Genomic DNA, 54,482 nt, shown 5'->3' with positions numbered 1-54,482 from the left:
ACACAAGCCCGCAAGGAAAGAAACTTCCAGCTTGCCGATGATATCCGTGACCAATTGAAGGAAATGAACATCATCATCGAGGACACACCTCAGGGCATCAGATGGAAAAGAGGCTAAATGATGCTGCATTACGAACAAAAAATAGATGAAAAACAATTGAATAGCCTAGCGCTTGCTTACATGGGTGATGCCGTTTATGAACTGTATGTCCGGCATCACCTGCTGCAAAGCGGAAAGGTCCGGCCAAACAAGCTGCATAAAGAAGCAACCGCTTATGTGTCGGCGAAATCGCAGGCGAAATACCTTCATAAGCTGATGGAGATGGACATGCTATCCGAAGCAGAGATAACGATTGTAAAAAGGGGCCGGAATGCGAAGTCAGGATCTGTCCCGAAAAACACCGATGTCCAAACATACCGGTACAGTACAGCCTTTGAGGCACTGATCGGTTATTTGTATCTGGCAGGTAATGAGAAACGGATAGAGGAACTGATTACCACAGTATTTGCACTTGCTGAAGAATAGATGGGAGGAAAGATTCCAGATGAGCCAGAAACAGCAACATAAACAGAGCCGGAACAATAGGCCGAAATCAGTTGATGACAATAAGCGGAAACCAGCACGGAACCAGGCGCAAAGACAGGACGAAAAGCCAAAGAACAAGCAGGCCAGAGGCAAGGACCAGAAACATGAAGTAAGACAGGACCGAAAACATGAAGCAAGAAGCGACCGTAAACACGAACCAAGGCGTGACCAGAGACAAGGGCAAAAAGCTGATCAACTTAGGGAACAAAATGAAAACCAGGATTACATCATTGGCAAAAATCCGGTGATTGAAGCGCTTAAGTCTGAACGTGACATCAACAAAATCCTGATTGCCGAAGGCTCCCAAAGCGGACAGATGCAGCAGGTAATCGGAATGGCGAAGGAAGCCAATGTCATCGTTCAATTCGTCCCGAAAAAGAAGATCGACCAGCTAGCCGAGGGCAATCACCAGGGTGTCATCGCCCAGGTTGCAGCCTACGAATATGCGGAGATTGATGATTTATTCGCTGCAGCGGAAAAGAAGAACGAGGCGCCATTCTTCTTGCTCCTCGATGAAATTGAGGATCCTCACAATCTTGGATCCATCATGAGGACAGCTGATGCATCGGGAGCACACGGGATCATCATTCCTAAAAGGCGAGCGGTAGGGCTGACCGCAACAGTAGCTAAATTATCTACAGGCGCAATCGAATATATCCCGGTTGCAAGAGTCACCAATATGGCCCAGACCATCGATGAATTAAAAGAACGCGGTGTCTGGATAGCGGGCACGGATGCTTCGGCAAAACAGGATTTTCGTCAAATGGATGGAACATTGCCTCTTGGCCTGGTAATCGGCAGCGAGGGAAAAGGTATGGGAAGGCTGATCAGGGACAAGTGTGACTTTCTTTTAAGTCTTCCGATGGTTGGGCATGTAACTTCGTTGAATGCATCAGTGGCCGCGGCACTCCTGATGTATGAAGTCCACCGTAAACGACAACCGCTAGGGGAATAGGAATGGATATCCTGCTTGTTGACGGCTACAACATCATCGGCGCATGGCCGGAGCTGGTCAGCTTGAAGAAGAGAGAACTTTCTGCTGCCAGGGACCGGCTGGTGGAAATCATGGCAGAGTACCAAGCGTATACCGGCTATCGCGTTATCATTGTTTTTGACGCCCATTTTGTATCAGGAACACAAAAGAAATATAAGAATTACAAAGTGGAAGTAATTTTTACAAAAGAAAATGAAACGGCGGATGAACGGATTGAAAGACTGGCGATCGACCTCAGTAACCGCAAAACGCAGATCCATGTAGCCACCTCTGACTATACCGAGCAATGGGCCATTTTTGGACAGGGAGCATTAAGGAAATCAGCGAGGGAGCTGCTTAATGAAACAAATTTAATTAGTAAAAAAATAGAAAAAAGCGTGAAAGTGATCCAGGAAAAGAAGCCGAGTGCCAAGATTCCGCTTACAAAAGAAGTGGCAGAAATTTTCGAAAAATGGCGCAGAGGGGAGCAATGACCTGTTGACGCCTTAAAAACGCCTGCTGTATAATATTTCTAACTGTATGTGCGGGCGGGGGGATCGAAATGAGTGCTGACATCGGGAATCGTTCAAATGACTCTTATTTATTGCTGGAAGATGAAGAAATTATAGAAGCGGTACACAGAGGAGAAAGTGATGCACTTGATTTTCTGATTCACAAATACAGGAATTTTGTTCGGGCGAAAGCACGTTCATATTTCCTGATTGGAGCAGATAAAGAGGACATCGTGCAGGAAGGAATGATCGGCTTATATAAAGCGATCCGTGATTTCCGTGAGGACAAGCTGACATCATTCAAAGCATTTGCAGAACTATGCATTACCCGTCAGATCATTACGGCCATCAAGACGGCCACAAGGCAAAAACATATCCCTCTTAACTCCTATGTTTCCCTGGACAAGCCGATATATGATGAAGAATCGGACAGGACACTGATGGATGTTTTATCCGGAGCCAAAGTGATGGACCCCGAAGAATTATTTATTAATCAGGAAGAGTTTGACCAGATTGAAGTGAAAATGTCTGAGCTGCTGAGTGACCTTGAACGAAAAGTGCTCGCATTATATTTGGACGGACAATCCTATCAGGAAATTTCTGAAGAGCTGAATCGCCATGTCAAGTCAATCGACAATGCGCTTCAGCGCGTGAAGCGGAAGCTGGAGAGGTATCTTGAGCTGAGAGAGCTGTCAGTGTAGGTTGAATTGCCGAAAAATAGCCGCAAAACTGACTTTTAATCTCTTAAACCCTTATTGACACAGGCTATCAGCCGTGGTATCTTTTTAAAGATATTATAGATGGCGGTTTCATGGTATCAGATTGGAATCAGCCTGTTGAAGCGGGTGTAAGTGTCAATGAACAACAAAGTGACTCTTGTTTGTCAGGAATGCGGTTCCCGCAATTATTCCACACCGAGCAACAAGCAAACGCAAACAGAACGGCTGGAGCTGAAAAAGTACTGCAGCAACTGCGGTGCCCATACAGTTCATAAGGAAACGAAATAAGGTTTTCAGATAGATCATCATATGGAATTCCGATAAGTTGGAGGTTACAAAATGCAGCGCATCACTAATTTTTTCAGTGAAGTTGGACGTGAAATGAGGAAGGTCAGCTGGCCTAGACGCAAAGAACTAACTCGCTACACGATTACGGTTCTGTCTACAGTTGCTTTTGCTGCTCTATTCTTCGCAGTGTTAGACCTTGGTATTTCTGAATTGATTCGCTTAATTCTTGAATAACCAATACGTACTCATGGTATAATGGAAAATATAAACGCAGGACAAGTTTAAAAGCCCGGATAACGGGTTTTTTATTTGCTTGAAAAAATTCGCATTCAATGCCGGGGCTGCCGTTTACACATGACGGTAACGCCCGGGCGTCTGGAAATGGGGAGGGACGGACGAATTAGTCCTCGATGATGGAAAAGAATTGGTATGTAGTGCATACTTACTCAGGCTACGAGAACAAGGTCAAGACGAATCTTGAAAAGCGTGTTGAAACAATGGGCATGCAAGATAAGATTTTCCGGGTGATCGTACCTGAAGAAGAAGAAACAGATTTCAAAAATGGTAAAAAGAAAGTTGTTAAGAGAAAGACTTTCCCTGGTTATGTCCTGGTAGAATTGGTTATGACAGATGATTCCTGGTATGTTGTCCGCAATACGCCGGGTGTGACTGGATTTGTTGGCTCAGCTGGTGCAGGATCAAAACCAACCGCGTTATTGCCTGAAGAAGCAACATTCATCCTCAAGCGCATGGGTATGGTGGAGAAGAAGGTTGATATCAACTTCGAACTTGGTGAAACTGTCCAGGTAAGCGAAGGGCCGTTCGCCAACTTCACAGGGACAATCGAAGAAATCGATAAGGACAAGGCTAAGCTTAAAGTTCTTGTCAATATGTTCGGCCGCGATACTCCGGTAGAGCTCGAATTTTCGCAGATTGAAAAAATATAATTTGAAATGGCTTGAAATCAACTTTAAAAAGTGTTAATATTTCATAGGTCAGTATGTCTTGGACGATTGACAGATTATATGTCAAGTTCTTTATTTTATATAAAGACTTTTAAAATGAGTGGGAGGGGAAAATCCCCTATTACCACATCACGGACTTTAAGGAGGTGTGTCTCGTGGCTAAAAAAGTAATTAAGATGGTTAAGTTGCAAATCCCTGCTGGCAAAGCCAATCCGGCACCACCAGTTGGACCTGCACTAGGTCAAGCCGGTGTTAACATCATGGGATTCTGTAAGGAGTTTAACGCTCGTACAGCTGATCAAGCTGGATTAATCATTCCTGTTGAAATTACGGTTTTTGAAGACCGTTCATTTACATTTATTACGAAAACTCCTCCTGCTGCAGTTCTTTTGAAGGTAGCAGCTGGAATCCAGTCTGGTTCTGGTGAACCAAACCGTAATAAAGTAGCAACAGTCAAGCGTGAGAAAGTACGTGAGATTGCTGAACAGAAAATGCCTGACCTTAACGCAGCTAGCGTTGAAGCAGCAATGCGCATGGTTGAAGGTACTGCACGCAGCATGGGAATCACTATCGAAGACTAATTTCTGCTGCAGAGGATTGATAGGTTGCGTAGCTGAATTTGATTTCACTCGCAACCTTTTATCTGTCTGATACGGCGCCTTTATGGCGCCTTCGCTTTTCGTTGCCAAGCTTAGACGTCATACGGCGCCTTCGCTTTTCAACTTGTCTGGCTTTGGCACCTGACAAAGGTGCCTCCGCTTTTCAAAGTGGGAGGTTATTCCGTTAAAACCACAATATAGGAGGAAATTAAAATGGCAAAAAAAGGTAAAAAGTATCTAGAAGCTGTAAAGCTTGTAGATCGCTCTCAAGCATATACAGCTGCTGAAGCAGTTGAGCTTGCTAAGAAGACAAGCACTGTGAAATTCGACGCTACAGTTGAAGCTGCTTTCCGTTTGGGCGTAGACCCTAAGAAAGCTGACCAGCAAATCCGTGGAGCGGTTGTGCTTCCAAACGGTACTGGTAAAACTCAACGTGTTCTAGTATTCGCTAAAGGCGAAAAGTTAAAAGAAGCAGAAGCTGCTGGCGCAGACTATGTTGGCGATGCAGAATACATCACTAAGATCCAGCAAGGCTGGTTCGACTTTGATGTAATCGTAGCTACACCTGACATGATGGGTGAAGTTGGTAAGCTTGGCCGCGTATTGGGACCTAAAGGCTTAATGCCAAACCCTAAGACTGGCACAGTTACTTTCGATGTAACGAAGGCAGTTAACGAAATCAAAGCAGGTAAAGTAGAATACCGCGTTGATAAGTCTGGTAACATCCATGTACCTATCGGAAAAGTTTCTTTCGAAGACGGCAAGCTTGTTGAAAACTTCAACACAATCTTCGAAACTATGATGAAGGTTAAGCCAGCTGCAGCAAAAGGAACTTACATGAAGAACGTTACGATCTCCACTACAATGGGACCTGGCGTTAAAGTAGATCCTTCAACTGTAAAATAATAGTATTTGACAATTAAAGAAGCATTAGATATAATTCTTCTTGTTGTGAAAATAAAATAACATTTGTACCGCAGACAGCAGGGGCTTATAGCTTAATAACCTGCCGAGGTCATACGATAGAGCTACACTTTTACTATTGTATACTTCCTCCGTGTCTGTCCAGATGCGGAGGTTTTTATTTGATCGGTATAAATGCAGAAATCTACAGGAGGTGTAAGGATGAGCAAAGTTATTGAAGTAAAAAAGCAAATCGTTGACGAGATTGCTGGCAAACTAAAAGAAAGCAAATCAACAATCGTTGTTGATTACCGCGGACTTACAGTTTCTGAAGTAACTGAACTTCGTAAAGAGCTTCGTGAAGCTGGCGTAGAATTCAAAGTTTACAAAAACTCTATGACACGCCGTGCTGCTGAAGCTGCTGAACTTGCTGACTTAAACACATCTTTAACAGGTCCTAACGCAATCGCGTTCAGTACTGAAGATGTAGTTGCACCAGCGAAGATTCTTAACGAATTCGCTAAAAAGCATGAAGCGCTTGAAATCAAGGCGGGCGTAGTTGAAGGCAACATCGTTACAGTAGAAGAAATCAAGGCACTTGCAGACCTACCGTCTCGCGAAGGGCTACTTTCTATGCTACTCAGCGTACTTCAAGCTCCAATCCGCAATCTTGCTCTTGCTACAAAGGCAGTTGCGGAACAGAAGGAAGAACAAGGCGCGTAAGTTAATTTTTACGGTTTAACAATAAAAAAACTAACCAATTTCAAGGAGGAAAATAATCATGACTCAAGAACAAATCATTGAAGCAGTTAAAAATATGACTGTTTTAGAACTTAACGATCTAGTAAAAGCAATCGAAGAAGAATTCGGCGTAACTGCTGCTGCACCAGTTGCTATGATGGGTGGAGCTGCTGGAGCTGCTGTTGAAGAACAAACTGAATTTGACGTAGTTCTTGCATCTGCTGGCGACCAGAAGATCAAGGTTATCAAAGTTGTTCGTGAAATCACTGGTCTTGGACTTAAGGAAGCGAAAGAAGTTGTTGACAACGCTCCTAAAGCTCTTAAAGAAGGCGTTTCTAAAGAAGAAGCTGAAGAAATCAAAGCTAAGCTTGAAGAAGTTGGAGCTAACGTCGAAGTTAAGTAATCAACCTTACAATAAAAAGCTCGCTGCTAAAGCGGGCTTTTTTTTCGCTTCTATCCTGCTAGCTGGTTAACGTTAAAATCGGCGGGGTTATGATTCATTCAAGTTGATAAAGGCTCTGTTTTAACAAGATTTGGTTCTTACCTCCTGTTGATTGTGGTGGAAGGCGTGAAGACTCCTCCGAAAATGTTAACGCATTTTCATCGTGCGTGGGCAATTTCGGGGAAGTTCATTCAATGTCCTGCGGGAATAGCGAGTCACGGGAGACCCCGCAGGCGCCAAAAGTGCCGAGGAGGCTCCCGGACTGCAAGGAAGAATTTGATCTTTGAAAAAGCCGGCAGTAGGGCTTTTTCGTAATTCTTCCCCGCGGAAAGCGAAGCGCCTGGAACAAAAATCAACAGCCGGATTAAACAGAGCCCAAAACTAAACTTTGTTCAATTTTTGCTTTTTAATTTTAAAAAGTTTATAATACCGCAGTAGCAATGCAATCCGCGATCGCATTCTTCAAATGAGTCCCCGTGGAGGTGAGAGATTTTGACTGAACATTACTACTCCCGCAAACCCAGTACTGACAGCAATCCAGTAAAATGGCAAAGTGAATTGAAGGGGAATAGCTTCCGCTTCAAGACAGACAGTGGTGTTTTTTCGAAAAAGGAAGTCGATTTTGGATCAAGGTTGTTGATCGACACGTTCGAACTGAATAAAGCTGATGGATTGATCCTTGATGTTGGGTGTGGCTATGGGCCGATCGGTCTTTCGCTAGCAAAGGCTTATCCTGATGCAATGGTCCACATGGTGGATGTCAATGAAAGAGCGATTATGCTTGCTGAGGAAAATGCGTCCGAAAACAAAGTGAACAATGTGAAAATCTATGAAAGTGACCGGCTGACTGGAGTGGAGGAAAAAGGATTCAATGCAATCCTTACGAACCCGCCGATCCGTGCCGGGAAAAAGATTGTGCATGATATTTTCGAACAAAGCTTCCTTCATTTAGCTGAAGGCGGAGAGCTTTGGGTGGTCATCCAGAAGAAGCAGGGTGCACCGTCCGCGATGGAAAAAATGAAAGAGCTTTTTGGCGAAGTTGACATTGCGGCGAAAAGTAAAGGATACTTTATTCTCAAATCTGTTAAATGTTGACGTGAGAAAACCGCTATGTTAATATTATAAAATGCCAATATATTAGTTTCCTTTTCAATTGCTATTTTCATCGAAAGTTGTATAATTTTGGGCATTAAGGGAAAACTAACAAAATAATTGTTCGTTGCAGGAAATGTGGTTTTTAGGTGAAAACCCTTTTTCTTTTTGTCTTTTGAAATGGAGGAAACTTCATGGACAAGACAGGGATAGATGAATAATAACGCTTGATTTGAGGGGTGAATCAGTTGACAGGTCAACTAGTTCAGTATGGACGACACCGCCAACGTAGAAGTTATGCTCGCATCAGTGAAGTTTTGGAATTGCCGAATTTGATTGAAATTCAAACCTCTTCCTATCAGTGGTTTCTTGATGAGGGCCTCCGTGAAATGTTCCAGGACATTTCACCGATTGAAGACTTTACTGGTAACTTATCGTTAGAGTTTATCGATTACAGTCTTGGCGAACCGAAATATCCAGTGGAAGAATCAAAAGAAAGAGACGTCACTTACTCTGCGCCATTGCGAGTAAAGGTCCGCCTTGTGAATAAGGAAACAGGTGAAGTAAAGGACCAGGATGTCTTCATGGGCGATTTCCCGCTTATGACAGAAACTGGCACGTTTGTAATTAACGGTGCTGAAAGGGTTATCGTTTCCCAGTTAGTGCGTTCACCAAGTGTATACTACAGTGGAAAACTTGATAAGAACGGGAAGAAAGGGTTCACTGCGACCGTTATTCCGAACCGAGGCGCCTGGTTAGAGTATGAAACAGATGCCAAGGATGTTGTATATGTAAGGATCGATCGTACGAGGAAGCTCCCTGTTACGGTTCTTTTGCGTGCATTAGGGTTCGGTTCTGATCAAGAAATCATTGATCTGATCGGTGATAACGAATATATCCGTAATACTCTTGAAAAAGACAATACGGAAAGCACGGAAAAAGCGCTTCTGGAAATTTACGAGCGTCTCCGTCCTGGCGAACCGCCTACAGTTGACAATGCAAAAAGCTTGCTGGTTTCAAGATTCTTTGATCCAAAGCGCTATGACCTTGCAAATGTAGGGCGTTATAAAATCAACAAAAAGCTTCATATTAAAAACCGTTTATTCGGGCAAAAGCTTGCAGAAACATTAGTAGATCCTGAAACAGGAGAAATTATTGCAGAAAAAGGAGTCACTTTAGACCGCCGAACTCTGGATAAGATCATTCCTGCGCTGGAGAAGGATGTTGGCTTCAAGAATTTCAGCCCTTACGGCGGCGTGGTTGAAGAGGATGTAACTTTACAAAGCATTAAGATCTATGCTCCGAACGATGAGGGCGAAAAAGAAATCAATGTTTTAGGTAATGCCTATGTCCCTGAACCGATCAAAAACATCACGCCTGCTGATATCATTGCATCCATCAGCTACTTCTTTAACTTGCTGCATGGTGTTGGTGACACAGATGACATCGACCATTTAGGAAACAGACGCCTTCGTTCTGTAGGTGAGCTGTTGCAGAACCAATTCCGTATTGGTTTGTCCAGAATGGAGCGTGTAGTCCGTGAAAGAATGTCCATTCAGGACACAAATACGATTACACCACAGCAATTAATCAATATCCGCCCGGTCATTGCGTCCATTAAAGAGTTCTTTGGAAGCTCCCAGCTTTCACAGTTCATGGACCAGACGAATCCGCTGGCTGAATTGACACATAAAAGGCGTCTATCTGCATTGGGACCTGGTGGTCTTACACGTGAACGCGCTGGCTTCGAAGTGCGTGACGTTCACTACTCCCACTACGGACGTATGTGCCCGATTGAAACGCCTGAAGGTCCAAACATCGGTTTGATCAACTCCCTTTCAAGTTTCGCGAAGGTTAACCGTTTCGGATTCATCGAGACACCATACCGCCGTGTAGACCCTGAAACAGGAAAAGTGACAAGCCATTTCGATTACTTAACAGCTGATGAAGAAGATAACTATGTAGTTGCACAGGCGAATGCCCGCCTAGCAGAAGATGGTTCTTTCATTGATGATGAAGTAATTGCCCGTTTCCGCGGTGAAAACACTGTTGTTAAGCGTGACCGCGTCGATTATATGGACGTATCACCTAAACAGGTTGTATCCGCAGCGACTGCGTGTATCCCATTCTTGGAAAACGATGACTCCAACCGTGCACTAATGGGTGCGAACATGCAAAGACAGGCTGTTCCGTTAATGCAGCCGGAAGCACCAATCGTTGGTACGGGAATGGAGCACGTGAACGCAAAGGATTCTGGTGCAGCAGTAATCTGTAAGCATGAAGGAATTGTAGAACACGTTGAAGCGCGTCAAGTATGGGTTCGCCGTGTTACGGAAGTAGACGGCCAGGAAGTTAAGGGTGACCTTGATAAATACCGCATGCTAAAGTTCATTCGTTCCAATCAGGGTACTTGTTATAACCAGCGCCCAATCGTAAGCCTTGGTGACCGTGTAGTTAAAGGGGAAATCCTTGCTGATGGCCCTTCTATGGAAGCAGGAGAACTTGCACTTGGCCGTAACGTACTTGTTGGCTTCATGACATGGAATGGTTATAACTACGAGGATGCAATCATCATGAGTGAGCGCCTCGTTAAGGATGATGTTTATACATCCATCCATATAGAAGAATACGAGTCAGAGTCCCGCGATACGAAGCTTGGACCTGAAGAAATCACACGCGATATCCCTAACGTCGGGGAAGATGCATTGAGAAACCTTGACGAGCGCGGAATCATCCGTGTCGGTGCCGAAGTGAAAGATGGAGATCTTCTGGTAGGTAAGGTAACACCTAAAGGGGTTACTGAATTGACTGCGGAAGAACGTCTCCTTCACGCGATTTTCGGTGAAAAAGCTAGGGAAGTACGCGATACTTCATTGCGTGTTCCACACGGCGGCGGCGGGATTGTCCTTGACGTCAAAGTGTTCAACCGTGAAGATGGCGACGAACTTCCTCCTGGCGTAAACCAGCTTGTCCGTGCTTACATCGTTCAGAAGCGTAAGATTTCTGAAGGTGATAAGATGGCGGGACGCCACGGTAACAAAGGGGTTATCTCGAAGATCCTTCCGGAAGAGGATATGCCTTTCCTGCCGGACGGAACACCAGTCGATATCATGCTTAACCCACTAGGCGTACCATCACGTATGAACATCGGTCAGGTTCTTGAGCTTCACCTTGGTATGGCAGCGCGCTACCTTGGAATCCATGTTGCTTCACCTGTATTCGATGGTGCTCGCGAGGAAGATGTATGGTCAACAATCCAGGAAGCTGGTATGGCCAGAGATGCGAAAACTGTCCTATATGATGGACGTACAGGTGAACCATTCGATAACCGTGTATCTGTCGGTGTCATGTACATGATCAAGCTTGCTCACATGGTAGACGATAAGCTTCATGCTCGTTCTACTGGACCATACTCACTTGTTACGCAGCAGCCACTTGGCGGTAAAGCTCAGTTCGGCGGACAGCGATTCGGGGAGATGGAGGTTTGGGCGCTTGAAGCATATGGCGCTGCTTACACATTGCAGGAAATCTTAACCGTCAAGTCCGATGATGTTGTTGGACGTGTTAAAACGTATGAAGCAATTGTAAAAGGTGAAAACGTACCAGAACCAGGCGTTCCTGAATCATTCAAAGTATTGATGAAAGAACTTCAGAGTCTTGGTATGGATGTCAAGATCCTGTCAGGCGATGAAAAAGAAATAGAAATGCGCGATTTTGATGATGAAGAAGAATTGCAGCATGCAGAAACTTTGACAATTGCTCCTGAAGCAGAAGAAATGGATTCAGAAAAAGTAGGAATGAAAGAATAGGTCCATCTAATTGGCACACGTGTACAAACAGTTGAATAACAGTATTGTCCACGTGTGTTCCTTTTTGGGTGGCCATAAGGGTAAAACCCTAGATTAAAAGGGAGGTAGGCCCCTTGCTAGATGTTAATAATTTTGAGTACATGAAAATTGGCCTCGCTTCACCAGACAAGATCCGTTCATGGTCTTTCGGTGAGGTTAAAAAGCCTGAAACAATCAACTATCGTACTTTGAAACCAGAAAAAGACGGCTTATTCTGTGAGCGTATCTTCGGACCGACGAAGGACTGGGAATGTCACTGCGGAAAGTACAAAAGAGTTCGCTACAAAGGCGTAGTCTGTGACCGATGCGGTGTTGAAGTAACACGCGCAAAAGTCCGTCGTGAAAGAATGGGACACATCGAGCTTGCAGCTCCTGTTTCTCACATCTGGTATTTCAAAGGTATTCCTAGCCGTATGGGACTTATCCTGGATATGTCTCCGCGCGCACTTGAAGAGGTTATTTACTTTGCTTCTTACGTAGTTACGGAAACTGGCGACACTGCCCTTGAGAAGAAGCAGTTGTTGTCAGAAAAAGAATACCGCGCTTATCGTGAAAAATACGGCAACAAATTCCAGGCGGCAATGGGAGCAGAAGCAATCAAAAAGCTGCTTTCAGATATCGACCTTGATAAAGAAGCCGACATGCTGAAGGAAGAATTAAGAACAGCACAAGGCCAGCGTCGTACTCGTGCGATCAAGCGTCTAGAGGTAGTAGAAGCATTCCGTGGGTCAGGCAATGAGCCATCTTGGATGATCCTTGATGTCCTCCCTGTCATCCCGCCGGAACTTCGCCCGATGGTACAGCTTGATGGAGGTCGATTCGCAACTTCCGACCTGAACGATTTATACCGCCGAGTAATCAACCGTAACAACCGTCTTAAACGTCTTCTTGACCTTGGTGCTCCTAGCATCATTGTTCAGAACGAAAAGCGTATGCTTCAGGAAGCTGTTGACGCGTTGATCGATAACGGCCGCCGCGGCCGTCCGGTAACAGGACCAGGTAACCGTCCGTTGAAGTCCCTGTCCCATATGCTTAAGGGTAAGCAAGGTCGTTTCCGTCAAAACCTTCTTGGTAAGCGTGTTGACTACTCTGGCCGTTCTGTTATCGTCGTAGGTCCTAACTTGCACATGTACCAGTGTGGTCTACCTAAAGAAATGGCACTTGAGCTGTTCAAGCCATTTGTAATGAAAGAATTAGTGCAAAAAGGTTTAGCGCACAACATTAAGTCTGCTAAACGTAAAATTGAGCGCGTTAGCCCTGAGGTTTGGGATGTCCTAGAAGATGTAATCAGAGAGCACCCAGTATTGCTTAACCGTGCCCCAACTCTTCATAGATTGGGAATCCAGGCGTTTGAGCCAACGTTAGTAGAAGGACGCGCAATCCGTCTTCACCCGCTAGTATGTACAGCTTATAACGCTGACTTCGACGGTGACCAGATGGCAGTCCACGTGCCACTTTCTGCTGAAGCACAGGCAGAAGCACGCCTGTTGATGCTTGCTGCCCAGAACATCCTGAACCCTAAGGATGGAAAGCCGGTTGTTACTCCTTCACAGGATATGGTATTAGGTAACTATTACCTTACTTTGGAAAGAGAAGATGCTGTAGGCGAAGGTATGGTATTCAAGGATACGAATGAAGCATTGATCGCATATCAGAATGGCTATGTACACCTTCACACTCGTATTGCTGTTGCCGCTTCATCTCTTGGCAACCAGACATTCACGGAAGAGCAAAATGGCCAGTTATTGATCACGACTGTTGGAAAGTTGATTTTCAACGAAATCCTTCCAGCGTCATTCCCTTATATCAATGAGCCTTCCAAGCAAAACCTTGAGGAGAAAACTCCAGAAATATATTTTGTTGAAAAAGGCGCGGATATCAAGGAAGTTATCAAGAGCATGAAATTGGTTGATCCGTTCAAGAAGAAAATTCTTGGAAACATCATTGCTGAAGTGTTCAAGAAGTTCAAAATCACAGAAACATCAAAAATGCTTGACCGTATGAAGGGTCTTGGATTCACATACTCGACTAAAGCGGGTATTACGGTAGGTGTGGCTGATATCGTGGTTCTTAAAGAGAAACAGGAAATCATTTCAGAAGCACAAACAAAGGTAGATAATGTTCTTAAGCAGTTCAGACGCGGTTTGATTACCGAGGATGAGCGTTATGATCGCGTAATTTCTATCTGGAGCCAGGCGAAGGATAATATCCAGGCTAAGCTGATGAAATCATTAGATAATTCAAACCCTATCTTCATGATGAGTGACTCAGGTGCCCGTGGTAACGCGTCCAACTTCACGCAGCTTGCTGGTATGCGTGGTCTGATGGCCAACCCGGCTGGACGAATCATCGAGTTGCCGATTAAGTCGAGTTTCCGTGAAGGTCTGACAGTTTTGGAGTACTTTATCTCCACTCACGGTGCTCGTAAAGGTCTTGCCGATACAGCACTTAAGACTGCTGACTCAGGTTACTTGACTCGCCGTCTCGTAGACGTAGCACAGGATGTTATCGTTCGCGAAGACGATTGCGGTACAGACAGAGGATTATTTATCAAATCACTTAAAGATGGTACTGAAGTAATCGAACCTCTAGAAGAGCGTTTAATTGGCCGTTATGCAAGAAAGGCAATCAAGCATCCTGAAACAAAGGCTGTGATTGTACCTGAAAACGGATTGATTACAGAAGACTTGACTGTTGAAGTAGTAGAAGCAGGGATCGAAGAAGTATGGATCCGCTCTGCATTCACATGTAATACACGCCACGGCGTATGTAAGAAGTGTTACGGACGCAACCTTGCGACTGGCCAGGAAGTCGAAGTTGGCGAAGCAGTCGGTATCATTGCTGCCCAGTCAATCGGTGAGCCAGGTACTCAGCTTACAATGCGTACATTCCATACGGGCGGTGTTGCAGGAGACGATATCACACAAGGTCTTCCGCGTATCCAGGAATTGTTCGAAGCACGTAATCCTAAAGGGCAAGCTGTCATCTCTGAATTGGAAGGTGTCGTAGTCGGCATCAACGAAGGAAAAGATCGTCAGCAGGAAATCGTGATTCAGGGTGAAATCGAAAGCCGTACTTACAATGCGCCATATACAGCACGTTTGAAGGTTGCTGTGAATGACCATGTACTACGCGGTCAGGAACTCACTGAAGGTTCAATCGACCCTAAGGAGCTCTTAAGAGTCAAAGATGTTCAATCCGTGCAGGAATACCTATTGAAAGAAGTTCAAAAAGTATACCGTATGCAGGGTGTTGAAATCGGCGACAAGCACGTAGAAGTAATGGTGCGCCAGATGATGCGCAAAATCAGGGTTATCGATGCTGGTGAAACAGATGTACTGCCAGGCACATTGCTTGAGATCCATCAGTTCACTGACGCTAACCGCAAGGCACTTCTTGATGGCAAAATGCCAGCAACAGGACGTCCGGTATTGCTTGGTATCACAAAAGCATCACTTGAGACGGATTCATTCCTGTCTGCAGCATCCTTCCAGGAAACAACAAGAGTGCTTACAGATGCAGCGATCAAAGGCAAGCGCGATGAACTTCTCGGCCTGAAGGAAAATGTTATCATCGGTAAACTTGTTCCAGCAGGAACTGGTATGCAGCGCTATAGAAGAGCTGAACCAATTGCAATGGAAGAAGAAAAAGCCGAAGATGCAATCACTGTAGAATAAATAAAGAGCGCGGCGCTCTCTGCTACGGCAGAAAGTGCCGCCTTTTTAAAGAAAAAAGAATGGATCTATGAATAAAAACAACAATCTAGAGAAAAAAGTTTTCTAATGTTGTTGACATCTCTTGCACTAGATGTTAATATTTCAAAGGTGCTCCTATTTACCGGTTACTTTGGAGGATATCATGTCTTATGAAAAAGTAGCTCAAGCTAAAAAGATTATAGTAGGATCAAAGCAAACAGTGAAAGCACTGAAGGCTGGCGAAGTAATCGAACTGGTCATTGCGAAGGACGCTGACATGAAAGTGACAGCCAATCTATTGCAGACTGCCAGGAAAATGAACACAGCCATCACCTATGTCGACTCCATGAAAAGATTAGGGAAGGCATGCGGGATTGCCGTAGGAGCTTCAGCTGTAGCGATAACCAAGTAAAAACTGTTTTTGCAGTGGACTGCAAGAACTTTGTTTTTTGTAAAAAAATGAACCACCTGGATGTGTGGGCTTACAAAAATGTGAAGGGAGGAAAATGATCATGCCTACTATTAACCAATTAGTGCGCAAGCCGCGTAGTTCTAAAGAGGAGAAGTCAAAATCTCCAGCGCTTAATAAAGGTTACAACAGCTTCAAGAAAGCTCAAACTAACGTTTCATCTCCACAAAAGCGTGGTGTATGTACTCGTGTTGGTACTATGACTCCTAAGAAGCCGAACTCAGCGTTGCGTAAATACGCTCGTGTACGTTTGACTAACGGAATCGAGGTAACAGCTTATATCCCTGGTATCGGGCACAACCTTCAAGAGCACAGTGTTGTTCTTATCCGCGGAGGACGTGTAAAAGACTTACCGGGTGTACGTTATCACATCGTTCGTGGTGCTCTTGATACTGCTGGAGTAAACAATCGTATGCAGGGCCGTTCTAAGTACGGTACTAAGAGACCAAAAGCAGCAAAGAAATAATAAACAAAACTAATTAGCCTTTTTGAAAGGAGGAAAAAACATGCCACGTAAAGGTCCAGTTGCAAAAAGAGACGTATTGCCGGATCCGATTTATAACTCAAAGCTTATCACTCGCTTGATCAACAAGATGATGATCGATGGCAAGAGAGGTAAATCACAAAAGATCCTTTATTCAGCTTTTGATATCATTCGTGAGCGTTCAGGCAAAGAGCCAATCGAAGTATTCGATGCAGCTCTTAAGAACATCATGCCTGTTCTAGAAGTAAAAGCACGCCGTGTAGGTGGAGCTAACTATCAAGTACCAATCGAGGTGCGTGCAGACCGCCGTACAACTCTTGGTCTTCGCTGGTTGGTAAACTACTCACGTCTTCGTGGGGAAAAGACAATGGAAGAGCGTCTTGCTAACGAAATTCTTGACGCTGCTAACAACACTGGTGCTTCTGTTAAAAAGCGCGAAGATACACACAAAATGGCGGAAGCAAACAAAGCATTCGCTCACTATCGTTGGTAATCTTACCTTCAATCTAAAAACACTTATACTAGGAAGGAGAAAGACCAAATGGCAAGAGAGTTCTCCTTAGATAAAACTCGTAATATTGGGATCATGGCTCATATTGATGCTGGTAAAACAACAACAACTGAGCGTGTTCTTTATTATACTGGCCGAATTCACAAAATCGGCGAAACACACGAAGGTGCTTCTCAGATGGACTGGATGGAGCAGGAGCAAGAACGTGGAATCACGATCACATCTGCTGCAACAACAGCTTCATGGAAAGAGCACCGCGTTAACATCATCGATACACCAGGACACGTAGACTTCACTGTTGAAGTTGAACGTTCACTTCGTGTACTTGATGGTGCAGTAGCAGTACTTGACGCACAGTCAGGTGTTGAGCCTCAAACAGAAACAGTTTGGCGCCAGGCTACTACTTATGGAGTTCCACGTGTAGTATTCGTTAACAAAATGGATAAGCTAGGCGCGGACTTCCTATACTCAGTATCAACTATTCATGATCGTCTACAAGCTAATGCTCACCCGATCCAATTACCGATCGGTGCTGAAGATGAGTTCGAAGCAATCATTGACCTAGTTGAAATGAGAGCAATCTTCTACGGTAATGACCTTGGAACAGAAATCACTGTTGGGGAAATTCCAGAAGAATATATGGCTCAAGCTGAAGAATACCGTGAAAAGTTAGTTGAAGCGGTAGCTGAGCTTGATGAAGAGTTAATGGAAAAATACCTTGGCGGAGAAGAGCTTACAGTCGAAGAGATCAAAGCTGCAATCCGTAAAGGTACAACAAATGTTGAATTCTACCCAGTTATCTGTGGTTCAGCATTCAAAAACAAAGGTGTTCAGCTAATGCTTGACGCTGTTATCGACTACCTTCCATCTCCACTAGATGTACCTGCGATCCAGGGCCATCTTCCGGATACTGAAGAAGTGGTTGAGCGTCACTCTGACGACAACGAGCCGTTCTCTGCTCTTGCGTTCAAAGTTATGACTGACCCTTATGTTGGAAAATTAACATTCTTCCGCGTTTACTCCGGAACTCTTGAATCTGGCTCTTATGTCCAGAACTCGACTAAAGGAAAGCGTGAGCGTATCGGACGTATCCTTCAGATGCACGCGAACAGCCGTCAGGAAATCTCAACGGTTTACGCTGGTGACATCGCTGCAGCTGTAGGTTTGAAAGATACAACTACTGGTGACACTCTATGTGATGAAAAGTCTCTAGTTATTCTTGAATCCATGCAGTTCCCAGAGCCTGTAATCCAGTTATCAGTTGAGCCTAAGTCAAAAGCAGACCAGGACAAGATGACAACTGCGTTGCAAAAGCTTCAAGAAGAAGATCCTACATTCCGCGCACACACTGACCAGGAAACTGGACAGGTTATCATCGCTGGAATGGGTGAACTTCACCTTGATATCATCGTTGACCGTATGAAGCGTGAATTTAAAGTGGAAGCAAACGTAGGTGCACCACAGGTTGCATACCGTGAAACTTTCCGCGAATCAGCTAACATTGAAGGTAAATTCGCACGTCAATCCGGTGGACGTGGTCAATACGGACACGTTTGGATTGAGTTCTCTCCAAACGAAGAAGGAAAAGGCTTTGAATTCGTGAACGGCATCGTCGGTGGTGTAGTTCCACGTGAATACATCCCAGCGGTTCAAGCTGGTCTTGAAGATGCTCTAGATCGCGGAGTTCTTGCAGGATATCCACTCGTTGACATCAAGGCAAGATTGTTTGACGGTTCTTACCACGATGTTGACTCCTCTGAAATGGCGTTTAAAATCGCTGCTTCAATGGCACTTAAGAATGCGGCTTCCAAGTGTAAGCCAGTTATCCTTGAGCCTGTCATGAGGGTTGAAGTTGTTATCCCTGAAGAATATCTTGGAGATATCATGGGTATGATCACAGCTCGTCGCGGACGCGTCGAAGGTATGGATGCTCGTGGTAACGCTCAAGTTGTTCGTGCGATGGTTCCACTTTCAGAAATGTTCGGTTATGCAACTGCTCTTCGTTCAAGCACACAAGGACGCGGTGTATTCTCAATGCACTTCGACCACTACGAAGAAGTTCCTAAATCTGTTTCTGAAGAAATCATCAAAAAAAATAAAGGTGAATAATTGATTTTCACCTATTAATCAAGTATAACTACTAATGTAAGCATAACGCTGTGGGATAGGGGTTCCTATTTCACAGCACATTAAAATATACTTAATTTTCATATATTAAAGGAGGATTTTTCTAATGGGAAAAGCTAAATTCGATCGTTCTAAGCCACACGTTAACATTGGTACAATTGGTCACGTTGACCATGGTAAAACTACTCTAACAGCTGCTATCACTACTGTTCTTTCTAAAGTAGGCGGCGGTGAAGCACGCGGATATGACCAAATCGACGCTGCTCCAGAAGAGCGTGAGCGTGGTATCACAATCTCAACTGCACACGTTGAGTATGAAACTGCAACTCGTCACTATGCACACGTTGACTGCCCAGGACACGCTGACTATGTTAAAAACATGATCACTGGTGCTGCGCAAATGGATGGCGGAATCCTTGTAGTATCTGCTGCTGATGGCCCAATGCCACAAACTCGTGAGCACATCCTTCTTTCTCGTCAGGTAGGCGTACCTTACCTTGTTGTATTCATGAACAAGTGTGACATGGTTGACGACGAAGAACTTCTTGAATTAGTAGAAATGGAAGTACGTGACCTTCTTTCAGAATACGACTTCCCTGGCGATGACATCCCAGTTATCAAAGGTTCTGCTCTTAAAGCTCTTGAAGGAGCTCCAGAATGGGAAGAAAAAATCAACGAGCTTATGGCTGCAGTTGATGAGTACATCCCAACACCAACACGTGACACTGACAAGCCTTTCATGATGCCTGTTGAGGACGTATTCTCAATCACTGGCCGTGGAACAGTTGCTACAGGACGTGTTGAGCGTGGACAAGTTAAAGTCGGTGACGTAATCGAAATCATCGGTATGACTGAAGAGCCAAAATCAACTACTGTAACAGGTGTTGAAATGTTCCGTAAGCTTCTTGATTATGCAGAAGCTGGAGACAACATCGGTGCACTTCTTCGTGGGGTAGCTCGTGAAGATATCCAACGTGGTCAAGTACTTGCTAAGCCAGGTTCTGTTAAGCCACACACAAAGTTCACTGCTGAAGTATACGTTCTTTCAAAAGAAGAAGGTGGACGTCACACTCCATTCTTCACAAACTACCGTCCACAGTTCTACTTCCGTACAACTGATGTAACTGGTATTTGTAACCTTCCTGAAGGCGTAGAAATGGTTATGCCTGGTGACAACATCGAAATGACTGTTGAACTGATCGCTCCAATCGCTATCGAAGAAGGAACTAAGTTCTCAATTCGTGAAGGCGGCCGTACTGTAGGCGCTGGCGTTGTAGCTTCTATCCAAGAGTAATTTTTAATAGAAACAATGAAAGCAGCTGGGTGACGATCCAGCTGCTTTTTTATTTATCTAATGTAGCGGAAGAAGTTGAAAGCTTTCTTTATAGGGGAATTGAATCAAGAAAACTTTTGGTAACGCAAAAAGAATATTGTACTGTTAATATTGAAACATATAGATCATGGTCCTAATCAACTGTAACAATGTACAGATAAAGAAGTGGCAGGAGAGCTTATCGTCATATTAAAGCCGAAAATGTGCGGGTAAAAAAGGATAAAGCAGGTTTATCGTCACATTAAAGCCGATAATGTGCGGATAAAAAAGAATCAAGCAGGTTTATCGTCACATTAAGGCCGAAAATGTGCGGATAAAAAAGAATCAAGTAGGTTTACCGTCACATTAAAGCCGATAATGTGCGGATAAAAAAGAATCAAGCAGGTTTATCGTCACATTAAAGCCGATAATGTGCGGATAAAAAAGAATCAAGAGGGATTATCGTCACATTAAAGTCGAAAATGTGCGGATAAAAAAAGATAAAGCAGGGTTATCGTCAAATTAAAGCCGAAAATGTGCGGATAAAAAAGAATCAAGAGGGATTATCGTCACATAAAAAGCAATATTGGACAGATAAAAGAGAAACAAAAAGATTTATCGTCCTATAACTATGGCACCTTTGACAATTCCTCTACAGTTTAATAACCAGCCAGAAATCATTTGAGGTAATGAGCAAGCTGGTCACCTAACTACCGGCACAACATTATTAAAACCAAAACCAAAACTCAAATCAGTTCCTTCTATAATATATATCCAATCCAAGTCGCTTCATGAAGTTCTCCAAAATCATAAACCTCGAATAAAGGAATAATTTTCTCCGCGTCCAAATAGTTAGAAATCTCTTTCCCCACTTGTAAAATACGATTGCGCCCGCTATAATAGTAAAAGTGTGTTAAACATAATGAAATTGCGGAATTAATGTTGCGTTTGAGTTATGTTTTATGTATAATAGACAATGTTGGTCTTTGACTGCGATGATGCGAAAGGTTGCTGACACACCCGGCCGCTTTGCCATGGCGAGTGTGTGGGAAATTTTCGCGGAGAATGTCTATTTTAAAATAGGCGAAAAGGAGGGAAAGTAATGGCAAAACAAAAAATTCGTATCCGTTTGAAAGCTTATGATCACAGGATTCTTGATCAATCTGCAGAGAAAATTGTTGAAACTGCAAAACGTTCTGGTGCGGCGGTGTCTGGTCCAATCCCACTACCTACAGAAAAGTCAATTTACACAATTCTTCGTGCGGTGCATAAGTACAAGGATTCACGTGAGCAGTTCGAAATGCGTACGCATAAGCGTCTGATTGACATCATCAATCCGACTCCGCAAACGGTCGACTCACTAATGCGTTTAGACCTGCCATCAGGTGTAGATATTGAAATCAAACTTTAATCAATAAATCATTATAATTCACAGGAGGTGTGACTGAAATGACCAAAGGAATCTTAGGAAGAAAGATCGGTATGACTCAAGTATTTGCTGAAAATGGCGACCTTATCCCGGTAACTGTGGTAGAAGCTTCTCCAAACGTAGTGCTTCAAGTGAAATCTGCTGAGACAGATGGCTACGAAGCAATCCAGCTTGGCTTTGAAGACAAGCGCGAAAAGCTTTCAAACAAACCTGAAAAAGGCCACGTTTCAAAAGCAAACACTGCTCCTAAGCGCTTCGTGAAAGAATTAAACGGAGTCGATGTAGCAGGATATGAAGTTGGTCAGGAAGTCAAAGTTGATATTTTCGCAGAAGGCGATATCGTAGATGTTACAGGAATCTCAAAGGGTAAAGGTTTCCAGGGTGTTATTAAGCGCCACGGACAATCTCGCGGACCAATGGCTCACGGTTCTCGTTACCACCGCCGCCCTGGTTCAATGGGTCCTGTTGCTCCAAACCGCGTATTCAAGGGTAAATTACTACCTGGACGCATGGGTGGAGAGCAGATCACTGTTCAAAACCTGCAAATCGTTAAAGTTGACGCAGAGCGTAACCTTCTTCTAATCAAAGGAAACGTTCCTGGTGCTAGAAAAGCCCTTCTAAAAATCAAAGGTGCTGTAAAAGCTAAGTAATTTTTACAGGAAAGGAGGAAATTAGAATGCCTAAAGTAGCATTATTCAGCCAAGCTGGTTCACAAGTTGGAGAAATCGAACTTAATGATTCAGTATTTGGTATTGAGCCTAACAACCACGTAATGTTCGAAGCAGTAGTTATGCAGAGAGCTTCATTACGTCAGGGAACTCATAAAACTAAAATTCGTTCTGAAGTAGCGGGCGGTGGACGTAAGCCGTGGAAACAAAAAGGAACTGGACGTGCGCGTCAAGGATCTATCCGTTCTCCACAATGGCGCGGTGGCGGTACTGTATTCGGTCCTGTTCCACGCAGCTACAGCTATAAACTGCCTAAGAAAGTTCGTCGTTTAGCAATCAAATCTGCTCTATCATCAAAAGTACAATCTGAAAACATCTTTGTTCTTGAAAGCCTTGCTTTCGAAGCTCCAAAGACAAAGGAATTCAAAAACGTACTTAGCGGCCTTTCTGTTAACACGAAAGCCTTGATCGTAACAGCAGGTCTTGAAGAGAACGTAGCACTTTCAGCACGTAATATTCCTGGAGTAACTGTTGTTACTGCTGATGGAATTAACGTATTGGATGTTCTAAATCATGATAAGCTGATCATGACAAAAGCAGCTGTTGAAAAAGTAGAGGAGGTGCTTGCATAATGGATGCACGCGATATCATTAAGCGCCCCGTTATTACAGAACGTTCTTCTGACCTAATGGCTGAGAAGAAATACACTTTCGAAGTTGATACTAGAGCTAACAAGACTCAAGTTAAAGATGCGATTGAAGCTATTTTCGGCGTTGACGTTGAAAAAGTTAACATCATGAACTACAAAGGTAAGTTCAAGCGTATGGGCAAGTTCGGCGGTTACACAAACAAGCGTCGTAAAGCAATCGTTAAGCTTACTCAAGACAGCAAAGAAATCGAATTCTTCGAAGTATAATAATCCAATAAGAAGAGGAGGGAAACGAAATGGCGATTAAAAAGTACAAACCTACCTCCAACGGTCGTCGTAATATGACAGCATCTGATTTTGCTGAAATTACAACTGACAAGCCGGAAAAATCCTTGCTTGCTCCGTTGCACAGAAAAGGCGGTCGTAACAACCAGGGTAAGTTAACTGTTCGTCATCAAGGTGGCGGCCATAAGCGTCAGTACAGAATCATCGATTTTAAACGTACAAAAGATGGCATTCCAGGACGCGTTGCCACAATTGAGTATGATCCAAACCGTTCAGCAAACATTGCGTTAATTAATTATGTAGATGGTGAAAAGAAATATATCCTAGCTCCTAAAAACCTAGTAGTAGGTATGGAAGTTATGTCTGGCCCAACAGCTGACATTAAAGTAGGTAACGCTCTTCCACTAGCTAACATCCCAGTTGGTACAGTAGTACACAACATCGAATTGAAGCCTGGCAAAGGCGGACAATTAGTTCGTTCTGCTGGAACTTCTGCACAGGTTCTTGGTAAAGAAGGTAAATATGTATTGATTCGTTTGAACTCAGGCGAAGTACGTATGATCCTTTCTGAGTGCCGTGCAACTGTAGGTCAAGTCGGCAATGAACAGCACGAATTGATCAACATCGGTAAAGCAGGTCGTTCACGCTGGTTAGGCAAGCGCCCAACAGTTCGTGGATCTGTAATGAACCCTAACGATCACCCACACGGTGGTGGTGAAGGACGTTCTCCAATCGGACGTAAATCACCAATGTCACCATGGGGCAAGCCTACTCTTGGTTACAAGACTCGTAAGAAGAAGAACAAATCCGACAAGTTTATTGTACGTCGTCGTAAAAAATAACGGGATTGATCTACGGTTCACGGGAACCGTAGGGCAATCACGAAGGGAGGTTCAATCATGGGTCGCAGCTTAAAAAAAGGACCTTTTGTTGATGAGCACTTAATCACAAAGATCGAAAAGTTAAATGAAACTGAAGCGAAGAAAGTTGTTAAAACTTGGTCTCGCCGTTCAACGATCTTCCCACAATTCATCGGACACACGATTGCTGTCTACGATGGTCGCAAACATGTACCTGTTTATGTCACTGAAGACATGGTAGGCCACAAGCTTGGAGAATTCGCTCCAACTCGTACTTACAAAGGACATGGTAATGACGATAAGAAAACAAGACGTTAATTGAGAGGAGGGCATCCAAATGCAAGCTAAAGCTGTTGCAAGAACAGTTCGTATTGCTCCTCGTAAAGCTCGACTAGTTCTAGATTTAATTCGAGGAAAGCAAGTTGGTGAAGCGGTAGCTATCTTAAACCTTACCCCTAAGGCAGCTTCTCCAATCGTAGATAAAGTGTTGAAATCTGCATTAGCAAACGCAGAGCACAACTATGAGATGGATGTTAATAACCTTGTCGTATCGGAAGCTTACGCTAACGAAGGACCAACGTTGAAACGTTTCCGTCCACGTGCTATGGGCCGTGCAAGTGCTATTAACAAACGTACTAGCCATATTACAATCGTTTTATCAGAAAAGAAGGAGGGATAATCAGTGGGTCAAAAAGTAAATCCAGTCGGTTTGCGTGTCGGAATCATCCGTGATTGGGAATCAAAATGGTACGCAGGCAAAGACTATGCTGATCTTTTACACGAAGACCTTAAGGTTCGTGAGTACATCACTAAGCGTTTACGCGATGCATCTCTTTCTAAAGTAGAAATCGAGCGTGCTGCAAACCGCTTGAATGTAACTGTCCACACAGCGAAGCCAGGAATGGTGATCGGTAAGGGCGGTACAGAAGTTGAAGCACTTCGTAAAGCGCTAAATGAACTTACAGGCAAACGTGTTCATATAAACATTCTTGAAATCAAAAAAGCTGATATCGATGCGAAATTGGTTGCTGAAAATATTGCACGCCAATTAGAAAACCGTGTATCTTTCCGTCGCGCACAGAAGCAAGTTATCCAACGTGCAATGCGTGCTGGCGCAAAAGGTATCAAGACAATGGTATCCGGCCGTCTTGGCGGTGCAGACATCGCTCGTTCAGAACATTACAGCGAAGGAACAGTTCCACTTCATACTCTTCGTGCCGATATCGATTATGCTACTGCTGAAGCAGATACAACTTACGGTAAGCTAGGCGTTAAAGTATGGATTTATCGTGGAGAGGTCCTTCCTACGAAGAAGAAAACTGAGGAAGGAGGCAAATAATATGTTATTGCCTAAACGCGTTAAATATCGCCGTCAACACCGTGGCAAGATGCGCGGTCAAGCTAAAGGCGGTACTGAAGTAAACTTCGGTGAATTCGGTTTGCAAGCTCTTGAAGCTTCATGGATCACAAACCGTCAAATCGAATCTGCCCGTATTGCGATGACTCGTTACATGAAACGTGGCGGTAAAGTCTGGATCAAGATTTTCCCTCACAAGCCATATACTGCAAAGCCTCTAGAAGTCCGAATGGGTTCTGGTAAAGGTGCTCCTGAGGGTTGGGTAGCAGTTGTTAAACCAGGCAAAGTAATGTTCGAAGTTGCTGGCGTTTCTGAAGAAATCGCACGCGAAGCATTACGCCTTGCTGCACACAAGCTTCCTGTAAAGTGCAAGTTTGTTAAACGAGAAGAAATTGGTGGTGAATCTAATGAAAGCTAATGACATTCGTGACCTTACCACTGCTGAAATTGAACAAAAAGTTAAATCTTTAAAAGAAGAGCTATTCAACCTGCGCTTTCAATTAGCGACTGGACAACTTGAAAACACAGCTCGCATTCGTGAAGTACGCAAAGCGATTGCTCGCATGAAAACTGTAATTCGTGAACGAGAGATCGGCGTTAACAGATAATTGAGAGGAGGTTCTCACAATGAGTGAACGCAACCAACGCAAAGTTTATACTGGACGCGTGGTATCTGACAAGATGGACAAAACTGTTACTGTTCTTGTTGAAACATACAAAAAGCATCCTTTATACGGCAAGCGTGTAAAATACTCTAAGAAATTAAAAGCTCATGATGAGCAAAACGAGGCAAAAATCGGCGACGTAGTACGTATCATGGAAACTCGTCCGCTATCTGCCACAAAACGCTTCCGCCTTGTAGAAGTGGTGGAAAAAGCTGTTATTATCTAATTGTTCGGATTAAGGTTTATTCCGAAGGGAGGTTACTCGCATGATCCAACAGGAAACACGTTTAAAAGTTGCTGACAATTCAGGTGCTCGTGAGGTTCTTACTATTAAGGTTCTTGGCGGTTCCGGCCGTAAGACTGCTAATATCGGAGACGTTATCGTTTGCACAGTGAAACAGGCAACACCAGGTGGCGTTGTTAAAAAAGGTGACGTTGTCAGAGCAGTTATCGTTCGTACAAAAACTGGTATGCGCCGTACTGACGGTTCATACATCAAATTTGACGAGAATGCTTGTGTAATCATCCGTGACGATAAGAGTCCTCGTGGTACTCGTATCTTCGGACCAGTTGCACGTGAGCTTCGTGACAACAACTTCATGAAGATCGTTTCATTAGCTCCAGAAGTACTATAATCTATTTCAAATGCCTTTAAGGAGGTGCACACAGATGCATGTAAAAAAAGGTGACAAAGTAATGGTCATCTCTGGTAAGGACAAAGGCAAAACAGGGATCATCCTTGAAGCTTATCCAAAGCAAAGCCGTGTTCTTGTTGAAGGAATCAACATCGTGAAAAAACACGCTAAGCCTTCTCAAGTAAATCCACAAGGTGGAATCTTGAACCAGGAAGCACCTATCCATGTATCAAACGTAATGCCTGTAGATCCGAAGTCTGGCAAGCCAACCCGAGTTGGTTACACTGTCGAGAACGGCAAGAAGGTACGCGTTGCTAAAAAATCCGGTGAAGTTCTAGATAAATAGTCTATTGAAGAAGGGAGGTACAATCGATGAACCGCCTAAAAGAAAAGTTCAACAATGAAATTACTCCTGCTCTTATGAGCAAGTTTAACTATAAGTCAATCATGGAAGTTCCTAAACTTGAAAAGATCGTAATCAACATGGGTGTAGGTGACGCTGTTGCCAACGCTAAAGCTCTTGATGTTGCAGTTGAGGAATTAGCAACGATCACTGGTCAAAAGCCAGTTGTGACTCGTGCTAAGAAATCAATCGCTGGCTTCCGCCTTCGTGAAGGTATGCCAATCGGTGCGAAAGTAACTCTTCGCGGTGAGCGCATGTACGAATTCATCGACAAGTTAATTTCAGTATCTTTACCTCGTGTACGTGACTTCCGCGGTATCTCCAAGAAGTCTTTCGACGGACGCGGTAACTACACACTTGGGGTTAAAGAACAGTTAATCTTCCCTGAAATTGATTACGATAAGGTAAATAAAGTACGTGGCATGGACATTGTTATTGTAACGACTGCTAACACTGATGAAGAAGCTCGTGAACTATTAACACAATTCGGAATGCCATTTCAAAAGTAATCTCTAATAAGAGGGAGGCGAAAACGTGGCTAAGAAATCAATGATTGCGAAACAAAAACGCACGCCTAAATACAAGGTACAAGAGTATACTCGCTGTGAGCGCTGCGGCCGTCCGCACTCTGTATACCGCAAATTTAAGCTTTGCCGTATTTGTTTCCGTGAATTAGCATACAAAGGACAAATTCCTGGTGTGAAAAAAGCTAGCTGGTAAAACTGAAAGCTCTGGAAGGAGGTAAATTAAATGGTCATGACAGATCCGATTGCAGATTTGCTAACTCGTATTCGTAACGCGAATATGGTTCGTCACGAAAAACTAGAAGTACCTGCTTCTAACATTAAAAAAGAAATCGCTGAGATCCTTAAGCGTGAAGGTTTCGTGCGTGACGTTGAATATATCGAAGACAATAAGCAAGGTATCATCCGTATCTTCTTGAAGTACGGTTCAAACAATGAGCGTGTTATCACTGGTCTTAAGAGAATCAGCAAGCCAGGACTTCGCGTTTATGCAAAATCAACTGAAGTACCTCGCGTACTTAATGGTTTGGGTATTGCTCTTGTTTCAACTTCAAACGGCGTTATAACTGACAAAGAAGCTCGCGCTAAGCAAGTGGGCGGAGAAGTTTTAGCATACGTTTGGTAATAGATTTTTCTGAATGAATGGAGGTGCAACAAATGTCACGCGTAGGTAAAAAACCAATTGAAATTCCGGCTGGTGTTACTGTTACTCTTGATAACGATCACGTAACAGTAAAAGGACCAAAAGGTGAATTGTCTCGTACTTTTCACTCTGACATCGAAATCAAGATCGAAGAGAACGTAATTAACATTTCTCGCCCAACTGATAACAAAGAACATCGTGCATTGCACGGAACGACTCGCGCGGTTCTTTCTAACATGGTTGAGGGTGTATCTAAAGGATTCGAAAGAGGCCTTGAGTTAGTAGGTGTCGGTTACCGTGCATCTAAGCAAGGTAACAAGCTTGTACTTAACGTAGGATACTCTCATCCTGTAGAAATCGAGGCAGAAAAAGGCCTTGAAATCGAAGTTCCTTCAAACACTAAGGTGATTGTAAAGGGAACTGACAAAGAGCGTGTTGGCGCATTGGCTGCTAACATCCGTGACGTACGTCCACCAGAGCCTTACAAAGGCAAAGGTATTCGTTATGAAGGCGAATATGTACGCCGCAAAGAAGGTAAAACAGGTAAGTAATGCCGCATAGGTTAACGAAAGGAGTGACGTAAATGATTACGAAGGCTGATAAAAACGCTACTCGCCGTAAAAGACACGGTCGTGTCCGTGCGAAGCTTAGCGGAACTGAAGCTCGTCCTCGTCTAAATGTGTTTCGTTCTAACAAGCACATTTATGCTCAACTAATCGACGATGTAAAGGGAGTAACTCTAGCGAGTGCTTCTACTTTAGATAAAGAAGTTAATGTTGAAGGCAACAACCTGGAAGCAGCAAAGCAAATCGGTGAATTGATCGCTAAGCGTGCTGTGGAAAAAGGTTATAAGTCAGTAGTATTTGACCGTGGCGGATACCTTTATCATGGCCGCATCCAGGCACTTGCTGATGCTGCCCGCGAAAACGGCTTAGAATTTTAATAAAAAAAGGAGGGACATACAAAGATGCGTCGTATTGATCCAAACAAACTTGAACTTGAAGAACGCGTAGTTACGATTAACCGTGTTGCTAAAGTTGTTAAAGGTGGACGCCGTTTCCGTTTTTCTGCTCTAGTAGTAGTAGGAGATAAAAACGGTCATGTCGGCATGGGTAGTGGTAAAGCACAAGAAGTACCTGAAGCGATTCGCAAAGCTATCGAAGATGCGAAGAAGAACCTAATTCAAGTACCTATGGTTGGTACTACAATTCCACACCAGGTTATCGGACACTTTGGTGCTGGTGAAATCCTTCTGAAGCCTGCTTCTGAAGGTACAGGAGTTATCGCTGGCGGACCAGTTCGTGCGGTACTAGAATTAGCAGGTGTTGCTGACATCCTGTCTAAGTCACTTGGAACTAACACTCCAATCAACATGGTTCGTGCAACTCTTGAAGGTCTTTCTCAACTTAAGCGTGCAGAAGACGTAGCAAAACTTCGCGGTAAATCTGTGGAAGAACTGTTAGGATAAGGAGGGAAATCAAATGGCTAACAAATTAGAAATTACCCTCACTCGCAGCCTGATCGGCCGTCCGCAAGATCAGCGCGAAACAGTTAAGGCTCTTGGCTTACGTAAAATGAACCAAACAGTTGAGCAACAAGATAATGCAGCAATCCGCGGCATGATCAACAAAGTTTCTCACCTTGTTACTGTAAACGAAAAATAATTTATCCTTTTTAAAATAAGGAGGTGCCAACATGAAACTTCATGAATTAAAGCCTGCAGAAGGTTCCCGTAAAGAACGCAAACGTCTTGGACGTGGTATCGGTTCTGGTCAAGGTAAAACTGCTGGTAAAGGTCATAAAGGTCAAAACGCTCGTTCTGGCGGCGGTGTACGCCCTGGTTTTGAAGGTGGTCAAACTCCTTTATTCCGACGCTTGCCGAAACGCGGTTTCACGAACATCAACCGCAAAGAGTACGCAGTCGTTAACCTTGATGCTTTGAACGTATTCGAAGATGGAACTGAAGTGACTCCAGAACTTTTAATTGAGACAGGTCTTGTCAGGAAAGAACTAGCAGGTATTAAAGTACTTGCTAAAGGAAGCCTTGAAAAGAAACTAACTGTTAAAGCTCATAAGTTCTCCTCTGCAGCCGAAGAAGCGATCAAAGCTGCCGGCGGTCAAACTGAGGTGATTTAATGTTCCAGACAATCTCCAATTTTATGCGCGTGGGTGAAATTAGAAATAAAATTCTCTTCACCCTTTTAATGTTGATTGTATTTCGTCTCGGGACATTTATTCCTGTACCGAGCGTAAATGCAGATATTTTGAAAGCACAGGATGACATGAGTGTCTTCGGCGTCCTGAATACTTTCGGTGGGGGTGCGCTGCAGAACTTCTCGATCTTCGCGATGGGAATCATGCCGTACATCACTGCTTCAATTATCATCCAGCTCTTGCAGATGGATGTTGTGCCAAAGTTTACCGAATGGTCCAAACAAGGAGAAGTCGGACGCCGTAAATTAGCTCAGTTTACCCGCTATTTCACGATCGTTCTGGGTTTTATCCAGGCACTAGGTATGTCTTATGGCTTTAACAATATGGCAGGAGGATTACTGATCCAGAATGCCGGTATCACGACTTACTTGCTGATTGCTACGGTCTTGACAGCCGGAACTGCATTTTTGATGTGGTTAGGTGAACAGATCACGGCAAAAGGCGTAGGAAACGGTATTTCAATCATTATCTTTGCTGGTATCGTTGCTGGCATTCCGACAATGGCCAACCAGATTTATGCACAGCAATTCTCTGATGCAGGGGACGCACTGTTCCTTCGCATTGTGACTATGCTGCTTATTCTATTGGCTGTGATCGCAATCGTTGTGGGTGTTATTTTCATCCAGCAAGCAACACGTAAAATACCTATTCAATACGCTAAACGCATGAGCGCAGGCAACAACGCGGTTGGCGGCCAGAACACTCACCTTCCTTTGAAAGTGAATGCTGCTGGTGTCATCCCGGTTATCTTTGCGATTTCGTTTATCGTTACACCTCCGACAATCGCTCAGTTCTTCGGCACGAATGATGTGACACTTTGGATCCAGAAGACGTTTGATTATACACAGCCGATCGGTATGATCGTCTATGTGGCATTGATCATCGCGTTCACGTATTTCTATGCGTTCATCCAGGTGAATCCTGAACAAGTGGCCGAGAACCTGAAGAAGCAAGGTGGATATGTCCCAGGCATCCGTCCGGGCAAAAACACACAGGAATACTTGACTAGGGTCCTTTACCGTCTGACTTTCGTCGGCGCGATCTTCCTTTCAGTAATCTCTGTGCTGCCAGTATTTTTCATTCAATTTGCTGGTCTGCCTCAATCGGTACAGATTGGCGGAACAAGCTTGCTGATCGTGGTCGGCGTTGCGCTTGAAACGATGAAGCAGCTTGAAGCTCAGCTTGTAAAACGCCATTATAAAGGCTTTATAAAATAAGATTTAGGGGACTGCTTGGTTCCCTGAATCTTTAATAGAGACTGAGGGGGGGAAATCTTGTGAATTTGGTTCTGATGGGGCTTCCGGGTGCCGGGAAGGGCACGCAAGCCGATAAAATTGTTGGTAAATACAACATCCCTCATATCTCAACAGGAGATATGTTCCGTGCAGCTATCAAAGAAGGAACGGAACTTGGATTACAGGCAAAATCATTTATGGACAAAGGAGAGCTAGTACCTGATGAAGTCACAATCGGGATTGTCCGTGAGCGCTTAAGCAAAGCTGACTGTGAAAAAGGATTCCTATTGGATGGATTCCCGCGCACAGTTGCCCAGGCTGAAGCACTGGATACTATGCTTGCTGATCTTGGCAAAAAAATCGATTATGTCATCAACATTGATGTTGATCAAAGCATTCTGATGGAACGTTTGACAGGACGCAGGATTTGTAAGAACTGCGGCGCTACCTACCACCTTGTGTTCAATCCTCCTGCAAAGGAAGGCGTTTGTGACCGTTGTGGCGGCGAGCTGTACCAGCGCGCTGATGATAATGCCGAAACTGTTCAAAACCGCCTGGATGTAAATGTCCAGCAGACAAAGCCTCTGTTGAACTTCTATGAAGATAAAGGCTACTTACGCAATATCAACGGTCAGCAAGACATTAATGTCGTATTCGCTGATATCGAAGAATTGCTCGGGGGCTTGAATTAATGATCGTTTGTAAAACCCCTCGTGAAATAGAGATTATGCGAGAAGCAGGTCGTATTGTAGCGATGACTCACCAGGAGTTGAAGAAGAATATTTCTCCTGGCATTACAACTAAAGAACTGGATGCAATTGCCGAGGATTTCATCCGCAAACAAGGTGCAACTCCTTCTTTTAAAGGTTATAATGGTTTTCGCGGCAGCATCTGTGCATCAGTTAATAACGAACTAGTTCACGGGATTCCTGGCGAACGGGTTCTGAATGAAGGCGACATCATCAGTATTGATATCGGAGCAAAGTACAACGGATACCACGGGGACTCTGCCTGGACTTACCCGGTAGGAAAGATTGATGAGGAAGCTCAGCGTCTTTTGGACGTGACCGAAGAGTCGTTGTTCATAGGCTTGAAAGAAGCCAAGCCAGGGGAACGTCTTTCGAACATCTCCCATGCGATTCAAACGTATGTGGAATCAGAAGGCTTTTCTATTGTTCGTGAGTATGTCGGCCATGGAATTGGGCAAGAATTGCATGAGGACCCGCAAATTCCTCATTACGGACCTCCTAACAGAGGACCTAGGCTGAAGCCTGGTATGGTTCTATGCATAGAACCGATGGTGAATGCAGGAAGCCGCTATGTGAATACGTTAGCCGATGATTGGACTGTTGTAACGGTTGACGGTAAAATGTGTGCCCACTTTGAGCATACAATCGCGATCACAGAAACTGGTTTTGAGATTTTAACAAAAGCCTGATGAACGTGGTTGGCCGTCTGGTTCTGTTTTTAGTCTTTAAATTGGCGGAAATGTGATTTCTATGCGGACGGGATGCCAGCTTTATGTTATAATCATAAGGTTGAGTATTTCTCAATGATATTCTCAATTGCTTGCTGCTTAGAACGTGTCACAAATAGGAAGCTACATTCCGTCAACGCGGAGTATATGATTTAATACGATTTGAATAAGGAAGGGAGACCAGTTTATGGCGAAAGATGATGTAATTGAAATTGAAGGCACAGTATTGGAAACTTTGCCTAATGCAATGTTTAAGGTAGAATTAGAGAATGGTCATACAGTTTTGGCTCATGTTTCCGGCAAAATCAGAATGCACTTCATTCGGATCCTGCCTGGAGATAAAGTAACAGTCGAGCTTTCTCCATATGATTTGACTCGCGGAAGAATTACTTACCGCTTTAAATAAACCGTGACTCCGTACTATCAAGGAGGTTAGAGTAATGAAAGTGAGACCATCTGTTAAGCCAATCTGCGAAAAGTGCAAAGTTATTCGCAGAAAAGGCAAAGTTATGGTGATCTGTGAAAACCCTAAACATAAACAAAAACAAGGATAATTTTAAAGGAGGTGCGCATCTAGATGGCACGTATTGCTGGTGTAGATATTCCACGTGAAAAGCGTGTAGTTATTGCTTTAACATACATTTTCGGAATCGGCAGATCAACTGCTGTGAAGGTTCTAGCTGAGGCTGGTGTTTCTGAAGACACTCGCGTTCGCGATCTTACTGAAGAGGAACTTAACAAAATCCGTGATATCATCGACAAGCTAAAGGTTGAAGGTGACCTTCGCCGTGAAGTTTCACTAAACATCAAGCGTCTAATGGAAATTGGATCATATCGTGGCTTGCGTCATCGTCGTGGCTTGCCTGTTCGCGGTCAAAACACGAAGAACAACGCACGTACTCGTAAAGGTCCACGTAAGACTGTAGCTAACAAGAAAAAATAATCCGTAAAGGAGGGTAACATTTAAATGGCTCGTAAAACTAATACACGCAAACGCCGCGTCAAAAAGAATATTGAAAGTGGAGTTGCGCATATTCGTTCAACTTTCAACAATACTATCGTAACAATTACAGACGTACATGGTAATGCATTATCATGGTCTAGTGCAGGTGCGCTTGGTTTCAAGGGTTCACGTAAATCCACTCCATTCGCAGCACAAATGGCAGCAGAAACTGCAGCTAAAACTTCTATGGAACATGGTTTGAAAACTCTTGAGGTTACTGTTAAGGGACCAGGTGCTGGCCGTGAAGCAGCAATCCGTGCTCTTCAAGCAGCAGGTCTTGAAGTTACAGCAATCAAAGATGTAACTCCAGTTCCACATAACGGCTGCCGCCCGCCAAAACGTCGCCGTGTTTAATTTTTCTGTATAGAATTTGTAGTCTTGTCTATAATGGGATATGATACAAATATTTTCTAGGTATACAGAAATCATTAATCCAGTTGTTGTGCACAAACGGGAACGTATACATGGGGGAATTTCGGTAAGGTAAAGAGCCTGCCGGGGTTTCGACGTTTTGAAGGAGGGTATATTTGATGATCGAAATAGAAAAACCAAAAATCGAAACGGTTGAGATCAGCGATGATGCCAAGTACGGCAAGTTTGTCGTAGAACCGCTTGAGCGTGGATATGGTACAACTTTGGGTAACTCCTTACGTCGTATCCTATTATCCTCACTCCCAGGTGCAGCTGTCACATCGATTCAAATCGATGGAGTACTTCATGAGTTCTCAACAATTGAAGGCGTCGTAGAAGATGTAACATCAATCATTTTGAACGTTAAGAAATTAGCGTTGAAGATCTACTCTGATGAAGAGAAGACACTTGAAATCGATTTACAGGGCGAGGGTCCAGTAACTGCAGCTGCAATCACGCATGATAGTGATGTTGAAATCCTTAATCCGGATCTTCATATCGCTACACTTTCAAGCAAAGGTTCATTGCGTATGCGCCTGACTGCAAGAAGAGGCCGCGGGTACAATCCTGCTGATCAAAATAAGCGGGAAGACCAGCCGATCGGTGTCATTCCTATCGACTCAATCTATACACCGGTTTCACGCGTTTCTTATCAAGTAGAGAACACACGCGTAGGGCAAATGACGAATTATGACAAGCTGGTATTTGACGTATGGACAGATGGCAGCACAGGTCCTAAGGAAGCTATTGCACTAGGTTCAAAAATCCTGACTGAGCACTTGAATATTTTTGTCGGTTTGACTGACGAAGCTCAAAACGCTGAGATCATGGTAGAGAAAGAAGAAGACCAAAAAGAAAAAGTCCTTGAGATGACGATTGAGGAACTTGATCTTTCTGTTCGTTCATATAACTGCTTAAAGCGTGCCGGTATCAACACTGTCCAGGAGCTTGCTCACAAGACAGAGGAAGATATGATGAAGGTCCGCAACCTTGGCAGAAAATCACTAGAAGAAGTAAAAGCAAAACTAGAAGAGCTAGGCTTAGGCTTACGCAAAGATGACTAGTTAATGCAGATTAACTAGGCATTTTGCTGTCAGTACTAAAACTGCCGGCTTATGACTTCAACAAAGGAGGGAAACACTCATGGGATACAGAAAGTTAGGACGCACAAGTGCCCAGCGTAAAGCAATGCTACGTGACTTAACAACTGATTTGATTATCAATGAGCGTATTGAAACTACTGAAACACGTGCGAAAGAACTTCGTTCAGTTGTTGAAAAAATGATTACTCTTGGAAAGCGCGGAGATCTTCACGCTCGCCGTCAAGCAGCTTCTTGGGTTCGTAATGAAGTTGCAAACGCTGAAACAAACCAGGATGCAGTTCAAAAACTATTTGCTGACATCGCTCCACGCTACGCAGAGCGCCAAGGTGGATACACTCGTATTATGAAACTTGGACCACGCCGCGGTGACGGTGCGCCAATGGTTATTATCGAGTTAGTTTAATACCATTAAACACTCAAACAAGGGCGATGGACAGTTTATACAAACTTGTTTCATCCCCTTTTTTTGCTATACAGGGTAAAATCCCTTACGAAAACTAAAAAAAGCAGCACAAGCCAAAAACGAGCGTTATGATGCGCAGGCCACTGGGAAAGAAGAGTTCACTGGCCCCATCGGCCGGTTACTTCAGGACTCTCCTGAATCGGTTAGCGATAACCGGAGCTGTTCTGCCTGTCTCGTCTAGCTCATGTACTTCTCCCCAGTCCATTTTAGGACCCTGCACTCTGCGGATCGCTTCCGCCCGGGGAGAGGTGCAGGCTTTTTTTATATACAAAGAATTTTTTGAAATAGAAAAATAGATACAATGAGAAGAGTCAGTTAAGAAGAGTTGAGAGGAGGGCGGAGATGAGCAACCCGTTAGTCAGAATAGAAAATGTATCTTTCAGTTATGAAGGACAGCAGACTCCCGCGTTAAAAAATATCAGCTTTGATATTTTTGAAGGAGAGTGGCTGGCGATTGTCGGTCATAATGGATCAGGCAAATCTACCCTTGCCAAGCTTTTGAACGGCCTGCAATTTCCGCAGGAAGGTTCGATTGAGGTATGTGGGATTACTTTGTCAGAGGATACGATTTGGGATATAAGAAAAAATGTAGGAATGGTTTTTCAAAATCCTGATAACCAGTTCGTTGGAACAACGGTTCGGGATGATGTGGCTTTTGGTCTGGAAAATCACGGCGTACCTAGAGAAGTAATGGTAGAGCGCGTGCAGAATTCACTTGATAAAGTCAATATGGGAACCTTTCTAAATCAAGAGCCGCACCATCTGTCCGGCGGGCAAAAACAGCGTGTGGCCATTGCAGGTGTCCTGGCACTGCAGCCGTCGATCATTATTCTGGATGAAGCAACATCCATGCTCGATCCAAGAGGCCGTGCCGAGGTAATCGAAACGGTCCGTGAGCTGAAGGATCGTGAGAACATAACGGTCATTTCGATCACACATGATCTTGAAGAAGCTGCCAAAGCGGACAGAATCATCGTCATGAATAAAGGGGAGCTATACCGTGAAGGTACTCCCGAGAGAATTTTTGAAATGGATGAAGAGCTCATTAAGCTGGGGTTGGATATTCCCTTCCCTGTAAAAATGAGCAAAATCATGCGTAAAAAAGGTATTTCACTTACGAAATCATATTTGACAGAAGAAGAGCTGGTGACAGAACTATGGACATCTCACTCAAAAATGTAGAATATCGTTACCAGGCTGATTCCCCATTCGAACGACTCGCGATTTCAGATGTATCCATCGATGTTCCTTCTGGAATGTACCTTGCGGTTATTGGTCATACGGGTTCTGGCAAGTCAACAGTTCTGCAGCATCTTAATGCCCTGTTAAAGCCGACTAAAGGCTCTGTTGTGATTGGCAGCAGGGAAATAAAGGCTGGCCGCAAAGAGAAGAATTTAAAGGGTGTCCGCGAGAAGGTGGGAATTGTCTTTCAATTCCCAGAGCATCAGTTATTCGAGGAAACAGTCGAAAAGGATATCATGTTTGGCCCGATGAACTTTGGCGTCAGTGAGAAGGAAGCGAAGGCACGGGCAAAAGCTTCCATCAATCTTGTCGGACTGCCTGAAGAAATCCTTGAAAAATCTCCATTCGATCTTTCAGGCGGGCAAATGCGCCGGGTAGCCATTGCAGGTGTACTGGCAATGGAGCCAGAGGTTATTGTATTGGACGAGCCTACTGCGGGCCTTGACCCACGTGGGCGCAAAGAAATTATGGACTTATTTTATTCACTTCATAAAAAAAGAAATCTATCAACTGTTCTCGTTACCCACAGCATGGAAGATGCTGCCCGCTATGCGGATGAAATAGTCGTCATGCATCAGGGGAAGGTTTTTACAAAAGGGACGCCTGACGAGATTTTTTCGAATCCTAAAGCATTGATGGAACTGGGACTTGATGTACCAGAGGTAGTCGGCTTGCAGCTGAAGATCGAGGAAGCCTTCAAAACGAAATTCAGCAGAATCAGCCTTTCCGAGGAGGAACTCGCCGAAATGGTGGCAGAGTTTCTGGAAGGGGGCGGTCCAGAATGATGGAGAAAATGATTTTTGGCCGTTACGTGCCGGGAGATTCCATTCTTCATCGGATGGATCCGCGTTCGAAGTTAATCACTGTCTTCCTTTTCGTCATCGTCGTGTTTATCGCGAATAATGTGGTTACGTATGGAGTTTTAGCTGCTTATACTCTTATCATGGTAGGTTTGTCAAAGGTTCCGCTGCGATTCTTATACGGCGGTCTCAAGCCCGTATTCTTGCTGGTGATTTTCACGTTCCTGCTCCATATCTTTATGACCAAGGAAGGCGATGTCATCTTCGAACTGGGATGGCTGAAAATATATGAAGAGGGGTTAAGGCAGGGTATCTTTATTTCACTAAGGTTCCTGCTGCTGATTCTGATCACGTCACTTTTGACCTTGACCACTACTCCAATTGAGATTACAGATGGACTGGAGACGTTGCTGAATCCTTTAAAGAAGTTGAAATTCCCCGTCCATGAGCTGGCATTGATGATGTCGATTTCCTTGAGATTCATTCCGACGCTCATGCAGGAGACTGACAAAATCATGAAGGCTCAAACAGCCAGGGGAGTGGAGTATAACAGCGGTCCAATCAAAGAACGGATCAAGGCGATTGTTCCATTGCTGATCCCGCTGTTCATCAGTTCATTCAAGCGGGCCGAAGAACTGGCAGTCGCAATGGAAGCACGGGGCTACAAGGGCGGCGAAGGCCGTACCAAATACCGCCAGCTGACCTGGGGAGTGCCGGATACGATGCTGATTCTGTTCCTGGCCGCTGTCACGATCCTATTAACCATCTTAAGAGGGTAATCATTATGCCGCGAATTAAATGCACAGTTTCATATGATGGTACCAGTTTTTCCGGCTACCAGGTACAGCCGGGCAAAAGGACGGTCCAGGGTGAGCTTGAAAAGGCCCTTGCAAAGCTGAACAAGGGTAAAAGCATCAGGGTCAGTGCTTCAGGCCGTACGGACGCAGGAGTCCATGCACGCGGCCAGGTGATCCACTTTGACTCAACACTAGAAATAGAGCCTGCCAGGTGGCAAATCGCGCTCAATTCATTATTGCCTGATGATATTGCTGTTAGCTTAGTAGAACATGCGAGGCCGGATTTTCATGCACGCTTTGACGCAGCCGGCAAGGAGTACCGTTATTTTTTGCTGTTATCAAAGTTTCGCAACCCTTTCAAGCGGAACTATGCCTACCAGTTCCAGTATGAACTTGATCTCGAAGTAATGAGAGAGGCGGCAAGGCTGCTTCTTGGCACACATGATTTCACTAGTTTTTGCTCAGCCAAGACCGAAGTGGAAGACCGTGTGAGGACATTGCAGGAAATCGATATTTTTGAAGAGAACGGTCTGCTGGTCTTCAGGTTTGTCGGTGATGGGTTTTTATATAATATGGTAAGGATCCTAGTAGGGACATTGCTGGAGGTCGGGTCAGGCAGAAGAGCGGCCGACAGCATGCAGCAGCTCCTTGAGGACCAAGACCGTACCCAGGCCGGCAAGACGGCTCCTGGACACGGACTGTATCTGTGGAAGGTTTTTTATAACGATAAGGATCATCGATTCGAAAATTAATTTTAAAAAAATGATATGACAACTAATCCTGGTGTTGACAATATCTCAACCACAGGTTAAGATATCATATGTATGTATTTTAAACCCACGATCAGCCCCGGAAGAGCTTTATCGTGTTTGAAAATATACCAAAATGAACTTGATTTTTTTTTGACTATTTAGGAGGGAAACTCATGCGTACAACGTTTATGGCAAATGCCAACAATATCGAGCGTAAATGGTACGTAGTTGACGCTGCAGGCAAGACTCTAGGTCGCCTTTCAACTGAAGTTGCAGCTATTCTGCGTGGTAAACATAAACCAACTTTCACACCACATGTTGACACTGGTGATCACGTAATCATCATCAACGCTTCTCAGATCGAACTAACTGGTAAGAAATTGACTGACAAAATCTACTACCGCCACACAATGCACCCAGGTGGATTGAAGCAAAGAACAGCTCTTGAAATGCGTACAAACTACGCTGAAAAGATGCTTGAACTTGCAATCAAAGGTATGCTTCCAAAGAACTCTCTTGGACGCCAAATGTTTAAAAAGCTTCATGTATATGCTGGTAACGAGCATCCACATCAAGCACAACAACCTGAAGTTTACGAACTTCGCGGATAATTATTAAGGAGGTAATTAACTTGGCACAGGTTCAATATATCGGTACCGGTCGTCGTAAGAGCTCCGTTGCGCGAGTTCGTTTAGTACCAGGCACTGGAAAAATTACAATCAACGATCGTGAAATTGAAGATTATATCCCATTCGCAGCTCTACGTGAAGTAGTTAAGCAGCCGCTTGTTGCTACTGAAACTGTAGGAAGCTACGATATCCACGTTAACGTAAATGGCGGTGGATACACTGGCCAGGCTGGCGCAATCCGTCACGGCATCTCTCGTGCATTGCTTCAAGCTGATCCAGAATTCCGTCCAACACTTAAGCGTGCTGGACTGCTGACTCGTGACGCTCGTATGAAAGAACGTAAGAAATACGGTCTTAAAGGCGCTCGTCGTGCACCTCAGTTCTCAAAGCGTTAATTTTTGGCGCTTCAAAAAAGCTCCCAACCAATTTGGCTGGGAGCTTTTTTATTCTTGAATTCTGCATCGGGACAGCCATGTTCATTGCAGAGCTTGTAGCTTCTGCTATCATGGCGACTTCTTAATTCACCAATTTATTTTTCACAGCAAAAAGGGCAGCCTGTGTTCGATCGGCCAGCTCGAGTTTCCCCAGCAAGTTAGATACATGGGTCTTTACCGTTTTTTCCGTAATATACAAAGAGGCGGCAATCTCTTTATTGCTCTTTCCTTTAGCGATTTCTTTTAAGACTTCCAGTTCTCTTTTCGTTAATTCTTCTAGGAAATTCTTTTTTGGATTATTGCTGTGTGATAAATTGGCTAGTAAATGTGAAGTGGCTTTAGGATGAAGCTGGTTTTCTCCCTTAACCATTTTCTTGATGGATGCAACAAGTTCATCAGGCTGGATATCCTTCAATTGAAATCCGGAGGCACCTGCTTCAAGTGCGGGGATGACATGATCCTGGTCGGAGAAACTGGTGAGGATCATGATTTTAATGCCTGGTTCTTCTTCTTTAATGATCTTCGTAGCTTGTATTCCATCCATTTCAGGCATGGCTAAGTCCATTAGGATAATATCGGGCTTGAGCTCCTTTGCCATTTCAATCACTTTCCTGCCATTTTCGGCTTCTCCGATAATTTCAAGGTCCTTTTGTGTTTTAAGGAAAAAGACGAGGCCTCTTCGGACAACATGATGATCGTCTGCGATTAATATGCGTATACTCATTGTATTCTCCCCCTAGAGTGGAATGGTTATCTTTATTTCGGTTCCACTTCCCAATTGGCTTCGCAATTGAAATAGTCCGTTCAGTGCTTCTGTCCTTGCTTTCATGCTCTTTAATCCTAATGAAGGAATAAAGAGGTCTTCATTATAGTGAAAGCCGCAGCCCTTATCCTTAATGGTTAAAATGGCCTCATTTCCGGAAGCATGAAGAGATATAAATACATCTGTGGCCCCGGAATGTTTTTTGCAATTGGCGATCGCTTCTTGCCCAATTCGCCATAAGGCTTCCTCTGCTTTTCCAGGCATGCTAGTTGCTCCCGTTACCTTAGCTTCTGTAGTCAGACCAAGCATTTCCCCATAACTTTTTAATGCACTGACGAGTCCATTCTCCAGACCTTGAGGTTTCAGCTGCCAAATGAGTGATCTCATCTCCCCAAGTGCTTCCTGGGTCAAATCCTGCATATAGCTAAATGTTTGTTTCACTTCTACATCCTCTGTCATTTCCACTCCCGCTCTGGCAGTCAGGCTGAGAGAAAACAATAGCTGGTTCACGGAATCATGCAGGTCCCGCGCAAGCCGGTTTCTTTCAGCAATAAGAGCTGTTTCCTGTTCGCGCTGAGTGAGTTTGATGCGTTTCAACGCTGTACCAATTTGATAGGCAATAGCTTCAAGCAGGGCAAGCTCATTCCTATTAAAATGTTTTTTGTTTGGTGAACCTACATTCAATAAGCCGAAGCGTTCATTTCCTGCCCGGAGGGGGACAGTAGCGTGATGAGTCAATCCACAGGTGTCCCCTGCTCCTTCATCGATTGCGTCTTCAATTCGCTTACATTCAATGATATTCGTTGCTTTATTTAATGTATGGTTATTGTATTTATTCACACACCAGCACTCGCCGTGGCACATTCTCTCCTTCTGATTCATTGCTAAAGCGGGTGGAAGAGCGAAATCTGCCGTAAGTTCTTGTTTTCTGTCAGCGTCAATAAGAAAGATCCAGCCTATTTGAAATCCTGTCACATGCAAAAGCCTTTTCAGGACATCTGACAGCATGGTCTTCGTATCTGTTCCTTCGTTTAACAGCTCTGCAATTTCTTTAAGGATGCCGATTTCTTCATATTGCGTTTCCTCAGTCATTCCCGCATCTCCTTCACCGTCCTGTTATCTAATGTCATTATAGCTCATTTTTCAATAGTGGATTAAAAACTGGTGCCCGCTTTGTGAGGAGGTGACAGCTGTAAAAATTCGATCACTTCATGATTGGGACCTTCATAAAAGACAGTTTCCCAGCCAGTATCAAGTTTATAAGGTCCTTCTGCAATCTTGTCTGAACCTAAGGTTTTGATAACTTGCTGAAGGTCGGAAACTTCAAAACATAGATGAGTAGAGTGTGTGCTTTGTGGAGGATATACCAATTCAAGCCGGAAATGACCTGATGCTAAGAATGCGATATCTTCCCCCAGAAAAGAATGCCTGCTTTCCATCTCTAATCCCAATAAGTCTGTGTAAAATTTTATGGAGTCTTCAAGATTGGTCACTTCCAGGCCGAAATGATGAAGGCGCATAAACTACCTCCTATTATATGATTAGATTCATATCACCGAACTCATGCCATAAATAGCCTTCGTGGATCGCTTGATGATAGGCATGAAGCAAGTGATTTTCTGATACAAAGGCCGTCAGCATATCAAGATGGCTAGCCTTTGGCTCGTGCAGCCCAGTAATGATTCCATCTACTATTTTAAGAGAAGACTGTTGATTAATATATAACTTTGTAGCACCTGAGAGTTCTCCATTTCTCGCTGCACTTTCGAGGGCACGGACGACAGTCGTTCCAACTGCGATTACTCTTTTGCCAGAAGAATGAGCCTTAAGGATTTTTTCCATAGTTTGTTCGGATATATGATACTCCTCATGATTTTCTTTGGGATCAACATGATCCTCCAGCAAATAGCTAAGCCCTGTGTGCAATTGAATGAAATCAATTTGAATCCCTTCCTTCTTCATTTCAAATAGAAGCTCCCAGCTGAACGCTCTGCCGGCAGAGGGCATTTCCACAGAACCAGGGTGGGTGGCAAAGACATTTTGATAATAATTCAAGTCCCATGGTTGTTCGATATATTCATACCGGATCGGAGCACCAAGAACATAGATTAGATTTAATAATTCACTCCCGCTTTTATTGAATTTTACGGTCTTTAACGGGGGTGTCTCTGTCTCAGCGATTACCTTAGCAGTCAGTTTTCCGGAGAAATGCAGAGAATCACCCACTCTGACAGAGTCTGCGATGATGAGAGCCTCCCAGGTGTCATCAAAAACCCGTCTGGCTAAACGGATTTCCACTCTTGGGGAAAGTTGAAATCCTCGTCTTAACCACTCCCCTTGTAAAGAAGCAGGGATGGTGCGGCTGTTATTTAAAATGATTAAATCTCCAGGCTGAAGAAAATGGGGGAGATTGAAAAAACGGTCATGTTTCATTTCGCCAGTTTTCCGGTTCAGCGTCATTAACCTCACTTGATCCCTTCTTATGCCTCTTTTTTCAGGAGGAAGGTTCGCATTTAGGTATTCGGGCAGAAAAAAATCCAGTACTCCAGTTTCCATTACAATTCCTCCTCTGATTGAGCTTCAAAGCGCTGGCCATTTATGCCTCTAGACTGATCTGAGGCTAAATGAAGGAAAATATTCACCACATCCTCTGGTTTTGCTAAAGGATAATCGCAATCAGGAACAGCCAATTGATGCATTTCAGTGTCCATCTCACCAGGGTCTACCATATTTACACGGACATTGGTATGGCTTAACTCATCTGCCCATGTTTGAGTAAGGCCTTCTACAGCGAATTTTGAAATTCCATATGCGCCCCAGCCTGCATAGCCAACATGACCGGCCTCGGACGTCACATTGATAATAGAACCTTCATTACGCTCAAGCATGACAGGGATGACTCTCCGGCTGACTAGAAATGCGGAGACTACATTCACTCTTAACACCTCTGCAAAATCATCTTCAGGGTAGTCTAGAAGAAGAGGTATTGGACTTGGACCTACGATGGATGCATTATTAATCAGCACATCTATTTGTCCATATACTTCCTGGGTTAAAGCTACGAAACGTTCCACATCCCCTGGCAGTGATACATCCGCTCGTATCGCCAATACTTCAGCACCTAAACCCTCGGCTTCGCGTTTGACCTTCTCCAGGATTTTCTCGGACCTCGAGCAGATGGCAAGTCTTGCTCCTTCCTTCGCAAAAGCCATTGTTAATGCTTTTCCTAAACCTTTAGAGGCACCTGTTATCATGATTACTTTTTTATTCATTTTCTATCATCTCTCCTTATTGGCTTGTTGTTTTAAGCATAATGGGAATGACCAAAATTTCCCTCAGGAGAAAGCTTGAAGTTTTCCTACAACTTTTGGATGAGAAAAGGGGGCATGGAATAGGGGGAGGATCATCTGAATTTTTTGGGGTAGTCATGGGGCCTTTTATCAAGAGGAGAAACCTTGTGACAGCATAAAGTAAAAAGACGGAGGAAATGGTGCATACCTCCGTCTTTAGCATTAATCGTCGTATCCCTGCATGGAATCCATATGGCTGGCAATCATTGCAATGATTGTAGGTGCTTCTTCTTTTGTAAAAATGAAGTTTGTTTCGTCTTTAATCAGTTCGTCATCTTCCGTCCAAATACGGTTGACGCGGCGAAGCACACCGTCTCCTGTGTCATGCACAAGCCCGAATTGATACGTCACTTCCACATCATCTTCCATGAGGAAGGCAGTGACCTCAGGAGTTTCCCACTCTACATCAACTTCTTCGAGAATATCATCTTCATCTACAATTTCAGCCATATATAGCTCATCATCCATATCATCGATGCCCTCATCTTCGGTCGTATCGACATAAAGTGTATCGTCATCATCCTCTGCTGAATAAACGATGTCAATCCCGTCATCATCATCATTAATATAATCATGGAAACCTTCATGTACGGCATCGACAATATCGTCAATATCGGAGAGAATGACTCGTGCCGGCTGCTCAAGTTCATCATCAATTGTTTCAGTATAAAACTCCTCATTGTGCGGATCAAAATACAATGTGTAAAAATACTCTCTCTCCCCATCCTCATAATCCACAAAAAACTCGATTCTCGGATGCTTTGACCCTCTTTCAACAGCCATTTGGCCATCCTGGTCATATTTTTCACAAATGGATTCTAGATGATCCTGCAATTCTCCAACTACTCGATCAAACCATTCCATTGACATTGAAATCATTCCCTTCATCAGTAATCATTGACTAGTTTGCCCTGCCGGGAAAAAATCCCCTAAGCCAGTATTAGGAAATTGGGGGCAGGAGTGTTTAGTGCATTTCACGGATTGCATTTGAGGATATATTTTAGCCGGAGTACGTACAGTTTCGATCTGGATTTGGTGAATAGGTACAAAATCGAACTGCAATAAGCACGTGTTTGGACAGGAATATGATTGAGAGTCTTTACCTGCTATAAAACTGCTCGGCCCCTATTCCTTTATCCCCTCAAGCCAATCCTTATAGCAATCAGGACAGAGCGGTTTGTCTACCTGTTCATCAGCGATGGTAAAGATGCCATGATGGTAGTTTTCTTCTAAAGAATTTGCACAATAAAAGCACTGATCCTTCATCTTAATCCTCCTTTTTTATTTTTAGGTTTCGCAAAGAAAGGAGATTCTATATCAGTTTCCATTTAGGAAAGAATTGGCCGGAGAGAGGGGATTTCACTTTTTTGGTTTAGGCAGTTTTCGTAAAGATTATTGTTAAAATCCTAAAGCCGATTTTAACGTAATATAAAGCCATTTGCAGGTCGGTATTAAATTTGCATGCTCTTTTCTCATAAAAGAGTCAACTTTTCGAAGAAAAATTTGGTCATTCAACCCTATTTTGTAGTCAATTGCAACAAAGTTTGAGAAAAGAGCCTTGGTTTATTAAAATGTGAGTAATTAAGGGTGTCACACGGCGAATGAGAGGCGACATCCATGGTGAAGGAGATAGGCAAGAGAAAGAGCCGTCCACTGATTGTTTAAAACTAAATAAAAAACCGCCTTAGAATTAAGGCGGTTAACACTTATACTCCGAGCATTGATTCGGCTTGTTCCGGAAAATCAATAAAGGGGTTGCGGTTCCCCTGCAGCTCCTGTATTGCTACATTTCGATGTTTTTCATATATAGTAACTGGATGATCGAGATGCCAACGAAGTAAAAGCCCTAGGTCGATTTGCTCCCTGATATCTAAAACCTTCATGTACCTTATAATGAAATAGAAGACAGCCCTTGAAGCAATTCCTTTTCCATATTCGGGCTCGAACTTTTCATCCTTTGCCATTCCACAGCCTGACCGAATTCCCCGGACTTTCATTTCAGGCTCATAGCTTTGAAAATCATGATAGGGATAATTGCTTCTCATGCTGTTGCATGCCGGCTCGCAGGCAAACAAGTGATGGAGGTCGCCCCGCATTGGCTCTTCACCATCAAACCATGATTGAGGAACAACGTGTTCAGTATTAAAATGAATCTCAGTACTGGCTGTAAAGCCTCCTTGCTTGAGAGTCTCCATGAGCCGCAAATCCTCCTCGATCACCTCAACAGGATCCAGGTCCTGCCCGGAATACAGGCTCTTCAGCTGAAGGTTCTCCTGCAAGTCCACCCATGGATAAACGTATTCATGCGGTGAATACTTTAAATGAGAGGAATGTGTCCGGACCAGCAGAGAATGGAGCTCTTCTGCTGTAAAAGCAGTATCGCAATAGTACTCATTGCGAACTCGAGCATCCAGCTCTGCATCATAATACGTTTTATTCTCGATGTTACGAATGTACGCCTCACTGGCTGAAAGGATCATATTGCATCCATGACCATCGTTTTGAAGCTCTGGTCGAAGATTTCCGCCAGATGCTCCGGCACTGTCAGGTAAACGAGCCCATTGCCTTCGAGCTTTGGTGAATTTCCGAGCGGCACCGTCCGCTTGACCAGTTGCCCATACAATTCGGGCTCTGTCAGCTCCCGCTCAAAGTGGGCTTTTGCATAAGTCTTGATCAATGCCAGCGCACCGGATACGTGAGGAGCAGCCATCGAAGTTCCGCTCAAGGTCGCATACTTTCCATTCAGGTAGGTGGAAGTGATGCGCTCACCCGGAGCAACGACATCAATTTCATTATGAGAGTTAGTAAACTCGGATGACCCTCTTTCAAGGTTCACGGCTCCGACACTGATGACTTCGTTATAAGCACCAGGGTAAGCAAATTCATTGGTAGAATCATCGCCATCCCCTTCATTGCCAGCGGCACAGACTACAAGGATATTTTTCTTAACAGCGGCTTGAATCGCCTCATGCAATTCGGGAACGTCAGCTGGCCCGCCAAGTGACATCGAGATAATATCCGCTTCCTGCTCAATGGCATAATGAATTCCATTAATAATCCATTCATATTTGCCAGAACCGGCCTTGTTCAACACTTTTACAATCAACAGACCAGCCTCAGGTGCAACGCCGATGACCCCTGCCTCATTTTCCTGTGCGGCAATCGTCCCTGCCACATGTGTACCATGGCCATTATAGTCAGTATAAAGATCAGGATTGCCGCGGTCATCATCTGTAAAATTCCTTCCGCCAATGATTCGGTCCTTTAAATCAGGGTGTGTTGTTTCACAGCCAGTATCCAATACAGCAACCTTCATTCCCTTTCCTTTTGTTTCATTCCAAACCCTGGGTGCCTGTATTAGCTCAACACCTTTTGGCACCTCTTTGATTTCCTCCGCTTCTTCAATTACGGTATAAGGAATAACGCGAACACCTTGCTCCATTTCTTTCCCTCCTAGAGATTAAATTGAAGCGAGTTCTAGTTGTTTTAATAAGTCTAACAATTCTGACTATTAATAAAAAGGACCGATAGTAGGGTATTGGCTAGAAATAAATAACCATAATTGGGTATTTCAACCTAACGGGAATGCCGAGATCTTATTCAGTAAACGTCTGAGAAAACTGGAAAAGGAATCGTCCGTCGATATTGCATTACACCCTTTAACAGGTTGAACACTACTTCCTAAGGGGTGAGAATACTTTGAACGTCGTAACGACATTTGTAGATAAAAGAAAACAAAAACAAGTGAAATATGAGCGAGCGATGCTCCGTGAATTATCCATCAACATCCTGCAGGGCAGGGTGAAACAATATTTTGGCTCATCAAGGCTGACCTCGAACCTGATCATGAATTCAGGAATCGAAGAAGCTTGTTATGATGTAGCGATAGAAGCCTATTTACTTGGCGCCAAATTCAGCCGATTTGGATATTTCGGTGAACCAATAGAGGCAGTCAAACCTCGCTGTGAAAAAGAAGAGCGTCATTTGATTGACACCTTATATAATTTTTTCCTTTTCTGGGGGAAGGGTGAAGAAGGAGTCGGTTCAGAGGAGCTATATTATTTGTGCGAACAGTATGTCGACAGCTGGTGGCGAGAAGGATTCATGAAGGGTGAAAAGAAATATAAGCTCAGATTGCACTAACAGCAATAGTTCTAAATCGTCGACCTGTCCCATATAGTTAAACTATCAGGGACTAGCTGGGAAGGATGGTTTAGAACATGCTGAAAAAACTCAAAATCGTAATATTTGCAGCCGGCCTCGCCGTGCTCTTCCTTATATTGCAGTATGATTTTACCGAAAATGATTCCTGGGAATCGTGGAACCTGCCACTGTCAGGAAAAATTATTTATTTGGACCCCGGGCATGGAGGGGTTGATCCTGGAGCAGGAGAAGAAGAACCCTTTGAAAAAGATATCGCGCTTAATGTTTCCCTGAAATTGCGGGATTACCTCCAGCAGCAGGGGGCACTCGTCATAATGACGCGCGAGACAGATGTCGACCTCGCGGATAAAGGACTCAAAGGCTACAGTAAGCGAAAGGTCCAGGATTTAAAAAGGCGACTGGATTTGATTAATGAATCAGAAGCCGACTTTTTTGCAACGATCCATTTGAATGCGATCCCATCATCAAAATGGAAAGGGGCGCAAACATTCTACTCCACCAATTACAAAGAAAACAAACGGGCAGCCAAACTAATCCAGGACGAATTACGCCGGAATCTTGAAAACACAGATCGAGATGCAAAGGCAGCGAATAGTATCTATCTGCTGAAGCATACCAATAAACCGGGTGTATTGGTCGAGATCGGATTTTTATCCAACCCGCAGGAAGCGGCAAACCTGAGAGATGAAGCATATCAGGAAAAAGTAGCTGCCTCCATTTACGACGGCATGCTCCGATATTTTACAGATGAACAGAAATTTTGGGAAAAATAAAGAAGGGTCATGGATCCTTCTTTTCTTTATGGTTTTTTTGCATTTTATATGATGTAAGAGGCCATCAAAAGTTACCCGATTGGTAATAATATCTTTCAGAAATGTGTGATAGGTTTAACACTTAGGAATTTTATCAATATGTTATACTGTCCTTGGAGATAAATTTTTACAGAGGAAGGTGTCATTATGTTAACTGAAGCTAAGGTGCGAGAAAGTTTAAAAGACCTTAAGGAACCATTTTTACATAAAACACTCGAAGAGATAAATGCAATCGAAGAAATCAAGATTAAAGAAGAGAAGAACCATGTAAGCGTTAAAATAGCTATTGCGAAAACAGGTACAGCTGAACAGCTGCAGCTGCAGACGGAGATTGTCAATATTTTAAAAAGCGCTGGAGCGGCATCTGTAGGCCTGCGCTTCTCTGAACTTCCTGCAGAAGTCCTTTCGAAGTTCCAAACAGCCGCTCCTGAAGAAGAGGAAGGGCTGCTTTCTCCTAATAGCCAAACAACGTTCATTGCGATTGCGAGCGGTAAAGGCGGAGTCGGGAAATCCACGGTATCCGTGAACCTTGCTGTCTCACTAGCGCGTTTAGGCAAAAAAGTCGGACTTGTGGATGCGGACATCTATGGTTTCAGTGTTCCTGATATGATGGGCATCACGAAACGGCCGGTTGTAAGAGGTGAACGAATCATTCCTGTTGAAAGACACGGAGTTAAGGTCATCTCTATGGGATTCTTTGTGGAAGATAATGCACCAATCATCTGGCGAGGACCAATGCTAGGTAAAATGCTGAACAGCTTCTTTAATGAAGTCGAATGGGGAGAGCTGGATTACCTTCTATTGGACTTGCCTCCAGGTACAGGGGACGTAGCTCTAGACGTGCACACCATGCTGCCATCATGTAAAGAAATCATCGTTACTACACCACACCCGACAGCGGCATTTGTCGCGGCACGTGCAGGTGCGATGGCACTTCGTACAGAACATGAAATCCTTGGGGTCATTGAAAACATGTCTTATTTTGAAAGCAAGCTGACTGAGGAAAAAGAATATGTCTTTGGACAAGGCGGCGGCGAAAAATTGGCGGACGAGCTAAATACACAGCTGTTAGGCAAACTGCCATTAGGGCAGCCAACATGGAATGAAGAAGACTTTGCACCATCCATTTATCAGGAAGACGATAAGATTGGTGCAATTTATACGAATATTGCCCAGCAAGTTGTTCAAATGCTGGAAAAATAAGAAAAGCGCAAGCGCCTTGGTCAGCTTTGACAAGCGTTGGAGGGCCGACCGGTGAAGTCGTTCTTTGGCTTCATCGGGCGGACCGAAACGTCTCGAGCTGCTCAAAGCTAACGCTTCTCGCAAGATACTCGAGGAAGCATTCTCGTGGATGAAAACTGGCTAGGCGCTGGAGCTAGACACTAATCTAAGTTGAAAAATTATATACTTTCCAGTAAACAGAGAGCCTCTCCTGGATCAGGAGAGGCTCATTCACATTATTAAGGAATTTCCAGCTCGGGGCTGATTAAATGACATGCGCTAATACAATCATTACTGACCTCCAGAACCTCCGCCTGATTCTCCGCCGCCACCGCCTCCGGAACCTCCGCCGCCTTCTTCGGAGCCACCTTCAGACTTTTGAGTAGGCATTTCCTCAGCAGCTTTGACAATCAATGCTTGAAGCTTCGCTTTGAATAACGGGCTTTCAAAAGTTTCGGTCATGACCTTTTGCAAATGCTCACGGTATTCTTTGCTTTTCAGCAAAGTGGTCAGTTCCTTTTCAAGCTCGGGGTCTTTCATTACCTCAATCATCATGCCCTTATATTCTGGATCCTTCATAAGATCCTTTAACAGCTTTTCATTTTCCTTCTTCATGCTTTTTGCAACGCTCTCAGCGAATTTTGGATCTTCAAAGGATTTTTTCCAAAACTCCATGCCTTTTTCGGATGTCATTGTTTTTTCGACTGTATCAATTACGACCGGCTGGTCCATTATTAGCTTTTCCTTCATGCCATCGTCACCCATGACTTCCTGAATTGCTTTTTTGCCATCGTCAGTCTTCAGGATATCGACAACCATCTTCTTTGTTTCCTCATAATCGACTTGCCCCCCTGCTGACTCGGCTGGAGCAGCGCAGCCGGCAGCTAATAGTAAAAAGGAAGCAGGGAGTATAACCTTCATGATTTTCTTCATCTTCCATTCCCCTTTCACATAGACAGCCCTAATTTTAGGATGAGTAAAATGACAAATTGTTATACACGAATAACGACACCTAGATTTTTCAAATCCGCATTGGTACAATCAAATAGTGAAGTTTAATTTGGTTTTGGGGGAAAAAATCGTGACAAGCCGTAATTGGGTACATTTATTTCTCACCACCCTGGTTGTTGGAGCGGTGACAACTGCTGTGGTTGGTTTTATTGTCCGCTGGAGTGAATTCCAGCAGCTGTTAAGTGATTTCAACATTCTTGAATTCCTTTCAATTTTAGTATGGCTAATGGGCGTTGGTCTTATATTTAGCATTCTTAGCCAAATGGGTTTCTTTGCATATTTGACAGTACATCGCTTTGGCCTTGGAATTTTTAAATCCCTATGGAATCCAGTACAGGTCCTGTTGATTGCCTTTGTATTGTTTGACCTTGTATATCTGCGTTTTGCCACATTTGCGGAAAGCGGCGAGAGTGTCATTCCATATTTAGGACTTGCGGTGATCGTACTGATCGCGGGACTGGTTGTGTCGTTTATGAAGGTTAAGCAGACAAATAAAGAGGCTTTCATCCCAGCACTGTTTTTTATGGTTGTCGTAACAGTGATTGAATGGGTGCCGGTCCTCCGAGTGAACGAGCATAGCTGGCTATATCTCATGCTTTTCCCATTATTAGTATGTAATGCCTATCAGCTATTGGTTCTGCATAAGCTTAACCAACGATCACTCCAGGAACGGAAAGTCCTTGAAGAAAAGGCTAAGACAAAGACAAAAACAAATAAAAAAGCACAAAAAAAGCCGTCCAACGCATAGTTGGACGGTTATTTTATTTCTGCTGATTTAGAGTCACCATTGGCGATCAATTCTGAAACCGTGACCATCTTCAAATTTTTCGACCTGATGTCTTTTAAGACCAGAGGCAGTGCTTCCGCTGTTTGTTTAGCTGAATCAGATGCGTGCATTAACAGGATATCACCCTTTTTTGCTGTAGAAGCATTCGCGGCAATTACCTCAGTACCAGGATTCGTCCAATCCTTTGTGTCAAGACTCCAGTGGACCACAGTATAACCGAGGCGCTCGGCAATTTTCAGTGTCCGTTGGTCAAAGTGGCCGGTAGGGGCCCGCAGCAGCGCAATGTTCTTAACATTAAGCTTTTTAAATGCCTCTTGGGCTTTTAGGATATCACGCCTGATTTTATCATCCTCAAGATCGGTATAATCTTTATACTCATAGCCCAGCATGCCAATTTCATAACCTTCTTTCACCATCCGGTTCACCAAGTCTGGATGCCTTTCTGCCCAGGATCCCGATAAAAAGAAGGTGACGGCTCCTGCTTTTTCTTTCTTCAGGACGTCAAGGATCGGGGCCGCTTTTTCATCGCCCCAGCCAATATTAAAGGTCAAAGCTAAATCCTTTTCTCCTTTGTAGATGGCCTTAGGACCATCCTTTGCTGAAAAAGCAGGAATTTGCACCATGTTTTCCATGTAAAAAAACCAAGCTGTAAAAAAGGCTGCAATTACAATGACAAAAGCTGTTTTAATCGACTTCGCATTCATTACGTAAAAGAAATTCATTTTTTCACCACCTCGTCCAATGCACTCCTTGTCTAATTTTTATTCTTCAGTTCAAAAAGATATGATAATAAAAAATCAGATTATAAAAATATGCGAAAAAGACAACACTACAACCACTATGTAAAAAATGAACAGGAGTGTATGTATGCTTGGTGTTCTGATTAATGAGAAGGAACTGAAGGAGCTAGAGTATTTAATAAAAAGGGAGATGGATGAAATCCTATTCGATCTGAAAGATGATCGTATTGATCATGTAGTGAAGAGATCCATGAAAGAAAGATATCAAATTTTGTTTTCTCTTTTTAAAAGAGTAGCATCACCAAAAGAGTGTCTTAAGTATATGCCAGCAAAGAAAAGTATGTATAAAGGTCAATAAACAAGCGAGAAAACTTTTTTCGTAATATTTGTTGACGGAAATAAATTATCCTGTTATATTAATAAACGTCGCTGCTGAGCTACTCGGTAACACGGTGATTCGGCGGTAAAAATAATAAAAAATGTGGTTGACACTTAAACGGTCACATGTTATATTATAAAAGTCGCTTATGAGCGGCGAGGCAACGAAATTGTTCTTTGAAAACTAAACAAACAAGCGTCAACAAACAATAAATGATCATGTTTCTTCTATAAGAACATGAGCCAACGTTTTAACTTATGAGCTAACTCATAACTCTTTTTTGGAGAGTTTGATCCTGGCTCAGGACGAACG

General features: G+C 43.8%; 74 protein-coding genes and 1 other annotated feature (1 of these 75 running past the window's edge). Of the genes, 62 read left to right on the top strand and 12 right to left on the bottom strand.

What is annotated here, in order from left to right; genetic code table 11:
* The 50 genes from cysS to rplQ all read left to right on the top strand — a co-directional run.
* Nucleotides 1–117: the end of a cysteine--tRNA ligase gene (gene cysS / locus J7E35_RS22075; RefSeq protein ID WP_214784168.1), read on the top strand. 1,281 nt of this gene lie to the left of the window's left edge; the window shows 117 of its 1,398 coding nt (coding positions 1,282–1,398); the start codon falls outside the window, past its left edge; the stop codon is at nt 115–117.
* Between the two features lie 3 nt (nt 118–120).
* Nucleotides 121–525 carry a Mini-ribonuclease 3 gene (locus tag J7E35_RS22070; protein ID WP_192472808.1) on the top strand — a complete coding sequence of 135 codons (405 nt, stop codon included), beginning with the start codon at nt 121–123 and terminating at the stop codon, nt 523–525.
* 286 nt (nt 526–811) lie between these two features.
* The gene (gene rlmB / locus J7E35_RS22065) at nt 812–1,540 is read left to right on the top strand and encodes a 23S rRNA (guanosine(2251)-2'-O)-methyltransferase RlmB (RefSeq protein WP_214784203.1); all 729 of its coding nucleotides are present in this window, start codon (nt 812–814) and stop codon (nt 1,538–1,540) included.
* Nucleotides 1,541–1,542: 2 nt separating this feature from the next.
* Nucleotides 1,543–2,052 carry an NYN domain-containing protein gene (locus tag J7E35_RS22060; protein ID WP_214784166.1) on the top strand — a complete coding sequence of 170 codons (510 nt, stop codon included), beginning with the start codon at nt 1,543–1,545 and terminating at the stop codon, nt 2,050–2,052.
* A 68-nt stretch (nt 2,053–2,120) separates the two neighbouring features.
* The gene (gene sigH, locus J7E35_RS22055; protein ID WP_214784164.1) at nt 2,121–2,771 is read left to right on the top strand and encodes an RNA polymerase sporulation sigma factor SigH; all 651 of its coding nucleotides are present in this window, start codon (nt 2,121–2,123) and stop codon (nt 2,769–2,771) included.
* Nucleotides 2,772–2,927: 156 nt separating this feature from the next.
* Nucleotides 2,928–3,077, top strand: coding sequence for a 50S ribosomal protein L33 (gene rpmG / locus J7E35_RS22050; RefSeq protein WP_214784162.1), 150 nt, complete (start codon nt 2,928–2,930; stop codon nt 3,075–3,077).
* 51 nt (nt 3,078–3,128) lie between these two features.
* Nucleotides 3,129–3,311: a preprotein translocase subunit SecE gene (gene secE / locus J7E35_RS22045; RefSeq protein WP_041966537.1), complete on the top strand. Its 183-nt coding sequence runs from the start codon at nt 3,129–3,131 to the stop codon at nt 3,309–3,311.
* A 179-nt stretch (nt 3,312–3,490) separates the two neighbouring features.
* Nucleotides 3,491–4,024 carry a transcription termination/antitermination protein NusG gene (gene nusG / locus J7E35_RS22040; protein WP_214784160.1) on the top strand — a complete coding sequence of 178 codons (534 nt, stop codon included), beginning with the start codon at nt 3,491–3,493 and terminating at the stop codon, nt 4,022–4,024.
* A 173-nt stretch (nt 4,025–4,197) separates the two neighbouring features.
* Nucleotides 4,198–4,623 carry a 50S ribosomal protein L11 gene (gene rplK / locus J7E35_RS22035; RefSeq protein WP_139378273.1) on the top strand — a complete coding sequence of 142 codons (426 nt, stop codon included), beginning with the start codon at nt 4,198–4,200 and terminating at the stop codon, nt 4,621–4,623.
* Nucleotides 4,624–4,854: 231 nt separating this feature from the next.
* Nucleotides 4,855–5,547, top strand: coding sequence for a 50S ribosomal protein L1 (gene rplA / locus J7E35_RS22030; protein WP_214784158.1), 693 nt, complete (start codon nt 4,855–4,857; stop codon nt 5,545–5,547).
* 50 nt (nt 5,548–5,597) lie between these two features.
* Nucleotides 5,598–5,734 (top strand) — a sequence feature (ribosomal protein L10 leader region).
* 32 nt (nt 5,735–5,766) lie between these two features.
* Nucleotides 5,767–6,267 carry a 50S ribosomal protein L10 gene (gene rplJ, locus J7E35_RS22025; protein ID WP_214784155.1) on the top strand — a complete coding sequence of 167 codons (501 nt, stop codon included), beginning with the start codon at nt 5,767–5,769 and terminating at the stop codon, nt 6,265–6,267.
* A 58-nt stretch (nt 6,268–6,325) separates the two neighbouring features.
* On the top strand, nt 6,326–6,688 hold the full coding sequence (gene rplL, locus J7E35_RS22020) for a 50S ribosomal protein L7/L12 (protein WP_023626441.1): 363 nt from the start codon (nt 6,326–6,328) through the stop codon (nt 6,686–6,688).
* Nucleotides 6,689–7,219: 531 nt separating this feature from the next.
* Nucleotides 7,220–7,822: a class I SAM-dependent methyltransferase gene (locus tag J7E35_RS22015; RefSeq protein WP_214784152.1), complete on the top strand. Its 603-nt coding sequence runs from the start codon at nt 7,220–7,222 to the stop codon at nt 7,820–7,822.
* A 245-nt stretch (nt 7,823–8,067) separates the two neighbouring features.
* Nucleotides 8,068–11,628 (top strand): DNA-directed RNA polymerase subunit beta, encoded by a 3,561-nt coding sequence (gene rpoB, locus J7E35_RS22010; protein WP_214784149.1) that lies wholly within the window; start codon nt 8,068–8,070, stop codon nt 11,626–11,628.
* Nucleotides 11,629–11,741: 113 nt separating this feature from the next.
* Nucleotides 11,742–15,344 (top strand): DNA-directed RNA polymerase subunit beta', encoded by a 3,603-nt coding sequence (rpoC, locus tag J7E35_RS22005; protein WP_214784146.1) that lies wholly within the window; start codon nt 11,742–11,744, stop codon nt 15,342–15,344.
* Nucleotides 15,345–15,525: 181 nt separating this feature from the next.
* On the top strand, nt 15,526–15,774 hold the full coding sequence (locus J7E35_RS22000) for a 50S ribosomal protein L7ae-like protein (RefSeq protein WP_214784143.1): 249 nt from the start codon (nt 15,526–15,528) through the stop codon (nt 15,772–15,774).
* 100 nt (nt 15,775–15,874) lie between these two features.
* Nucleotides 15,875–16,297 (top strand): 30S ribosomal protein S12, encoded by a 423-nt coding sequence (gene rpsL, locus J7E35_RS21995; RefSeq protein ID WP_023626436.1) that lies wholly within the window; start codon nt 15,875–15,877, stop codon nt 16,295–16,297.
* A 40-nt stretch (nt 16,298–16,337) separates the two neighbouring features.
* The gene (gene rpsG, locus J7E35_RS21990; protein ID WP_041966528.1) at nt 16,338–16,808 is read left to right on the top strand and encodes a 30S ribosomal protein S7; all 471 of its coding nucleotides are present in this window, start codon (nt 16,338–16,340) and stop codon (nt 16,806–16,808) included.
* Nucleotides 16,809–16,856: 48 nt separating this feature from the next.
* A complete protein-coding gene (fusA, locus tag J7E35_RS21985) occupies nt 16,857–18,935 on the top strand; it encodes an elongation factor G (protein ID WP_214784140.1) in 2,079 nt (692 codons plus the stop codon).
* Nucleotides 18,936–19,059: 124 nt separating this feature from the next.
* Nucleotides 19,060–20,247, top strand: coding sequence for an elongation factor Tu (tuf, locus tag J7E35_RS21980; protein ID WP_102264854.1), 1,188 nt, complete (start codon nt 19,060–19,062; stop codon nt 20,245–20,247).
* A gap of 1,120 nt (nt 20,248–21,367) precedes the next feature.
* Nucleotides 21,368–21,676 carry a 30S ribosomal protein S10 gene (gene rpsJ / locus J7E35_RS21975; RefSeq protein ID WP_009791329.1) on the top strand — a complete coding sequence of 103 codons (309 nt, stop codon included), beginning with the start codon at nt 21,368–21,370 and terminating at the stop codon, nt 21,674–21,676.
* Between the two features lie 38 nt (nt 21,677–21,714).
* On the top strand, nt 21,715–22,344 hold the full coding sequence (gene rplC / locus J7E35_RS21970) for a 50S ribosomal protein L3 (RefSeq protein WP_023626430.1): 630 nt from the start codon (nt 21,715–21,717) through the stop codon (nt 22,342–22,344).
* Nucleotides 22,345–22,370: 26 nt separating this feature from the next.
* Nucleotides 22,371–22,994, top strand: coding sequence for a 50S ribosomal protein L4 (rplD, locus tag J7E35_RS21965; RefSeq protein WP_214784137.1), 624 nt, complete (start codon nt 22,371–22,373; stop codon nt 22,992–22,994).
* On the top strand, nt 22,991–23,278 hold the full coding sequence (rplW, locus tag J7E35_RS21960; RefSeq protein ID WP_214784199.1) for a 50S ribosomal protein L23: 288 nt from the start codon (nt 22,991–22,993) through the stop codon (nt 23,276–23,278). The genes rplD and rplW overlap by 4 nt, the downstream gene beginning before the upstream one ends.
* Nucleotides 23,279–23,307: 29 nt before the next feature.
* The gene (gene rplB, locus J7E35_RS21955; protein ID WP_214784134.1) at nt 23,308–24,138 is read left to right on the top strand and encodes a 50S ribosomal protein L2; all 831 of its coding nucleotides are present in this window, start codon (nt 23,308–23,310) and stop codon (nt 24,136–24,138) included.
* 57 nt (nt 24,139–24,195) lie between these two features.
* On the top strand, nt 24,196–24,474 hold the full coding sequence (gene rpsS / locus J7E35_RS21950) for a 30S ribosomal protein S19 (protein ID WP_023626426.1): 279 nt from the start codon (nt 24,196–24,198) through the stop codon (nt 24,472–24,474).
* Nucleotides 24,475–24,493: 19 nt separating this feature from the next.
* Nucleotides 24,494–24,835, top strand: a complete 342-nt coding sequence (rplV, locus tag J7E35_RS21945; RefSeq protein ID WP_023626425.1) for a 50S ribosomal protein L22 — start codon at nt 24,494–24,496, stop codon at nt 24,833–24,835.
* Between the two features lie 3 nt (nt 24,836–24,838).
* The gene (gene rpsC, locus J7E35_RS21940) at nt 24,839–25,495 is read left to right on the top strand and encodes a 30S ribosomal protein S3 (RefSeq protein ID WP_144481258.1); all 657 of its coding nucleotides are present in this window, start codon (nt 24,839–24,841) and stop codon (nt 25,493–25,495) included.
* A 1-nt stretch (nt 25,496) separates the two neighbouring features.
* Nucleotides 25,497–25,931 (top strand): 50S ribosomal protein L16, encoded by a 435-nt coding sequence (gene rplP / locus J7E35_RS21935; protein WP_023626423.1) that lies wholly within the window; start codon nt 25,497–25,499, stop codon nt 25,929–25,931.
* Nucleotides 25,921–26,121 (top strand): 50S ribosomal protein L29, encoded by a 201-nt coding sequence (gene rpmC, locus J7E35_RS21930; RefSeq protein WP_023626422.1) that lies wholly within the window; start codon nt 25,921–25,923, stop codon nt 26,119–26,121. The genes rplP and rpmC overlap by 11 nt, the downstream gene beginning before the upstream one ends.
* Before the next feature lie 19 nt (nt 26,122–26,140).
* On the top strand, nt 26,141–26,404 hold the full coding sequence (gene rpsQ, locus J7E35_RS21925) for a 30S ribosomal protein S17 (RefSeq protein ID WP_214784130.1): 264 nt from the start codon (nt 26,141–26,143) through the stop codon (nt 26,402–26,404).
* Nucleotides 26,405–26,444: 40 nt separating this feature from the next.
* The gene (rplN, locus tag J7E35_RS21920) at nt 26,445–26,813 is read left to right on the top strand and encodes a 50S ribosomal protein L14 (protein ID WP_023626420.1); all 369 of its coding nucleotides are present in this window, start codon (nt 26,445–26,447) and stop codon (nt 26,811–26,813) included.
* A gap of 34 nt (nt 26,814–26,847) precedes the next feature.
* Nucleotides 26,848–27,159, top strand: coding sequence for a 50S ribosomal protein L24 (rplX, locus tag J7E35_RS21915; RefSeq protein WP_192472777.1), 312 nt, complete (start codon nt 26,848–26,850; stop codon nt 27,157–27,159).
* Nucleotides 27,160–27,185: 26 nt separating this feature from the next.
* A complete protein-coding gene (rplE, locus tag J7E35_RS21910) occupies nt 27,186–27,725 on the top strand; it encodes a 50S ribosomal protein L5 (protein WP_041966519.1) in 540 nt (179 codons plus the stop codon).
* Nucleotides 27,726–27,750: 25 nt separating this feature from the next.
* On the top strand, nt 27,751–27,936 hold the full coding sequence (rpsN, locus tag J7E35_RS21905) for a 30S ribosomal protein S14 (protein ID WP_009499044.1): 186 nt from the start codon (nt 27,751–27,753) through the stop codon (nt 27,934–27,936).
* A gap of 30 nt (nt 27,937–27,966) precedes the next feature.
* Nucleotides 27,967–28,365, top strand: coding sequence for a 30S ribosomal protein S8 (gene rpsH / locus J7E35_RS21900; RefSeq protein WP_214784127.1), 399 nt, complete (start codon nt 27,967–27,969; stop codon nt 28,363–28,365).
* A gap of 32 nt (nt 28,366–28,397) precedes the next feature.
* Nucleotides 28,398–28,934 carry a 50S ribosomal protein L6 gene (gene rplF / locus J7E35_RS21895; protein WP_214784125.1) on the top strand — a complete coding sequence of 179 codons (537 nt, stop codon included), beginning with the start codon at nt 28,398–28,400 and terminating at the stop codon, nt 28,932–28,934.
* A gap of 32 nt (nt 28,935–28,966) precedes the next feature.
* Nucleotides 28,967–29,326: a 50S ribosomal protein L18 gene (gene rplR, locus J7E35_RS21890; protein ID WP_023626415.1), complete on the top strand. Its 360-nt coding sequence runs from the start codon at nt 28,967–28,969 to the stop codon at nt 29,324–29,326.
* Between the two features lie 24 nt (nt 29,327–29,350).
* Entirely contained in the window at nt 29,351–29,851 is a 501-nt protein-coding gene (gene rpsE, locus J7E35_RS21885) for a 30S ribosomal protein S5 (RefSeq protein WP_214740727.1), read from the top strand.
* Between the two features lie 13 nt (nt 29,852–29,864).
* Nucleotides 29,865–30,047, top strand: coding sequence for a 50S ribosomal protein L30 (gene rpmD / locus J7E35_RS21880; RefSeq protein ID WP_023626413.1), 183 nt, complete (start codon nt 29,865–29,867; stop codon nt 30,045–30,047).
* Nucleotides 30,048–30,078: 31 nt separating this feature from the next.
* The gene (gene rplO / locus J7E35_RS21875; protein WP_041966516.1) at nt 30,079–30,519 is read left to right on the top strand and encodes a 50S ribosomal protein L15; all 441 of its coding nucleotides are present in this window, start codon (nt 30,079–30,081) and stop codon (nt 30,517–30,519) included.
* Nucleotides 30,519–31,814 carry a preprotein translocase subunit SecY gene (gene secY, locus J7E35_RS21870; protein WP_214784123.1) on the top strand — a complete coding sequence of 432 codons (1,296 nt, stop codon included), beginning with the start codon at nt 30,519–30,521 and terminating at the stop codon, nt 31,812–31,814. Before rplO ends, secY begins: the two co-directional genes overlap by 1 nt.
* 59 nt (nt 31,815–31,873) lie before the next feature.
* Nucleotides 31,874–32,524 carry an adenylate kinase gene (locus J7E35_RS21865; protein WP_167834104.1) on the top strand — a complete coding sequence of 217 codons (651 nt, stop codon included), beginning with the start codon at nt 31,874–31,876 and terminating at the stop codon, nt 32,522–32,524.
* Nucleotides 32,524–33,270: a type I methionyl aminopeptidase gene (map, locus tag J7E35_RS21860; RefSeq protein WP_214784121.1), complete on the top strand. Its 747-nt coding sequence runs from the start codon at nt 32,524–32,526 to the stop codon at nt 33,268–33,270. Before J7E35_RS21865 ends, map begins: the two co-directional genes overlap by 1 nt.
* Before the next feature lie 226 nt (nt 33,271–33,496).
* Nucleotides 33,497–33,715, top strand: a complete 219-nt coding sequence (gene infA / locus J7E35_RS21855) for a translation initiation factor IF-1 (RefSeq protein ID WP_019157108.1) — start codon at nt 33,497–33,499, stop codon at nt 33,713–33,715.
* A 34-nt stretch (nt 33,716–33,749) separates the two neighbouring features.
* Nucleotides 33,750–33,863: a 50S ribosomal protein L36 gene (rpmJ, locus tag J7E35_RS21850; RefSeq protein ID WP_003156543.1), complete on the top strand. Its 114-nt coding sequence runs from the start codon at nt 33,750–33,752 to the stop codon at nt 33,861–33,863.
* Nucleotides 33,864–33,886: 23 nt separating this feature from the next.
* A complete protein-coding gene (gene rpsM / locus J7E35_RS21845) occupies nt 33,887–34,252 on the top strand; it encodes a 30S ribosomal protein S13 (RefSeq protein ID WP_192472770.1) in 366 nt (121 codons plus the stop codon).
* A gap of 24 nt (nt 34,253–34,276) precedes the next feature.
* Nucleotides 34,277–34,666: a 30S ribosomal protein S11 gene (gene rpsK, locus J7E35_RS21840; RefSeq protein WP_023626407.1), complete on the top strand. Its 390-nt coding sequence runs from the start codon at nt 34,277–34,279 to the stop codon at nt 34,664–34,666.
* Between the two features lie 176 nt (nt 34,667–34,842).
* Nucleotides 34,843–35,787 carry a DNA-directed RNA polymerase subunit alpha gene (locus tag J7E35_RS21835; RefSeq protein ID WP_102264870.1) on the top strand — a complete coding sequence of 315 codons (945 nt, stop codon included), beginning with the start codon at nt 34,843–34,845 and terminating at the stop codon, nt 35,785–35,787.
* A 79-nt stretch (nt 35,788–35,866) separates the two neighbouring features.
* Nucleotides 35,867–36,229, top strand: a complete 363-nt coding sequence (gene rplQ / locus J7E35_RS21830) for a 50S ribosomal protein L17 (RefSeq protein WP_214784119.1) — start codon at nt 35,867–35,869, stop codon at nt 36,227–36,229.
* A gap of 178 nt (nt 36,230–36,407) precedes the next feature.
* Here rplQ and J7E35_RS21825 read toward each other — a convergent pair whose 3' ends face one another.
* The gene (locus J7E35_RS21825) at nt 36,408–36,560 is read right to left on the bottom strand and encodes a hypothetical protein (protein WP_214784117.1); all 153 of its coding nucleotides are present in this window, start codon (nt 36,558–36,560) and stop codon (nt 36,408–36,410) included.
* A gap of 71 nt (nt 36,561–36,631) precedes the next feature.
* On the opposite strand from J7E35_RS21825, the gene J7E35_RS21820 reads away from it, so the two are divergent.
* The 6 genes from J7E35_RS21820 (at nt 36,632) to rpsI (ending at nt 40,904) form a co-directional block, all read left to right on the top strand.
* The gene (locus tag J7E35_RS21820; RefSeq protein ID WP_214784115.1) at nt 36,632–37,471 is read left to right on the top strand and encodes an energy-coupling factor ABC transporter ATP-binding protein; all 840 of its coding nucleotides are present in this window, start codon (nt 36,632–36,634) and stop codon (nt 37,469–37,471) included.
* Nucleotides 37,447–38,316 carry an energy-coupling factor ABC transporter ATP-binding protein gene (locus J7E35_RS21815; protein WP_214784113.1) on the top strand — a complete coding sequence of 290 codons (870 nt, stop codon included), beginning with the start codon at nt 37,447–37,449 and terminating at the stop codon, nt 38,314–38,316. Before J7E35_RS21820 ends, J7E35_RS21815 begins: the two co-directional genes overlap by 25 nt.
* Nucleotides 38,313–39,110, top strand: coding sequence for a cobalt ECF transporter T component CbiQ (gene cbiQ / locus J7E35_RS21810; protein ID WP_214784111.1), 798 nt, complete (start codon nt 38,313–38,315; stop codon nt 39,108–39,110). Before J7E35_RS21815 ends, cbiQ begins: the two co-directional genes overlap by 4 nt.
* Nucleotides 39,111–39,115: 5 nt before the next feature.
* Nucleotides 39,116–39,880: a tRNA pseudouridine(38-40) synthase TruA gene (truA, locus tag J7E35_RS21805; RefSeq protein ID WP_214784109.1), complete on the top strand. Its 765-nt coding sequence runs from the start codon at nt 39,116–39,118 to the stop codon at nt 39,878–39,880.
* A gap of 173 nt (nt 39,881–40,053) precedes the next feature.
* On the top strand, nt 40,054–40,491 hold the full coding sequence (gene rplM / locus J7E35_RS21800; RefSeq protein WP_167834111.1) for a 50S ribosomal protein L13: 438 nt from the start codon (nt 40,054–40,056) through the stop codon (nt 40,489–40,491).
* 20 nt (nt 40,492–40,511) lie between these two features.
* Nucleotides 40,512–40,904 (top strand): 30S ribosomal protein S9, encoded by a 393-nt coding sequence (rpsI, locus tag J7E35_RS21795; RefSeq protein WP_167834112.1) that lies wholly within the window; start codon nt 40,512–40,514, stop codon nt 40,902–40,904.
* A 121-nt stretch (nt 40,905–41,025) separates the two neighbouring features.
* Here rpsI and J7E35_RS21790 read toward each other — a convergent pair whose 3' ends face one another.
* From J7E35_RS21790 to J7E35_RS21770, 5 genes are all read right to left on the bottom strand, one after another.
* Nucleotides 41,026–41,667, bottom strand: coding sequence for a response regulator (locus J7E35_RS21790; RefSeq protein WP_214784107.1), 642 nt, complete (start codon nt 41,665–41,667; stop codon nt 41,026–41,028).
* 12 nt (nt 41,668–41,679) lie between these two features.
* Entirely contained in the window at nt 41,680–42,798 is a 1,119-nt protein-coding gene (locus J7E35_RS21785; protein WP_214784105.1) for a GAF domain-containing sensor histidine kinase, read from the bottom strand.
* Between the two features lie 62 nt (nt 42,799–42,860).
* A complete protein-coding gene (locus tag J7E35_RS21780; protein WP_214784103.1) occupies nt 42,861–43,226 on the bottom strand; it encodes a VOC family protein in 366 nt (121 codons plus the stop codon).
* A 13-nt stretch (nt 43,227–43,239) separates the two neighbouring features.
* Nucleotides 43,240–44,262 carry an S-adenosylmethionine:tRNA ribosyltransferase-isomerase gene (locus J7E35_RS21775; protein WP_214784101.1) on the bottom strand — a complete coding sequence of 341 codons (1,023 nt, stop codon included), beginning with the start codon at nt 44,260–44,262 and terminating at the stop codon, nt 43,240–43,242.
* Nucleotides 44,262–44,978: an SDR family NAD(P)-dependent oxidoreductase gene (locus J7E35_RS21770; protein ID WP_214784098.1), complete on the bottom strand. Its 717-nt coding sequence runs from the start codon at nt 44,976–44,978 to the stop codon at nt 44,262–44,264. Before J7E35_RS21770 ends, J7E35_RS21775 begins: the two co-directional genes overlap by 1 nt.
* Nucleotides 44,979–45,019: 41 nt before the next feature.
* On the opposite strand from J7E35_RS21770, the gene J7E35_RS21765 reads away from it, so the two are divergent.
* On the top strand, nt 45,020–45,175 hold the full coding sequence (locus tag J7E35_RS21765) for a hypothetical protein (RefSeq protein ID WP_214784095.1): 156 nt from the start codon (nt 45,020–45,022) through the stop codon (nt 45,173–45,175).
* Nucleotides 45,176–45,218: 43 nt separating this feature from the next.
* Here the strand turns inward: J7E35_RS21765 and J7E35_RS21760 are convergent, their stop codons facing one another.
* The 4 genes from J7E35_RS21760 to J7E35_RS21745 all read right to left on the bottom strand — a co-directional run bounded on the left by J7E35_RS21760 (nt 45,219) and on the right by J7E35_RS21745 (nt 48,498).
* The gene (locus tag J7E35_RS21760; protein WP_214784092.1) at nt 45,219–45,926 is read right to left on the bottom strand and encodes a hypothetical protein; all 708 of its coding nucleotides are present in this window, start codon (nt 45,924–45,926) and stop codon (nt 45,219–45,221) included.
* A 255-nt stretch (nt 45,927–46,181) separates the two neighbouring features.
* Nucleotides 46,182–46,322 (bottom strand): hypothetical protein, encoded by a 141-nt coding sequence (locus J7E35_RS21755; RefSeq protein ID WP_214784089.1) that lies wholly within the window; start codon nt 46,320–46,322, stop codon nt 46,182–46,184.
* Nucleotides 46,323–46,762: 440 nt separating this feature from the next.
* Nucleotides 46,763–47,536 (bottom strand): endonuclease I family protein, encoded by a 774-nt coding sequence (locus tag J7E35_RS21750; RefSeq protein WP_214784086.1) that lies wholly within the window; start codon nt 47,534–47,536, stop codon nt 46,763–46,765.
* On the bottom strand, nt 47,533–48,498 hold the full coding sequence (locus tag J7E35_RS21745) for a S8 family peptidase (RefSeq protein ID WP_214784083.1): 966 nt from the start codon (nt 48,496–48,498) through the stop codon (nt 47,533–47,535). The genes J7E35_RS21750 and J7E35_RS21745 overlap by 4 nt, the downstream gene beginning before the upstream one ends.
* 257 nt (nt 48,499–48,755) lie before the next feature.
* Here J7E35_RS21745 and J7E35_RS21740 point away from each other — a divergent pair, with 257 nt between their 5' ends.
* The 3 genes from J7E35_RS21740 to J7E35_RS21730 all read left to right on the top strand — a co-directional run bounded on the left by J7E35_RS21740 (nt 48,756) and on the right by J7E35_RS21730 (nt 51,235).
* The gene (locus J7E35_RS21740) at nt 48,756–49,199 is read left to right on the top strand and encodes a YbaK family protein (protein WP_214784080.1); all 444 of its coding nucleotides are present in this window, start codon (nt 48,756–48,758) and stop codon (nt 49,197–49,199) included.
* A 77-nt stretch (nt 49,200–49,276) separates the two neighbouring features.
* Nucleotides 49,277–49,993 carry an N-acetylmuramoyl-L-alanine amidase CwlD gene (gene cwlD, locus J7E35_RS21735; protein WP_214784077.1) on the top strand — a complete coding sequence of 239 codons (717 nt, stop codon included), beginning with the start codon at nt 49,277–49,279 and terminating at the stop codon, nt 49,991–49,993.
* A 186-nt stretch (nt 49,994–50,179) separates the two neighbouring features.
* Complete coding sequence (locus J7E35_RS21730; protein WP_214784074.1) at nt 50,180–51,235, top strand: Mrp/NBP35 family ATP-binding protein; 1,056 nt, start codon at nt 50,180–50,182, stop codon at nt 51,233–51,235.
* Nucleotides 51,236–51,544: 309 nt separating this feature from the next.
* Here the strand turns inward: J7E35_RS21730 and gerD are convergent, their stop codons facing one another.
* Nucleotides 51,545–52,186 (bottom strand): spore germination lipoprotein GerD, encoded by a 642-nt coding sequence (gene gerD, locus J7E35_RS21725; protein ID WP_214784071.1) that lies wholly within the window; start codon nt 52,184–52,186, stop codon nt 51,545–51,547.
* Nucleotides 52,187–52,334: 148 nt separating this feature from the next.
* Here gerD and J7E35_RS21720 point away from each other — a divergent pair, with 148 nt between their 5' ends.
* Nucleotides 52,335–53,012: a KinB-signaling pathway activation protein gene (locus J7E35_RS21720; protein WP_214784068.1), complete on the top strand. Its 678-nt coding sequence runs from the start codon at nt 52,335–52,337 to the stop codon at nt 53,010–53,012.
* A gap of 8 nt (nt 53,013–53,020) precedes the next feature.
* Here the strand turns inward: J7E35_RS21720 and pdaB are convergent, their stop codons facing one another.
* On the bottom strand, nt 53,021–53,773 hold the full coding sequence (gene pdaB, locus J7E35_RS21715; protein ID WP_214784065.1) for a polysaccharide deacetylase family sporulation protein PdaB: 753 nt from the start codon (nt 53,771–53,773) through the stop codon (nt 53,021–53,023).
* A gap of 145 nt (nt 53,774–53,918) precedes the next feature.
* On the opposite strand from pdaB, the gene J7E35_RS21710 reads away from it, so the two are divergent.
* A complete protein-coding gene (locus J7E35_RS21710; protein ID WP_167834127.1) occupies nt 53,919–54,149 on the top strand; it encodes a hypothetical protein in 231 nt (76 codons plus the stop codon).
* The last annotated feature ends 333 nt before the right edge of the window (nt 54,150–54,482 follow it).

The sequence above is a fragment of the Bacillus sp. ISL-45 genome, from assembly GCF_018613195.1.
Lineage (GTDB): Bacteria > Bacillota > Bacilli > Bacillales > Cytobacillaceae > Mesobacillus.
Note: the sequence above shows the minus strand (reverse complement) of the source record. Positions and strands in the feature narration are given on the sequence as shown.

Coding starts and splice junctions, on each gene's coding strand:
- rplJ (WP_214784155.1), top strand. CDS start 5,767: ATGAGCAAAGTTATTGAAGTAAAAAAGCAAATCGTTGACGAGATTGCT.
- rplF (WP_214784125.1), top strand. CDS start 28,398: ATGTCACGCGTAGGTAAAAAACCAATTGAAATTCCGGCTGGTGTTACT.
- rpmC (WP_023626422.1), top strand. CDS start 25,921: ATGAAAGCTAATGACATTCGTGACCTTACCACTGCTGAAATTGAACAA.
- J7E35_RS21750 (WP_214784086.1), bottom strand. CDS start 47,536: ATGATCCTTTCAGCCAGTGAGGCGTACATTCGTAACATCGAGAATAAA.
- J7E35_RS21760 (WP_214784092.1), bottom strand. CDS start 45,926: ATGTCAATGGAATGGTTTGATCGAGTAGTTGGAGAATTGCAGGATCAT.
- rplC (WP_023626430.1), top strand. CDS start 21,715: ATGACCAAAGGAATCTTAGGAAGAAAGATCGGTATGACTCAAGTATTT.
- J7E35_RS22000 (WP_214784143.1), top strand. CDS start 15,526: ATGTCTTATGAAAAAGTAGCTCAAGCTAAAAAGATTATAGTAGGATCA.
- rplN (WP_023626420.1), top strand. CDS start 26,445: ATGATCCAACAGGAAACACGTTTAAAAGTTGCTGACAATTCAGGTGCT.
- rplQ (WP_214784119.1), top strand. CDS start 35,867: ATGGGATACAGAAAGTTAGGACGCACAAGTGCCCAGCGTAAAGCAATG.
- fusA (WP_214784140.1), top strand. CDS start 16,857: ATGGCAAGAGAGTTCTCCTTAGATAAAACTCGTAATATTGGGATCATG.
- rpsE (WP_214740727.1), top strand. CDS start 29,351: ATGCGTCGTATTGATCCAAACAAACTTGAACTTGAAGAACGCGTAGTT.
- sigH (WP_214784164.1), top strand. CDS start 2,121: ATGAGTGCTGACATCGGGAATCGTTCAAATGACTCTTATTTATTGCTG.
- J7E35_RS21780 (WP_214784103.1), bottom strand. CDS start 43,226: ATGCGCCTTCATCATTTCGGCCTGGAAGTGACCAATCTTGAAGACTCC.
- J7E35_RS21710 (WP_167834127.1), top strand. CDS start 53,919: ATGCTTGGTGTTCTGATTAATGAGAAGGAACTGAAGGAGCTAGAGTAT.
- rplE (WP_041966519.1), top strand. CDS start 27,186: ATGAACCGCCTAAAAGAAAAGTTCAACAATGAAATTACTCCTGCTCTT.
- rplR (WP_023626415.1), top strand. CDS start 28,967: ATGATTACGAAGGCTGATAAAAACGCTACTCGCCGTAAAAGACACGGT.
- rplB (WP_214784134.1), top strand. CDS start 23,308: ATGGCGATTAAAAAGTACAAACCTACCTCCAACGGTCGTCGTAATATG.
- rpsS (WP_023626426.1), top strand. CDS start 24,196: ATGGGTCGCAGCTTAAAAAAAGGACCTTTTGTTGATGAGCACTTAATC.
- rplP (WP_023626423.1), top strand. CDS start 25,497: ATGTTATTGCCTAAACGCGTTAAATATCGCCGTCAACACCGTGGCAAG.
- cbiQ (WP_214784111.1), top strand. CDS start 38,313: ATGATGGAGAAAATGATTTTTGGCCGTTACGTGCCGGGAGATTCCATT.
- rplD (WP_214784137.1), top strand. CDS start 22,371: ATGCCTAAAGTAGCATTATTCAGCCAAGCTGGTTCACAAGTTGGAGAA.
- secE (WP_041966537.1), top strand. CDS start 3,129: ATGCAGCGCATCACTAATTTTTTCAGTGAAGTTGGACGTGAAATGAGG.
- J7E35_RS21815 (WP_214784113.1), top strand. CDS start 37,447: ATGGACATCTCACTCAAAAATGTAGAATATCGTTACCAGGCTGATTCC.
- rpsG (WP_041966528.1), top strand. CDS start 16,338: ATGCCACGTAAAGGTCCAGTTGCAAAAAGAGACGTATTGCCGGATCCG.
- J7E35_RS21820 (WP_214784115.1), top strand. CDS start 36,632: ATGAGCAACCCGTTAGTCAGAATAGAAAATGTATCTTTCAGTTATGAA.
- J7E35_RS21785 (WP_214784105.1), bottom strand. CDS start 42,798: ATGACTGAGGAAACGCAATATGAAGAAATCGGCATCCTTAAAGAAATT.
- J7E35_RS21790 (WP_214784107.1), bottom strand. CDS start 41,667: ATGAGTATACGCATATTAATCGCAGACGATCATCATGTTGTCCGAAGA.
- cwlD (WP_214784077.1), top strand. CDS start 49,277: ATGCTGAAAAAACTCAAAATCGTAATATTTGCAGCCGGCCTCGCCGTG.
- J7E35_RS21755 (WP_214784089.1), bottom strand. CDS start 46,322: ATGAAGGATCAGTGCTTTTATTGTGCAAATTCTTTAGAAGAAAACTAC.
- rpmG (WP_214784162.1), top strand. CDS start 2,928: ATGAACAACAAAGTGACTCTTGTTTGTCAGGAATGCGGTTCCCGCAAT.
- rpsJ (WP_009791329.1), top strand. CDS start 21,368: ATGGCAAAACAAAAAATTCGTATCCGTTTGAAAGCTTATGATCACAGG.
- J7E35_RS22060 (WP_214784166.1), top strand. CDS start 1,543: ATGGATATCCTGCTTGTTGACGGCTACAACATCATCGGCGCATGGCCG.
- J7E35_RS22070 (WP_192472808.1), top strand. CDS start 121: ATGCTGCATTACGAACAAAAAATAGATGAAAAACAATTGAATAGCCTA.
- nusG (WP_214784160.1), top strand. CDS start 3,491: ATGGAAAAGAATTGGTATGTAGTGCATACTTACTCAGGCTACGAGAAC.
- rpsK (WP_023626407.1), top strand. CDS start 34,277: ATGGCTCGTAAAACTAATACACGCAAACGCCGCGTCAAAAAGAATATT.
- rplA (WP_214784158.1), top strand. CDS start 4,855: ATGGCAAAAAAAGGTAAAAAGTATCTAGAAGCTGTAAAGCTTGTAGAT.
- J7E35_RS21775 (WP_214784101.1), bottom strand. CDS start 44,262: ATGGAAACTGGAGTACTGGATTTTTTTCTGCCCGAATACCTAAATGCG.
- map (WP_214784121.1), top strand. CDS start 32,524: ATGATCGTTTGTAAAACCCCTCGTGAAATAGAGATTATGCGAGAAGCA.
- rpmJ (WP_003156543.1), top strand. CDS start 33,750: ATGAAAGTGAGACCATCTGTTAAGCCAATCTGCGAAAAGTGCAAAGTT.
- rplX (WP_192472777.1), top strand. CDS start 26,848: ATGCATGTAAAAAAAGGTGACAAAGTAATGGTCATCTCTGGTAAGGAC.
- rpsQ (WP_214784130.1), top strand. CDS start 26,141: ATGAGTGAACGCAACCAACGCAAAGTTTATACTGGACGCGTGGTATCT.
- rpmD (WP_023626413.1), top strand. CDS start 29,865: ATGGCTAACAAATTAGAAATTACCCTCACTCGCAGCCTGATCGGCCGT.
- pdaB (WP_214784065.1), bottom strand. CDS start 53,773: ATGAATTTCTTTTACGTAATGAATGCGAAGTCGATTAAAACAGCTTTT.
- J7E35_RS21745 (WP_214784083.1), bottom strand. CDS start 48,498: ATGGAGCAAGGTGTTCGCGTTATTCCTTATACCGTAATTGAAGAAGCG.
- rplO (WP_041966516.1), top strand. CDS start 30,079: ATGAAACTTCATGAATTAAAGCCTGCAGAAGGTTCCCGTAAAGAACGC.
- J7E35_RS21730 (WP_214784074.1), top strand. CDS start 50,180: ATGTTAACTGAAGCTAAGGTGCGAGAAAGTTTAAAAGACCTTAAGGAA.
- J7E35_RS21835 (WP_102264870.1), top strand. CDS start 34,843: ATGATCGAAATAGAAAAACCAAAAATCGAAACGGTTGAGATCAGCGAT.
- rplV (WP_023626425.1), top strand. CDS start 24,494: ATGCAAGCTAAAGCTGTTGCAAGAACAGTTCGTATTGCTCCTCGTAAA.
- rplM (WP_167834111.1), top strand. CDS start 40,054: ATGCGTACAACGTTTATGGCAAATGCCAACAATATCGAGCGTAAATGG.
- rpsL (WP_023626436.1), top strand. CDS start 15,875: ATGCCTACTATTAACCAATTAGTGCGCAAGCCGCGTAGTTCTAAAGAG.
- secY (WP_214784123.1), top strand. CDS start 30,519: ATGTTCCAGACAATCTCCAATTTTATGCGCGTGGGTGAAATTAGAAAT.
- tuf (WP_102264854.1), top strand. CDS start 19,060: ATGGGAAAAGCTAAATTCGATCGTTCTAAGCCACACGTTAACATTGGT.
- J7E35_RS21770 (WP_214784098.1), bottom strand. CDS start 44,978: ATGAATAAAAAAGTAATCATGATAACAGGTGCCTCTAAAGGTTTAGGA.
- J7E35_RS21765 (WP_214784095.1), top strand. CDS start 45,020: ATGGGAATGACCAAAATTTCCCTCAGGAGAAAGCTTGAAGTTTTCCTA.
- truA (WP_214784109.1), top strand. CDS start 39,116: ATGCCGCGAATTAAATGCACAGTTTCATATGATGGTACCAGTTTTTCC.
- rpsH (WP_214784127.1), top strand. CDS start 27,967: ATGGTCATGACAGATCCGATTGCAGATTTGCTAACTCGTATTCGTAAC.
- infA (WP_019157108.1), top strand. CDS start 33,497: ATGGCGAAAGATGATGTAATTGAAATTGAAGGCACAGTATTGGAAACT.
- rplL (WP_023626441.1), top strand. CDS start 6,326: ATGACTCAAGAACAAATCATTGAAGCAGTTAAAAATATGACTGTTTTA.
- rpsM (WP_192472770.1), top strand. CDS start 33,887: ATGGCACGTATTGCTGGTGTAGATATTCCACGTGAAAAGCGTGTAGTT.
- gerD (WP_214784071.1), bottom strand. CDS start 52,186: ATGAAGAAAATCATGAAGGTTATACTCCCTGCTTCCTTTTTACTATTA.